This window comes from Synechococcus sp. CCY9202 (assembly GCF_034931685.1).
Lineage (GTDB): Bacteria > Cyanobacteriota > Cyanobacteriia > PCC-6307 > Cyanobiaceae > CBW1002.
Genome location: NZ_JAYGID010000039.1, coordinates 53,382 through 111,052 on the forward strand (window position 1 = coordinate 53,382; position 57,671 = coordinate 111,052).

Genomic DNA, 57,671 nt, shown 5'->3' on the forward strand with positions numbered 1-57,671 from the left:
GAGGTGCAATGCAGGGCGTCACCACCTTCAGAAGGATCTGACTGGATCTTCCCCCCAGGGTGCGCGCCGTTTCAATTAGCTCGATTGGAACGAACTTCACAGCATCCATGATCATCAGGGTATTGAAGAACAGGGTGCCAATAAAGATCAACAGGATTTTGGGTAACTCACCCAGGCCGAAGTAGATAATCAGCAACGGAATGAAGGCCGGCGCCGGCATGTATCGGATCAGTCCCAGCAATGGCTCCAGCAACTGGCAGATCACCCGGCTGCTGCCCATGGCGATCCCCAGGGGCAGGGCCACGATTGCCGAAAGTGCAAATCCGCCGATCACCCGCCCAATACTGGCCATGGCATCGTTGAACAGGATGCCCTCGCGAGCCTGAGCGGAACCAGCCGCCCACACCGCAGCAGGGCTTGGCAGAAACAAGGGATCCACCACGCCGCTGGAAGCGATCAGATACCAAGCCAGCAGAACCACCAGGAGACCGGAGACTCCGAGAAGCCAGGGTTGATCAAGGGCCCGTTGGATGCGGCGCAGTGGGGTGCTCATCGCGTCAGCGGCGGTTGGGGGAGAGGACGTCAGGGAGTGGCGTCGACAAACCTGGAGTCGAGCAGTCCGTCGAGCTTGGGAGGCGTCTTGGCCAAGCCCACCTCCTGGAGGAAGAGGCTGATCTGGTCTGCCGCGAAGGGAAGAGAGGCCATCGTGTTGCCGGGCTTGAAGGCCTCCCGGTTCTGCTCCAGGGTGAGAATCGTGGTTCCGGCGTCGTAGGCCTTGTACTCCTCTTCGCTCACACCGGCACGCTTGGCCAGAATCGCCAGCGTGGGTCCGGGTTCCGCCTTCATCGTGGCAAGCGTGGCAAACCAGGCATCGACGATTTTCTGGACCTTCTCAGGATTTTTTGCCACGAACTCCGTGCGGCAGACCAGATGGTCGCTGATGGCGCCAGGGAAGTCCTTGGAGGAGAACAGGGTGGTGCTGCCCTCACGCTTGAGGGCCTGGGTCGTGAAAGGAGCAAAGACACCGACCGCGTCCACCTGGCCGGCGACAAAGGCTGCGGCGGCGGCACCGGTTTCCAGAGGAACAAAGGTGATGTCGCTGGAGGAAAGGCCCGCCTTCTTGAGGCCGAGAAGCAGCAGATAGTGATCGACGGTGCCCTCCTCCGCGGCTACCTTCCTGCCCTTGAGATCGGCCACGCTGGTGATGCCTGGAGCCACGATGATCTGATCGTTGCCCGTTGAGTTGTCGTTGGTGAGCACCACCTGCAGATCGGCGCCACCAGCGATCGAACTGATCGTGTCACCGAGCGTCTGGCTGTTGCAATCGAGCTGGCCGGCATTCAGCGCGTTGATCGAGTCGAGATACCCGTCGAACCACTGCAGCGTCACGGGCACACCGGCGGCGGTGAACAACCCCTTCTCCTCCGTCACCTGCCAGGGAATCCAACCCGGCCAAGCGCTGAAGCCGATCCGAACAGGCACCTCGGTACCGGTGGGCTTCTGGCAAGCCGCCAGCAGGCCGCTGCCAAGCGCAGCCATCAGGATCAAGGACAGACTAAGGAGGCGCCCCCTGCGGGCACCGCGACCAGCAGAGCTGTGGGGGCGAAGTGGGAAACGAAGACGCATGGGGGATCAAATAATCAGGGAACAGGTGACCAGGAGTGGGGTGACGTCAGGAGCTGGCCGGCTCGATCGTCTGGAGATTGACAGGGACGGTGATGTCACAAGTCATTGGGTTCAGCCGGTGTGATGGAAACGTGGAGGAGTGCTCAGAAGAACTCGAGATAGCGCTGCCGTTCCCACTCGGAAATGGAACCGTGATAATCGGCCCATTCCTGACGTTTGTAGGTCACAAAGGCGTCGAACATGGCATCACCGAATACAGAGCGGCATAATGGATCGGCTGCAAAAGAATCAATCGCTTCCTCCAAGGTCCTTGGCAGCAGGGTCAGGCCTCGACGCTGCCGTTCTTCTGGGCTGAGGGTGTAGGCGTTGTCGAGGTTGGGTGGGCCAGGATCGAGCTGCTTTCGGATTCCCTCCAGCCCTGCCGCCAGCATCAGTGCCGATCCCAGATAGGGATTGCAGGAGATATCTGCAGCGCGGCATTCCAGCCGCGATCCCGCCGATGGAATCCGCAGCATATTGGTGCGATTGTTGTTGCCATAGCTGATGAACACCGGCGCCCAGGTGAAGCCCGACATGCTCCCCTGCATCACCAACCGCTTGTAGCTGTTCACAGTGGGGGCGATCACCGCACAGATCGCAGGCGCATGGCGCAGTACGCCGGCGATGAACTGACGGGCCAGCTGGCTGATGCCACCATCCTCACCAGCCTCAGGCGCGAACAGATTGCTGCCGCTGTTCAGATCCGCCAGCGACATATTGTAGTGGGCGCCGCTACCGGTTCGGTTCGCGAACGGCTTCGGCATGAAGCTGGCGATCAGGCCATGGCGCTGGGCGATCTCCTTGGCCATCAGGCGAAAGAAGATCAGCCGATCCGCCATGGTGAGCACATCGGCATAGGCGAAATCCACCTCGAACTGGCCATTGCCATCTTCGTGATCGAAGGAGTACACGCTCCAGCCGAGGCTGTTCATGGCCTGCACCAGCTCATCGAGCCAGTCGAGGTTGTCGAGCAGGCCGATCAGGTCGTAGCAGGGTTTATCGAGGGTGTCTCGGTGGCTGGCAGGTTCCAGGGTGCCGTCCGCACTGCGGCGCAGCACAAAGAACTCCGTTTCAATGCCCAGCTGAAAGCGAAACCCCATCGCCGCAGCCTGCTGACGCACGCGGCCCAGGATCGAACGGCTGCAGGCCTCGAAGGGCTGACCATGCAGATGCAGATCACTGGCCAGCCAGGCCACATCAGGCCGCCAGGGCAACACCGTGGTGCTGGCAGGATCAGGAATGGCAGCCACTTCATCGTCGGTGACGTCCTGAGGCACACCATCCAGGGCGGCTCCGGTGAACAGCTCCGATCCCGCCAGCATGTCGGGGAGATGGTCGATCGGCACCGCCTTGGCCTTGCCGATCCCGTGCAGATCCACGAAGCTCGCCAGGGCGTAGCGAACCCCACGCCGCTGCAGGTGGTCCCGCAGGGCGGCAGGATCGCTGGGAAGCGAGCCAGGGGTGACCTGGGGCTGGGTCAATGACGACACCATCAAGCCCCCACGAGTGCGGCGGCACTGGCCTGATCGGACCGCACCCTGGGAGAGAGGGTTGTGGATGAGGTTGTGGCATCGCGTTGCCGTTGCAGCCAGTCGTGCCAGGCAGCGAAGCCGATGCCACTGATGGCCGAGAGCTGGAAGACGTCCGCGCGGGGATTGACCTGATGGATATGGGCTTCGATCCGCTCCACGTCCACAGGCAGATAGGGCAACAGATCCACCTTGGTGATCAACACACAATCCGCTTCGCGGAACATCACCGGATACTTGAGCGGTTTGTCATCGCCTTCGGTGACACTGAGCAGGGCCACCTTGCGGTGCTCGCCCACCTCGAATTCAGCCGGGCAGACCAGATTGCCCACGTTCTCCACCCAGAGCAGATCCAGATCAGCCGGGTCAAGGCGCTGACGCAGCAGCGTTAAACCTCCACTCACCATCGCCGCATCCAGATGGCAGGCGCGGCCGGTGGTGATCGGCACCACAGGCACACCCACCGCCTCCAGTCGCTCAGCGTCGAGCTGGGTGGTCATGTCACCCTCCAGCACGGCCATCTGCCAGCGGCTGGCCAGATCGGCGAGGCTGCGCTCCAGCAAGGCGGTCTTGCCGGCACCGGGGCTGCTCATCACGTTGAGGCACAGCAGATTCCAGGCGTCAAAATGGGCGCGGTTGTGCTCCGCCTGTTGCTGATTGGCAGCCAACAGGTTGAGTCCAAGGCTGTCCTCAAGGGGCATGTGCATGGGGGTCAGCAAGAATGAAGAACGGGATCGATCAGTGGTCGCCCTGGAAACCGGGAGTTCAGGTTCACCGGGGAGTGCTCACCGGGGAGAGGGCTCCGAGCCGAGCGACAAAAGGCTGGAGCGGAGGATTTCTGCAGACGGCGGGCTCGGACTGAGGCTTCAGGCCACAGGGCAGGGCTCCGGCACGATCGCTTCGGCCTGTTGCCGAGGGCTTGACAGCAGGCTTGGGCTGGCCGTGCCGTCAGGAGCTGATTGGGCTGGATGAGCCGCATCAGGGAAGCCGTAATCGATGGAGCGGATCTTCAGTTCCCGACCACTGAGGATCTCCTCCATCGGGTGGTTGCAGCAGGGGGACTGGTAGGCCTGCTGCGGATTCGGGCTGTAGGTGGCCTGGCAGACCACACAGCGTGCCTGCAGGGGAATGCGCTCGATCCGTAACTCTGAGCCCGCCAACCACGTCGTCTGAACCGCCGCGGCATAGGTGAACCTCAGGGCATCCGGCTCGACGCAGGTGAAATCACCCACCTGAAGATGCACCACCTCCACCACAGGAACGCGGGGAGCGTGCTGAAGCTTCCACTCCTGCAGCGAGAGCAACAGGCACTTGGTCATATCGACTTCATGCATGGCTCACCTCCAGGCCTGATCCACATGCATGTTGCAGTCCGGGGAGATCCAGGTTGGCTTCTCGCGGCGTGGCAACTGACCACTCACCACCAGGTGAGCCATGGTGTCGCAGATCACCCGGGTGGCCATCAGGGAGGTCATGTCGCTGATGTCATAGGGAGGGGAGACTTCAACGATTTCAAGGCCGCAGACCGGCACATTGCGCACGATCAGTTCGAGCAGTTTCAGGGCCTCGCGCGGCAGCAAGCCACCGGGCTCCGGCCAGCCTGTGCCGGGCACGAAGCCGGCATCGATGCAATCAATGTCGAAGGAGATGTAGACACAGTCCGTGCCGTCAGTGGCCCGCTCGATCGCAAACTTGGCCGCCGCCTCGAGCCCCATCTCGGTGATGTCGGTGACGGTGAGCACATTGGTGCCGCGCTCACGGCAGACCTTCACGCCTTCCCGAGGCACCTGCCAGCCACCGATACCGAGCTGCACCAGGTTCTTGGCCGGGGCATTGGCCATGTTGGTGGCATGAAACCAGGGGCAGGTATGCATCCGCTCATCCAGATCGATCTCCTGCGTATCGACATGGCGATCGAAATGGATGATGCCCACTTTCTTGTCGCCCAGATGGCGGCAGACACCACGCACGGTCGGGAAGCCGATTGAATGGTCGCCACCGAGGATGATCGGGAAGGCGCCACTGGCAAAGACGTGGGCAACGCCCTTGGAGATCTGATCGAAGCTTTTCTCGTTGTTGGCGGGAATGGTGAAGATGTCACCCACGTCGCAGAGCTTGATCGACTCGCGCAGATCCACCCCCATTTCGTAGTTGTAGGGGGTGTAGAGGGCCGAGATGCGGCGGATGCCCTGCGGACCGAAGCGGGTTCCGGGGCGGTAGGTGGTGCCCGAGTCGTGCGGCACTCCCACGATCGCCACATCGAACTCACCTACCCGGTGCACGTCCTCCAGGTAAGGAGCCTTCATGAAGGTATTGATGCCCGCAAAATGGGGCAGCTCACCGCGCGAGAAGGTGGAGATGCGCCGATCGACGATGCTCTCGGCCGCCTCAAGACCCCAGGCGTGGGCCTGATCCACTTCCATCTGCCAGCCCGTCAGCGGCAGGGCCGCTTCCTTCTCTAGAGCCTGGCGCCCTTGCATGCCCAAAGATGGATTGCCGCCGGAGCTCCGGTCAAAGGCAGCGCTGGCGCCACTGGAATCAGTCATGGCACGGGAGTGATTGGGCGTTGCGGTCTCCCGGGCTTTTCTCCCTCCGTGCCGCCGCCGGTGGCGTTCTCCCAGGGGACAACAGCACCAGCGGTGAACCCCTCTCGGACCAGTCATCCCTGAAAAGGGATCGGAACCCTAGGGGCATCTTCCGCAGATTCATCGTGACCGAGGTCGTCGACCGGCAAGGTTCGTTTCGCTACCGAGTGGTGTCGATCGTCAAGGATCACGAAGGCTGTGAAATCGGGGTTTTCCCCTGTTCTGGGCAGTTTTCCCCCATTTTCCGGGGTTTTTCCACAGGTTTCCGCGTGAGACGCAGCCATTGATGGCCGATCCGTAGGCGACTTGGGGGAAAGGCCCCACCCCTTGACCGCTGGCCCCTCGGAGCTCCCCATTCGCAGGTCTGGCCAACCGGTGAGGGGCCAGGCGGAAGGTCCCTCTCCATACCGGAGTGCAACGGATGCAAAAAACCCCCAGGACCGGATGGAGGGCCCTGGGGTTGTTGGTCGGAGTCACCGGCTGAAGCGGTGGATCCATCCTGTCATCAGCGGCAACGCTGCGGAATCAGAACCACTCCATAGCAGCCATGTCCTTGGGATTGGTGTGCTCCTCGGGGGTGTTGCGCTCGAACTGCAGGGTGATGTGGCGGCGCTGCTCGCCATCGGCTGCCACGGCTTCGATCGCGTACAGCTGCTGGCCATCGCGGAAGGGAACCTGGAGGCGGAAGGTGCCATCTGCCGAGAGGGGCACCGTTTCGCCTCCAATGCTGAGCGTCGCGGCCGGGTCGGTGGCGCCATAGACGATCAGTTCGGCGTCAGCCACCAGCCAGAAGCTGCGCTGACGCGCCATCACCCCACCCACGCCAGAGGCCTGCCGGCCGCTAGCCCAGGGTCCGGCACCGGAATCGGTTAGGCCAGCGCGACCAGCCCCATGGAGATCATCGGTGCTGTCCTGAAAGATTTCCGATCCCACACGACGCACCTGGCGCATGGACTGCTGATAGAACCGCTCATGCTGGCCCGTTGGTGCTGCCGGCATGGTCGGCTCAACACTCGCATCGGCCATTGGCAGAACCCCGAGCTCGAAGGGGACAAAAGCATCGGCCACCTCCATGCTGGGTTCCGCGGCAGGCATCCGTGCCACTGAGGAGAAGGCCAACGAGAGCCAGCCACCAGCGGAGAGACGGGCGCCAAGCTCGACGCGGTAATCACGATCCGGCATCGGCACCGGCAGGAACCACTCGCTGCTCCTGGACTCGACCACCACTTCCTGAAGGGCATGGGGATGGGCGGTGCCGCCGGAGAGACCTGTCACATCAGCCACGCGCAGGCAGAGACTGGTGGCGCCTGAGGCGGCCATCCGTTCGCGATCCTCCTGGGAGATGGTCCAGAAGCAATAGGCCCAGGAGGGATCGCGTGGCAAGAACACCACCTGCGTCTGCATCGCCTCCACAGACACCGGAACCACCGGTTCAGGACTGACGCCATCGGTGGGTTCAGAGATGGAGACAGGCATCGGGGCGGCAGACCCAGCCTCTGGACTGCTTTCGCCGTAGGGAATCTGGGTTCGCTTACCAATCGCCTGAACCAAGCCCTCTTTGGTGGCAAGGCTGTAGCGAGGCAACCCCAGGCTGCTGGCGAGTTGACGAAGCTGTCGAATCGTGAGGTTGGAGAGATTGGCTACGGCTTTACCCAGGGACTCCATCGGCTTCGTTCAGATTTGTGACATCCATCGTCGGGGAATCCCGCCGTTTTCGGATCGCGTTGTCAGCAGATCGCCACCGGATCCGGGATCGCGATCCCAGCACGAGCCACCGCACGACCGGCGCTCGCCTCAATCCCGGTGCACCGCCAGAGCAGCCAGCACGCCTCCGGCAAATCCCGAGGCGTGACCGATCCAGCTGACTCCAGGCGGGGTCAGAAAGGGCAGGAGGGTCGGGATCAGGCCCCCGTAGCCCACCAAGGCAACCAACGTGATCAGGATCGAGAGCGGGCGCCGCTCCAGCACACCAATCAGGAGAAGATAACCGAGCAAGCCATACACAACTCCAGACAATCCGTGGCTGCCGATCGGCCAGAATAGCCACACCGGGATGGCGGTGAGGTAGACGCCGATCCATACCGCGAGATAATCACGATGACTTTTGGCCAGCACCAGCCAGGACAGCGGCAGGAACCAGACGGAGTTGCTGATCAGGTGAGCGAAACCGCTGTGGCTGAAGGGGGCGGTGAGCACCCCGAGAAATGATCCACCGCGCACCATCGGCAGATTCCAGGTTCCGCCGAAGAAGATCTGATCGATCAGTTCCTGGGTCCAGGGAATCGCCAGAATCAACAGGGGCAGCACTGCCGTCGTTCCAGCCCGGGCCAAGGCCCGATCCAGGCGTTGAGAGAGGCTATCGGCCATGCACAGAAGGATGGGAGGTTCAGTCTGAACCCGCCAGCCGTTCTCCTGTCGACACGATGATGGGCTCAGCCTGCCTGTTCGAGCGTGCCCACCCGCGCCGGCCAACCGTTCCCGAGCGAATCTCCGACCCTTGGCAGCACGCCGGGGATGGCTCCATCGGCCCTGCCCCCCGACCCCCCCGCTGGTGAGATGGCCGCCGAGCCTGGCGATCAGCCGTTGCTGCTGAGCAGTGAGCAGCTCGCCGTCTTCAATCGCCGCCGCGATGACGAGGGCTGGGCTCAGCTGATCGGCCATCTCACCCTGCTGGGGCTGGGCGCGGCGCTGTGGATCACACCAACCGCCCTGATCCCCGCTGCTTCGCCACCGCTGCTTCTGGTGGTGAAGCTGGTAGGGGTGCTGCTGCTGGGCTGGGCCCTGGCCTTCGGCTTCTGCGCCATGCATGAATGCGGCCATCGCACCGCCTTCGCCAGCCGTTCGATCAACGATACGGTGGCCTGGTGGATGGGCGTTCTGAGCTTCTACAACGCTGATTTCTACCGCCGCTATCACCAGTGGCACCACCGCTTCACCCACCAGATCGGGCTGGATCCGGAGCTGGAGGACGCACCACCGAGCACCCTGCCGGCCTACCTGCTGGAGCTGAGCGGACTGCCCTGGTGGCTCGGCAAGATTCAGGGCCATTGGCGCGCGCTCCGGGGCGACTTCGCAGGCGCCCCCTACATCCCCCCGGAGGCCACCGCCGCGGTCGCCCGTTCGGTGCGCCTCCAATTTGCGGTCTACGCCGCTGTTCTGTTGGTCTCGATTCCGCTGGGTAGGCCGCTGCTGCTGTTCGACTGGCTCCTGCCCCTGGCTGTGGGCCAGCCGCTGCTGCGGTTTGTGCTCCTCGCCGAACACGGGGGCTGCAGCACCAGCGGTGATGGGTTGCGCAATACCCGCACCACCCTCACCCTGGCGCCGCTGCGCTGGCTGATGTGGAACATGCCGTTCCATACGGAACACCATCTCTACCCTTCCCTTCCTTTCCACGCCCTGCCCCAGGCCCACGACCAGCTGGCCCCCCAACTGGTCCATTGCTCCCCGGGTTATCTGGCGGTGCATCGCGGCTTCCTGGGCAACCTGGCGGCTCTGGCCCTGTGAGCAGCGGCGACCCGGGCAGCAACCTCGATCAAACCTTCAAGCTCGGTGATGTTTCGCTGGCCTGCGGCCGCATCCTTCCCCAGGCCCAGCTGCGCTACCGGGTCTACGGAACCCTGGCCGCTGATCGCTCCAATCTGGTGCTCTATCCCAGTTCCTACGGAGCCCGGCCAGACGACATCGACTGGGTGGTGGGACCGATCCTTGACCCCGAGCACTGGTGCATCGTGCTGGTGAACCAGTTCGGCAACGGCGTGTCGAGCAGTCCCAGCAACAGCGACCTCGGCTTGCCGGAGAACGGCTGGTTGCTGGATCACCGCGACAACCTGCGGGCCCAGGTGCGGTTGCTGGAAGAGGTGTTCAAGGTGGAGCGACCGGCCCTGGTCTACGGCTGGTCGATGGGGGCCCAGCAGGCCTATCACTGGGGAGTGCTCGAACCGCAGCGGGCTCAGCGCCTCTGCTGTCTCTGTGGCACAGCCCGCACCACCCCCCACAATCGTCTCTTCCTGCTCAGCCTGCGCCAGGCTCTCACCGCTGATCCCTGCTGGAACGGCACGGGCTTTGAGGGGGCTCCAGAGGCTGGGCTCCGCACCTTTGCGCTGATCTACGCCAGCTGGGCCGCCAGCCAACCCTTCTACCGGTCGGAGCCCTACCGGCGGCAGGGCTACGCCAGCGTGGAGGAGTACGTGGAGCAGGCCTGGTTGCCGGCCTACCGGCGCCACGATCCCCACGACCTGCTCACCATGCTGGATGTGTGGCTGGCCAACGACGTGGCCGCCGCGGCAGGTTGCGGCGATGATCTCGCGGCAGCCCTGGGCCGGATCACGGCCGACACCCTGGTGATGGCCGGCAGTCACGACCTCTATTTCACGCCGGACGACTGTGCCGCCGAGGCCCGCCTGATCCCCGGGGCGCAGTTCCGCCGGATCGAGTCGGTGCTGGGCCACCGGGCCGGAAACCCGCGCGATGCTCCGGAGGTGCAGGCCGTGATCCGAGCGGCACTGGACACGCTGCTCGCCGACGCGCTGACGAACGACTGATCCCCGTTCGCCTTTCTCCACTCACCCCGACTTCGACCCACCCCTTCACCGTTGAGCCCCCGCATGACCGACCTGGCTCGCTACGCCGCCGACCACAACCTGCGTCATGTCCTGTTCTCCTTCTGCGATCTGTTCGGGGTGCAACGGGCCAAGCTGGTGCCGGCCACGGCGGCGGCGGCGATGGCCGACAGCGGTGCCGGCTTCGCGGGCTTTGCCGCCTGGCTGCACATGAGCCCGGCCGATCCGGATGTGCTGGCCATCCCGGATCCGGCCAGCTTGATGGTGCTGCCCTGGCAGCCGACTGTGGCCTGGGTCGCCACCGATCTGGTGGTGGAGGGAATCCCGCTGGAGCAATCGCCACGGCGGGTGCTGCAGCGCCAGCTGGAACGGGCGGCGGCCCAGGGTCTGCATTTCCGCACCGGCGTGGAACCTGAGTTCTTCCTGCTCGACCCGGAACGGGGAGTGATCGCCGATCGCCACGATCAGCAGAGCAAACCCTGCTACGACCAACTTGCCCTGATGCGCAACTATCCGCTGATCAGTGAACTGCTCGATGGCATGGAAACCCTGGGCTGGGGCCCGTACCAGGCCGACCACGAAGATGCCAACGGTCAGTTCGAGATCAACTGGACCTTCGCCGATGCCCTGATCACGGCGGACCGCCACGCCTTCTTCCGAGTGATGGCCCAGGCGGTGGCGGAGCGCTACGGCCGCTGGGTGAGCTTCGCCCCCAAGCCGGTCGCCGAGCTCACCGGCAACGGTGCCCATCTCCATTGCTCCCTCTGGGACGATCAGGGTCGCAACCTGTTCCACGATGGTGCGGGGCCCCTGGGCCTGTCGAAGCTGGCGTATCACTTTCTGGGCGGGTTGCTGGCCCATGCGCCCGCCCTCTGCGCCCTCACCAATCCCATCTCTGCCAGCTATCGGCGGCTGGCCCGCACCAACACCGCCTCCGGCTCCAACTGGTCGCCGGGCTGGATCAGCTACGGCGGCAACAACCGCACCCACATGGTGCGGATTCCAGACGATCAACGGCTGGAGCTGCGCCTGCCCGATGGTGCCGCCAATCCATATCTGCTGCAGGCCGGGGCGCTGGCCGCCGGCCTGGATGGCATCGCGCGCCAGCTCGATCCCGGCCCGCGCAGCGATGCCGACACCGATGCCACCCCACCGTCCGCCGATCAGGCGGCACGCCTGCCATCCAGCCTGGCCGAAGCCCGTGATGCCTTCCGGCAGGACAGGATCCTGCGTGAGGCGCTCGGTGAAGCGTTCTGCACGGCGTACGAGGCCCTGCAACCGGCCTGATCCGTTCCGGTTGGCAAGCAGGGCCGCCATGCTTCAGGCTTGAGACCAAGGCAATGCAGGCCTGAGGCCCATGGCGACGACGACCCCACACACAGCCACTCCCTCCGGAGCTGATCCCGCACCACCCCGCCTTCAGACCTGGCGTCTGGGGGCTGTTCCGCTGCTGGCGCTGCTGCTGCCCCTGGAACTGGCTCTGCAGCCGGGAGGCGTTGCAGCGGTGGAGGCCCAACCGGGTGGTGGTGCCGCTGCGCCGGCTCCCGCCGCCACTGAACCAGCCCCCGCCTCAGACAACGGCGAGGCACCTGGAGCCCGCGAAAAGGCACTGCTGGAGAAAATCCGCAGTCTCAAGGCACCCCGCTGGCGTGTCTTTGGCGCCTGCCGCTACGACTGGGCCGGCTGGCGGCTGGCCGAGGGCAATGTGCGCACTACGGGCGTTTCGTGCGGCGACCCGCCTGTGACCGGCAGCGTGGCCGTTCATTGTGACACCCTCAAACTTACCCGCCGGGTGGGTGAGAGCCCCTGGGAGACCTGGCGGCTGCCCTTCTCCCGCGGCGAATCCACCACCCTGGGCGGTGAGGACGAAATGATGGCCAACCTCTGCGCCAACGTCACCCCGGCCTCAACCCCAGCCACCCCGCCCCCGGCTGGCCAGTCAGCCGGGACGGACAATGCGGCCCCCAGGTCAGCAGCACCGCAGACGACGACCCCGAAGCCTGCGGTGCCGAAGACTGCTGCCCCGAAAACCTCCACACCGCAGCCGGCAGCACCGAAAGCGGCGCCCCCCAAAACCTCAGCACCAAAACCAGCGGCACCCTGAGCAACGCTCACGTCAACCCAGACATGCGAGCGAAGCACGGGCATTGGCCCTACTTCGCCTCCATCCAGTTGGGTCCCACACCGGTCTCCACCCTCAGCGGAACCGAGAGCCTCACGGCCCCTTCCATTGTGCGACGGGTCAGTGCCAGCACCTCCTCCACCGCCTCCGGGGCACTTTCGAGCACCAGTTCATCGTGAACCTGCAGCAGAAGCCGAGCCGCCAGGGAGCGGCTCTGCAGCTCTCTCTGCAACTGAATCATCGCCAGCTTGATGATGTCTGCCGAAGAGCCCTGAATCGGTGCGTTGGCAGCCGCCCGCAACTGCTGGGCTTCCAGACCGCCACGATGGGCCACCGCGAGGTCGATCGAAAGCGGATCCTTGCCGAGCAAGCGCCCCAGCCCATGGGGATCAAAGGCGAAGGGCCGTCGGCGGCCCAGGATCGTTTCCACATAGCCACGGGAGAGAGCCAGCCGTTCCTGCAACTCCAGGAAGGCGAACACCTTCGGGTAGCGCTGCTTGTACTTGCTCAGGAACTCCTTGGCGACGGCCTGGCTGACGCCGGTCTCGCGCGCGAAGCGCTGGGCACCCATGCCGTAGATCACCCCGAAGTTGATCGTCTTGCCGAGGCGGCGCTCTTCAGGAGTGACCTCCTCCTTCTCGAGCAGCAACCTGGCGGTGAGGGCATGCACATCGTCGCCACTGCGGTAGGCCTGCAGCAGCACCTCCTCGCCCGAGAGGTGGGTGAGGATGCGCAGCTCGATCTGGGAGTAATCGGCGCTGATCAGCTGCCAGCCCTCCTGGGGCAGAAACGCCTTGCGAATCCGGCGACTGAACTCGGTGCGGATCGGGATGTTCTGCAGGTTGGGATTGCTGCTCGAGAGCCGCCCGGTGGCGGTCACGGCCTGGTTGAAATCCGTATGTACCCGACCGGTTTCAGGCTCAACCAGGGCCGGGAGAGCATCCACGTAGGTGCTCTTGAGCTTGCTGAGGGTGCGGTGCTCCAGCACAAGCGGTACGACCGGATGGGCATCTTCCAGCTTTTCCAGAACGGCTGCGTCGGTGCTCCAGCCGGTTTTGGTCCTCCGGGATTTCTTGCGGTCAAGACCCAGGGTGTCGAACAGCAGCTCACCCAGCTGTTTGGGTGACGCGAGGTTGAACTCAACGCCTGCGGCTTGCTTCGCTCGCTGCTCCAGGCTGGCCAGAGCGTCGGCGAGCTCCTGACTCAGGCTGCTCAGATAGGTGCTGTCAATGCGGATGCCTGTGGCTTCCATCAGCGCCAGCACAGGTTCCAGCGGGAGCTCCACCTGTTCCAACAGCGTGGGCAGAGCCTCCCCGAGCTCGCTCAGCTGCTGCTTCAGCAGCCCGGTGAGCCTCCAGGTCAGGTGCACATCCATGCCGCAGTAGGAGGCAGCTGCCTCGATCGGCACCGCGGCGAAAGTGGCACCTTTCGGCACCAGCGCCGAAAATCCGATTGGGTTGAAGCCGAAGTTGCGCTGGGCCAGGGCCTCGAGACCGTGTTTGGCATTGGCATCGCGGAGGTAATCCGCCAAGAGCGTGTCCATCACCACCCCGGCCAGAGGCAGGCCGTGCCGCAGCAACACCAGCCGGTCGTATTTGGCGTTCTGCAGGGTCTTGGGATGCTGGGCACTGGCAAGCCAGGGAGCCAGAGCCCTGAGCACCTGATCCAGTGGCAGCTGGGTCATGGGGAGCGGTGAAGCCTCCTGCAGCGCCGCAGGATCCGGAGGCTCGTGGCCGATCGGGATGTAAGCGACATCCTCCAGGCCATTCCCCCAGCAGAACCCGATCCCCACCAGTTCAGCCTGGAAGGGATTGAGGCTGGTGGTTTCGGTATCAAGGGCGATGGGGGCCGAAGAATCCGTGGCAGCCATCAGCCGGACGATCAGCCTCTCCAGCTGCTCGTTGCTGTGAATCAGCTCGGGCTTGAGAGCTGGCGGGGCGGTTGTTTCCTCCCCAGCACCCGAAGTCACCCCAGCCCCAGTGGTCGCGGCCGGGGATGAACTGACCTCGGCCGCGGGGGTGACCGCTGCAACGGCAGCCATTGCCCCGGAGGCCGTTGTCGCGGCCGTGGCTTCCTCCGCCACCGAAGCAGGGTTCGGTGCATCGGCCGAGAAAACGAGGCTGAAACTGGGGGCCTGGCGCATCAGGCTGAACAGCTCCAACTCCTCAAGGGCACCGGCCAAATCCTCCCCATTCACCTGACCCAGCCGCAGGCGCGGCTCCCTGGGCAAGGGAATGTCCACAAGGATCTCCGCCAACATGCGGGAGCGATAGGCGTTCTCCTTGTCGGCGCTGAGCTTGCCCTTCAAAGCCCCCTTGATCGCGCCCTTGCTGGCTTTGGCGCCCTCAAGCGCTTCAAGGGCTGCATAGACGCCATCGAGATCACCGTTCTCGCGGAGCAGGGTGATCGCCGTCTTGGGACCCACGCCCTTCACGCCGGGAATGTTGTCGGAGCTGTCGCCGGTGAGAGCCTTGAGATCCACTACCTCCTCCGGCGGCACACCGAGCTTGGCGATCACACCCTCGCGGCGGATCTCCACAGGACCCGAATTCTTCACGTAAGGACCGCCGCCCATGTACAGCACGGCGATATCCCGCTGGTCATCCACCAGTTGGAACAGATCGCGATCGCCCGAAAGGATGCGCACACGCCAGCCAGCATCCGCCCCGCGATTGGCCAGGGTGCCGAGCACGTCATCGGCCTCGAACCCCGGGGCCATGCAGATGGGGAGGTCGAGCGGGCCCGCGAGGATGTCCTGCAGGTTGGCCAGGTCTTCGAAAAAGTGCTCCGGGGCTTCATCCCGGTGGGCCTTGTAGGCCTCATCCGCCTCATGACGAAAGGTGGGGCCGGCCGTGTCAAAGGCAATCACCACCCCTTGGGGCGACAGACCACGGGCGTTGTCAAGAAGAGCCTTGAGAAAGCCGTAGGTCACGCTGGTGGGCACGCCGGCCTTGGTCGCCAAGCCGCCGTCACCTCCCTTGGCGAAGGCATAGAAACTGCGGAAAGCGAGGGAATGGCCATCCACCAACAGCAGAAGTGGCCTCTTGCTACCGGGAGGGGAGACAACCTCGTCGGTCGCGCACGGCTGCGATGCAGCGGGATGGCCCTTCTCGATCAACGATGCCATGCCGCCATGCCGGTCGGACCCTGCAGATCACTCCAGCCTGCCAGAGGAGGGCAAGCCCTTCCCGGTCCTTTGCGGCATCCTGGGTCCGAACCGCAGCTGCGACTTGCCGCCATGGCCCGCACCGCCCGCCGCTATGACATTCATCTGTTACTTATCGGCGGCCAACGCGAAGTCATCCACTTCGCCACGCTGGAGGCCTTTCAGCAATGGTACGGCGAAGTTCTCACCGCATCCGCACCGGAAGCCTTTGTGAATGTGCCGATCAGGGATCTGGAGGGTGAATACCTGGTGGTGCGCCCCAGTGCTGTGATCGGCATCCGGATCGAGCCCCAGTTCGGATCGGTGGATGACTGAGCTCCACCGGAGGCTTCCCGCATGACTCCGGAGAAGCTGACTTTGCTGTGGGGCATCACGGTGTTCTCCGGAGCCGTGGCCCAGACCCTCGCCCTGCTCACCGGTCTGCCGGGGGTTGTATTGCTGCTCTCTGCAGGCCTGCTGATCGGCCGCTCGGGGCTGGGATTGGTCGAACCGCTCGATCTGGGAATCGGCCTCGAGACCGTGGTGGGCCTGCTGGTGAGCCTGGTGCTCTTCGACGGCGGCATCAACCTGCGTCTGCCCGGCGATGCCCTCAAGTGGCTCGTGGTGCGCATCGTGCTGGTGCGTCTGGTGCTGGCCCTGGTGGGAGGCCTGCTGGCGGCCCATTGGCTGGCTGGCCTGAGCTGGCAACTGGCCAGTGTCTTCAGCGCCATCGTTTTGGCCACCGGGCCCACGGTGGTCACCCCGCTGGTGCGGCAGATCGGCCTGATGCCCCCCCTGGGGGAGGTGCTGGAGGGTGAGGGGCTGGTGCTCGAACCGATCGGTGCGGTGCTGGCGCTGCTCCTGCTCGAGCTGGTGCTGGGCGATCTGCAGGGCTGGCGATCCGTGGCCACCGGTCTGCTGCTGCGCCTCGGGGTGGGGCTGGTGGTGGGCCTGGTGTGTGGAGCCCTGCTGGCTGAAGCCCTGAGGCGCCTGCCCTCCAGCTCCCGGGCCGGCCTGCGGCTGCAGCTCACCCTGGGGGTGCTGTTCCTGATGTATTCCTCCTGTGAACACTGGTTGCCTGAATCGGGCCTGCCGGCTGCTGTAGCGGCTGGAGTGGTGGTGGGGCGCCGCCCCGATACCAATGCGGAGGAACTCGACGGGCTGATTCGTCAGCTGGCCCAGTTGGCGATCACGATGCTGTTTCCGCTGCTGGCGGCCGATGTCAGCTGGGCGGAGCTGAGCCCGCTCGGCTGGGGCGGGGTGGCCTGCGTGCTGGCCCTGATGGTGGTGGTGCGTCCGGTGGCGATTGGCCTGGCCACCTGGGGCATGGGGTACACCCTGCCCCAGCGCACCCTGCTCAGCTGGCTGGCACCACGAGGGATCGTCACCGCAGCCGTGGCCAGCCTGTTCGCCATTCGTCTCGAGGAGGCGGGTGTGGTTGGGGCAGGCCGGCTGCAGGGGTTGGTCTTCCTCACGATCCTGATGACCGTCGGGCTGCAGGGACTCAGTGCCCGGCTGCTGGCCCAACGGCTGCAGCTGATCAGTCCCGTCGATCCCGAGGCCGACTGCCCTGAGGCCAGGCGATGCAACCCCTGCTCAGGGGGTGAAGAAGGTTCCATCAGGTGGCCAGCTAGCTGATCGGGGCTCAGCGGATGGCCGTGGGCCTCACAGGCAGCGCTCGATGCGCTGAAGAACCTCGCCGTCATGGTGCAGCAGCAACCAGGTGCTGAGCAGGTCTGGGCCCTGGAGGCTGCCCAAGAGGGCAGCCCGCAGACTTTTCATCAGGACTCCCTTCTTGACATCGGCCGCCTTGCAGGCAGCGCCCAGCAGCTGCTGGGCCTGCTCCGCCTCCAGCGGGGCCTCGACACCATGGCCGCGCAGCGACTCCAGCAGGGCAGCCAAGGCTGCCTGGGCTGGGGCGGAGCCGATCTGGTCGCGCGCAGCTGGATCCAGCTCCGGCCGCTCGAAGAAGGGTTTGGCTTGGTCCACACCATCGGCGAGCAAGGTGAGGGAGGGGCCGATCAACTCGCAAAGCGCCTGTTGCCAGGATTGACTCTGTGACGCTGCAATCTGTGCTGGCTTGATTGGATCTGACTCGATCGGGTCTGACGACTGGATCGGATCAGCCTTGATCTGGGCAGATGGAATCCAGCCTTGCTCGGCCCAGAGCGGCAGGAGCTGCTCTCTCAGTTCGCTGGGAGGCAGGGCATGCAGGATCTGGCCGTTCAGCCAGTTCAGCTTGTCCCAGTCAAAGCGGGCGCCAGCTTTGTTGACGCGCTCGAAATCGAACACGGCGGCAGCTTCGCTGAGGGTGAACCGTTCCCCCATGCCTTCCGGCGGCGACCAGCCCAGCAGGGTCATGTAATTGGCGAGGGCGACAGCGTCATACCCCATGCCGCGGAAGTCGCTGATCGAGGTGACACCATCGCGCTTGGAGAGCTTGCGGCCCTCCTTGTTGAGGATCAGCGGCGTGTGGGCGAAGACCGGCTGGGGCAACCCCAGGGCGTCGTAAAGCAGCAGCTGCTTGGCCGTGTTGGCGATGTGGTCTTCGCCGCGGATCACGTGGGTGATCGCCATGGCGGCATCGTCTACCACCACCACCAGGTTGTAGAGCGGGTCCCCGATCCGATCGGACGGGGCCCTGCGGGCGACCACCATGTCTCCGCCGAGGTCACTGCCGGCCCAGCGCATCGGACCGCGCACCAGATCCGTCCAGCTGATCGTGGCATCGTCATCGATGCGGAAGCGGATCACCGCCTCCCGGCCTTCGGCAATGAAGGCCGCCTCCTGTTCGGGGCTGAGATCGCGGTGGCGATTGTCGTAGCGGGGGGCCTTGCTGGCCGCCGCCTGCTGCTCCCGCATCGCCGTCAGCTCGGCCTCGGTGGCGTAGCAGCGATAGGCATGGCCGCTGGCCAGCAACTGCTCGATCGCCATCCGATGCTCCGCCAGACGGGTGCTCTGAATCACCGGCTCCCCGTCCCAGTCCAGACCCAGCCAGGCCAGGCCCTCCAGGATGTTGTCGGTGTACTCCTGCCGGCTGCGCTCCTTGTCAGTGTCCTCGATGCGCAGCAGAAACTGGCCACCTTGGCGCCGGGCGAAGAGCCAGTTGAACACGGCTGTCCGCGCAGTGCCGATGTGCAGCGTGCCGGTAGGACTGGGAGCCAGACGAACCCGTACCGTCACCTTCGGCGATCTCCGGATGAATCAAAAACGGGACTGACGGGGCTCGAACCCGCAACTTCCGCCGTGACAGGGCGGTGCTCTAACCGATTGAACTACAGTCCCAGCCGGGCCAGAAGCACGACCAGTGGCAACCTACAACAGCAACAATCTTCGAAGAGATCCGCTGGATCAAAGTCCTTTGGATTGAAACCCGAAGATCAAACCTGAACGCGGTGGCCGTGGCGGAGGACGTTACCGCCCTCCGACCCAATGAGTATCGGCGTTCACCCGTCCATTCGTCAACCGATTGCAGCGCCGCAGGCCGGCAGCCAAACCGGCCGCGGATCAGGCCTGGCGGCACCCGTGCGGAGACCTGGAAAGGGAAAGATCGGGCGTGGTCCACGGCCATCCAACCAGCACAACAAAACCGCCAAAAGACCGAGTCCGTGAGGAATCGGCCATGGCGGCATGGCTGAGGAAGGATGACAACCTCAGCAGCAGAAATCCTGAAGGCGAGAAGAAGATGAAGTTTGAAAGTGATGATCAGAAAGAATCAAGGCGAATGCCGTGAAGACTCACAACTTTCAACCAAGCTACATCTCTACACCACCATCAAGGCTTGGCTCGGTCAGGGCCTGAAACCGGCCGGCTCAATCAGGCGCACCTGATTACCACGGGCTGTGAATTCACGACCTTGATCACTCTGGACAACCACACGGCCACCCGACTTGACACGGATCACACGAGCACGAACCCAGCCGAGGGCAGCTGACTCAAGCACCTTCACCACATCGCCGGGCTGTAGATCCAACTCCATGTTCTGGATGACGAAACGGCATGGGGGGGGACATCGAACGCGCCGTGGAGGACTTGAACCCCCGACATCAGGTTTTGGAGACCTGCGTTCTACCAACTGAACTAACGGCGCAAGGCGATGTCCCCGTTGAAACGAGGGCTGAACCTCAGCGATCGAAGCGCTGCTTCACACGGGTGGCCTTGCCCACCCGGTCTCGCAGATAGAACAGCTTCGCACGACGAACCTTACCGCGGCGCTCCACCTTGATGGAGGCGACCTGGGGGCTGTGGAGCATAAAGACCCGCTCCACACCGACGCCCTGGAAGATCCGGCGCACGGTGATCGTGGAGTTGAGGCCACCGTGGCGCTTCGCGATCACAACCCCCTCGTAGGGCTGGACACGCTCCTTGTTGCCCTCGCGGATGCGGACGCCCACCTTGACAGTGTCGCCCACATAGATGTCGGGGAGATCGCTCTTGAGCTGCTCAGCCTCAAAGGCGCGGATCAGATCCTGGGGGCTGAGCCGGCCGGTGGAGGCGCCAGCCGCGGCAGCGGGGGTGGCCACGGCGCTGGTTTCCGCCACGTCGGCTGTCGCTTCAGCCTGGTTCTCTGCGGTCTCTGTCACTGCGGTCTCAGTCACGGGCTGGTCGGTGTTCGGGGGTGGTCCGGAGGTTGGGGGATGGCGGAAGGTCCGTGGGGCACTCTCGCAGCCTGAAACCGCGAGTCCTCTGAATGGCAGTCCGGAGCCTGCGATTCAAAGGGTGCCGTAGCGGGAGCCATCCAGCTCCGCGACACCTGGCCAAACAAGGAGATTACCTTCTCACGTGTCGGCCTCGGGCCTCCCCCCCTGGCATCAGCCCTGAGCAACGCCCTGACGCAGCTTCTGCCATTGGCGCCGCAGGCGCTGGAAGGCCATGGCCGAACCACTGAGCAGCATCGAGACCAGCCCCAGGCCATTCAGCACCACGTAAACGGTTTCACCATGGGGACCGAACCACTGGCGCAGCCATTCGCCCTCGTGCAGCACCATCAGCAGGTGAGCCCGATCCCGATCCCAGCCGGCCCAGTCGCGCAGGACGCGGTAGGCCACCCCACTGGCCACCGTGAGCAGCAGTGGCGCCAGCACGACCGGGGCCAGGCTGCCGTGCCACTGGCGCAGACGCACCACCAGGGAGGGGCGTGGGGCCGCCGGGTTCCTTCCCGCCATCGTTACTCCACGGCAGTGACATCCCCGCCATTGATAACTTGCAACCACGCCTCGTGCATGGCCCGATGAATCTGTTCGCCGATCTGCTGGCCAGCACCACGGCCGCCACCACCAATGGGGTCACCCAGACCGGGCCTCGGATTCAGAAGAGTCGCCGCGGGGTTGAGATCAAATCGGCGCGCGAGGTGGAGACCATGCGCAAGGCCAGCCGCATCGTGGCCACGGTGCTGCGCGAGATCATCGAGCTGGTGGAGCCGGGTATGACCACCACCGATCTCGACCGCCATGCCGAGACCCGCATCCGTGCCATGGGGGCGGTGCCCAGCTTCAAGGGCTACCACGGCTTTCCAGCCAGCATCTGCGCCAGCATCAACAACGAGGTGGTGCATGGCATCCCCAGCCCCAAGCGGGTGATCAAGCCCGGCGACCTGGTCAAGGTGGACACCGGTGCCTACTTCGACGGCTACCACGGCGACAGCTGCGTCACCATCTGCGTCGGTGAGGGAGTCAGCGAAGCAGCCGAGCGCCTGTCCCGCGTTGCGCAGGAATCGTTGATGCAGGGGCTGGCGCGCATCAAGGCCGGCAACACCCTGCTGGACATCGCCGGTGCCGTGCAGGATCACGTCGAAGCGCATGGCTATGCGGTGGTGGAGGACTACACCGGCCATGGCGTCGGGCGCAACCTGCACGAGGAGCCCTCGGTGTTCAACTACCGCACCCGCGATCTGCCCAACATGAAGCTGCGGGCGGGCATGACCCTGGCGGTGGAGCCGATCCTCAATGCCGGCAGCAAGGATTGCCGCACCCTGCGCGACCGCTGGACGGTGGTGACCGTGGACGGGAGCCTCTCAGCCCAGTGGGAGCACACCATCGTGGTGACCAGCGACGGCTGTGAGATTCTCACCGACCGCGACTTCTGAAGCAGGTCGTTCAGGGCTGCGCTCGGGCCCCTGAGCGACCACTGAACAACCTGAAGTACAGCCAGCGGCTCAAGGTCGTCAACGGCATCTGGACATAGGTCAGAGGATTGGGCGTCACAATGATTAGCCCCAGATCCCAGTCCGCCTGGCGCAGGATCTCCCGGGCGACAAAGTCGCTGCTCATCAGCCCGATCGGATTGAGGGCCGAGCGGAACGGCCCGAGAACCAGGCGGCGCAGCCGCAGACCTGAGCCTGGCTTGCCGGCCAGATCCAGGGCCCGCAGGCTGAGCACCTGCCCGAGAAGGCGCTTGCTGATCTCGTAGAGAGGGCTGAGGGCCGGCTGGATCTCCGCTTCCGAGGTGTTGAGCCACACCTCGGGGCGGTGTCGCCCCTGCCGTTCCACCGCGCTGCGCCGCTCGGCAACCTGGGCAAACAGCTCCAGCAGACGCCAGCTGCTCAGGGCATTGACCTCCAGAGAGGTGGCGACTGCGGCACTGTCACGGGCACCGTAGAGATTCACACCATGATTGAGCACGAGCACATCCACGCTCTCCAGCACTGGACTCAGTTCCTCCTCCTGCCCCACCTGCCAGGTGACCTGACGTAAGGGAATCGCCTCGCCGGCCTCGTCCTGGAGCTTCAGCATCGTGGTGCCGTGGGTCAGGGCCACCAGTTCGGCGCCGCGGCAGTGCCAGGCCTTCAGCAGGGCCTTCCCGAGGGCGCCGCTGGCGCCGGTGATGGCCACCGTGGGGCGGCTGCGGAGCGGAAGGTCGGCAGACGGGCCACTCATGGTCTGGCGCGGGGCAGGGATTTCGCGCCAGCATGGATCGCAGCACGATCGGATCCCTTCAAGGCTGATGCCCACCCCCCTGCTGGACGCAGCACTTCTGCCGTTGTTCGCCCCCTACTGCGGCGGACTCGGGCGTCAGTCACTGATCGAGGAGGCACTGCGACAGCTGGCACTGGGGCAATTTCAAGGCAAGCGGCCTCTGCGCGGCGGCGGCACCCATCCCTTCGTGCTCCGCTGGCAGGCGGAGCCTGCCCCTCTGGAACTGGCCCGCTGCACACTCACATTCACTGAGCAATTCAGTCCCGATGGGCAGCCGATCACCTACTCCTTCAACATCCCCACCCATCAGCTGCTGTCGTTGCTGATGGAACGGGAGGGTGAAGTGCTGCCGGCCAATTTCTGGCGCTGGCTGCTGATCGGGCAGGGCACTCCGTCAGGAACCGCCTGAAGCACGATGACTAAATTGACCACCAATCCTCTGGTCAGCGAGGCCATTTCATGCCCACCCCCCTGCTGATCGGCTCCTGTGAACCCTTCAGCGGCAAATCGGCCGTGGTTCTGGGGCTGGCCAGGCAGCTGCTGCACCTGGGGGCGGTCATCCGCTTCGGCAAGCCCCTGGCCACCACCCCCGAACCGGGAGCCACGGGGATCGATGCCGACGTCCGCTTCATTGCCCAAACCCTGCACCTCGACGACGACCATCTGCTGCCATCGCTGGCTGTACTCGATCCGGACAATGCCCGCGACCGGCTGATGCGCGGCGATCTCTCCAGTGATCCGGCCCTGGAGCAGCTGCACCAGACCCTGATCGGATTCGGAGACGGCCTGGCCCTTCTGGAGGCCGCCGGCAGCCTGAGCGAAGGGATGCTGTACGGCCTGAGCCTGCCCCAGCTTGCGGAAGGGCTTGATGCTTCCGTGGTGCTTGTGCATCTCTGGACCGACAGCAGCAGCGTCGATCCGCTGCTGCAGGCCAGGGAGCTGCTCGGCGAGCGCTTGGCCGGCGTTGTGCTGAACGCCGTGTCCCTGGAGGCGGTGGCGCGGGTCCGCGAAGACGTACAACCGGCCCTGGAGCGTCTGGGCATGCCGGTCTACGGGGTGATGCCGCGCAGTCCGCTGCTGCGCAGCGTCACCGTGGAGGAGCTGGGCCGGCGCCTGGAAGCCGACGTGCTCTGCTGCCGCGATCGCCTCGACCTGCTGGTGGAAACACTCTCGATCGGAGCGATGAACGTGAATTCCGCCATGGAATTCTTTCGGCGTCGCCGCAATATGGCCGTGGTGACAGGGGCAGACCGCACCGACATCCAGCTGGCGGCGCTGGAGGCCAGCACCCAGTGCCTCATCTTGACCGGGGCCGGAGATCCCCTGCCGCAGCTGATCAACCGTGCCGAGGAACTGGAGGTGCCTCTGCTCAAGGTAGAGCATGACACCCTCACCACCGTGGAAGTGATCGAGCGGGCGTTCGGACATGTGCGGTTGCATGAGTCCGTCAAGGCCACCTATGCCGTGCGCCTCGTGGAAGAGCACTGCGATTTCAGCCAGCTGTTCGAGCGACTGCAATTGCCAGCGGCGTTGTAGCCGGATCCCGGAACCCTCCGGAACGCTGCTAGTTTCACCCCAACCACTGCGGCGATTAGCACCTGGTGACCCGGTCCCTTGATCTGCCGGCCATGGACCGGATCGACACGCTGGCCCAGGAGCTGGCCATGCTCCAGGACCGCAGCAAGCGGCGTATCGCCATCCTCGGCAGCCGCCATGTGCCTGTGGTCTCGGTGCACCTGGTGGAGGTGGTAGCCCGCTCCCTGGCCCAGGAGGGTCACAACCTCATCACCTCTGGAGCCCAGGGTGTCAACGCCGCCGTGATCCGTAGCGTGCTGGAGGTGGATGCTTCCCGCCTCACGGTGCTGCTGCCCCAGAGTCTCGATCGCCAGCCCGTCGAATCACGCGAGCAACTGGATCGGGTGCTGCACCTGATCGAGAAGCCCGAGCACGATGAGCTGCCCCTGCCGATGGCGAGCAGTCTCTGCAACCAGGACATCATCACCCGCTGCGATCAGCTGATCTGCTACGCCTTCCACGACAGCGAAACCCTGCTGGCCAGCTGCCGGGTCGCCGAGGACATGGGCAAGGTGGTGAGCCTGTTGTTCTTCGACTGAGGAGCTTTCCGGTTCAGCGCGGCAGGATCTGCAGCCGATTGCCCTCGCGGCCCATCACGGTCACCTGTTGGCCCGCCTCAAGAAGCCGCTCCGGCTCGAGGCTCTCAGCTGCCCAGCTCTGACCGTTCCAGCGCACCCGCCCCTGGCCCTGCCGGTCAAAGCCAGTGATCACCTCGGCAGTCTCCTGCCCCGCCTGTTGTGGCAGGGCCCGCCTACGCCGCTGGTGCGACCACCGCCATAGCAGAGTGTATCCAGCTCCGGCCAGAACCGCAGCCAGCAGGCCCTGCAAGGCAGGAGCCAGGGGCACCAGGGCGGTGATGATCGAGAGGAGCAGGGCCACCACGGCCCCCACCAGCCAACCGTCGAATTCGGCGCCGACCAGCTCCAGCAACAGCAGGCCGCCGGCAATGGCAAGCCAGATCAGAGAGGCCAAGGGCGGGTTGTCGCTGCTCTCATCCTGCCTAGGTTGGAGCCACTGCGGCAGCGACTCGATGGAAGCCTTGCTCTCCCTTCCCGCCATGGCCCTGCTGGCGGTCCTCGGGATCAGCAGCGTCAAGATCACCAGCGGCGGCCGCTCGATGCTGGTGGAACGCCTGGGCAAGTACGACCGCCAGCTCACGCCGGGACTCTCCTTCGTGATGCCGATGGTGGAGAAGGTGGTGAGCCACGAATCGCTCAAGGAGCGGGTGCTGGACATCCCGCCGCAGCAGTGCATCACCCGCGACAACGTCTCGATCGAGGTGGATGCGGTGGTGTATTGGCAACTGCTGGAGCATGCCCGCGCCTACTACGGCGTCGACAACCTCCAGGCGGCCATGGTCAACCTGGTGCTGACCCAGATCCGCGCTGAGATGGGCAAGCTCGACCTCGACCAGACCTTCACCACCCGCCAGGAGGTGAACGAGGCGCTGCTCAAGGAACTCGATACCGCCACCGATCCCTGGGGCGTCAAGGTGACCCGGGTCGAGATGCGCGACATCGTGCCCTCCCAGGGGGTGCAGCAGGCGATGGAGAAACAGATGACCGCCGAGCGGGAAAAGCGGGCGGCGATCCTGCGCTCCGAGGGGGAGCGAGAAGCCCAGCTCAACGGCGCCAAGGGCCGCGCCGATGCCCTCGTGCTCGACGCCGAAGCGAAGAAGACGGCGCTGGTGATGGAGGCCGAAGCCCAGGCGAATCAGCAGAAAGTGCTGGCTGCGGCCCGGGCCGCAGCAGCCATGGAACTGGCCCGGGTGATCGAGACCCATCCCGCCGCAGCCGAAAGCCTGCGGCTGCTGCTGGCCAAGGATTGGATGGCCATGGGGCAGGAAATGGCCCGGGCCGAAGGCGGCTCGGTGTTGATGGTGGATCCCCAGAGCCCCGCCTCCCTGCTCGCCGCCCTCAAGGGCCTGCAAGATCACAAGAGCTGATCACCCATGGGGCGGACTCCCGCCCGATCAGCCGGCCAGCACCCCCTGGAGGCCGGCCAGATACAGCAGCGCGGTGCAGAGCAGGCCGCTGATCCAGCAGAGGCTGCGCAGGGGCGGCAGATCGGCGAGGTAGGCGCCGATGTAGAGCAAGCGCGCAGCCGGATGCAGCCAGGCCGCCAGGGCGATCCAGGGGACGGCCGCCTGTACCGACGGGGCGTGGATCAGGCAGAGCAGGCAGGCCGGCGCATGCAGGCCGAAGGCCTCAAAGCTGTTCTGATGGGCCCACTGGGCCCGCTTCCCCCAGGCCGGCAACCGCTCGAACATCGCCCGCGGCGCCGAGAGATCCGCCAGGCTGAAATCGGCCTGGCTGCGGCCGGCGCCCAGGGGAATCAGGCTGGCGATCACCACGGCACCCGCCAGCACCAGCGACCAGGCGAAGGCGGACCCCGGCTCGGCAGCCGAAAGCGGAGGAAGCAGCAGGGCAAGCGCGAAGGGCGGCATCAGTTGAGGGCCTGAGAAACGAAAGCCGTTCTAAGAGCCTGCTGAAAAAGTCCCGAGGTCGCCATGACTTGAGTCTGACCTCTGGGCGCAGCGCCCGTGAACACTGGGCTCGGAGTCAGGCGTTCCCGGGCTGAATGGCCCTTGAAGGGGTTTTTCAGCAGTCTCCTAAGCCTCGACTCCTTTCACCTTCCCAAGGCAGGGCAGACGCCCAGGAGCTTCAGCGCGACTCCGGCGGGCGGGTGGCCCGGGCCTCCCGCATCAACTGCGAGGGCTTGACATGGAACCGCTGCTGAAAATCGACGCTGAACAGGCTGAGCGAGCGATAGCCGCACTGGGTGGCGATCTGAGCCACCGAATCACCAGGCGCAGGATTCTGCAGACAACGGCGCGCCTGATCCAACCGCTGGTTGCGGATCCACTGGGTTGCCGTACATCCCAACCGCTCCTTGAAGGCATATTGCAGAGCGCGCCTGGAGTAATGGCTATACGACTCCAACATCGTGAGATTGAGCGGCTGGGCAAGGTTGAACTTGATGTAGTCGAGCAACTCATCAAACGTATCGCGGCCCTGCCGATCCTTCTGGTTGAGCCGATCCAGAGGGCTGTCCAGAAGCAAGTCCGGCAGCATCATCGCGGCCATCAGCCGGTAGATCCGCTCATCCACCTGCAGGCGTTCAATCAACACCGGACTGGCATCAACCAGCTGATTGACCAGGCTGATCTCCTGGCGAACCAGGGCCTGAAGCGGTGGCCCGTCGCTGTCGGCGGAGAGCTTCCTGCACTGACTCTGCTGCATCAAGTCCTTCCAGGCCGCTGGACAATGCTGGAGCCCTCCCATGACCATGGCCGTCCTCAGGAGTCGTTCCGGCCGCAGGTGACACAGCAGGGCGCTGACCGCTGTGGTGTCGCAGCAATAGGCGGCGCCATTGAGAATCAGGCAGTCATCCGCCTGACAGGACCACTCGTGGGACTCCTGGCGGACCCGTTGCTCCCCTCCATAGCCCAGCACAACGGTGAGTCCATCGTGCTCCTGCGTTTGCAGATGACAGGGGGGAAGGATGCCAGCCACCAGCGCAACGCCACCGAACGACGACTCGAATCCGTAGTGCCACCACGGCACGGAAGCGGAGGCGGCTTCGAGCTGCTGCAGTGGCACCACCGTGCTGATCAACTCGGCACTGCGGGCGATGTCCTCAATCCGCAGCAACCTGGCCTGAAAGGGATTGGTAAGACCGGCGGCCTGGGGGTGCGGCTCGAATGGGTGCGGGATCGAGGTGGCCACGCTAAGGGCTGACCAGCGCAATTCCGCAGGCTGATCGGATGGCAGATCGGCTGATCGCGAGTTGGTTCATCGATGCCACCGCCGTTTTCGACAGTCAGAAAACGCTAATGGATCGAAGCCAAAGGACCGACCGTCCGCTGAACAGCAACTTGCACATCACCAACGATTTTGCATGGTTCTGATAAAAACTGGTGGCAGTGCCGCTGGCCCCTGGATCCTGGCCTCTTTCGCCAGCCGATGCATCACCGATCCAGAGATCTAGGCTGAAGTTGATCAGCGGCTCTCCTTTGCACATGGCGTGCTCCTCCAGCGCGGTGCGCCAAGAATGAGAACCTTCCAGGGCATGACGATCACCCGGGTGGTAGGCATCGGAACCTCGGCCGGGGGCCTGGCGGCCTTGACGGATCTGGTCAGCCAGCTGACGGCCGGCGGACGACAGGCCTATGTGGTGGCTCAGCACCTTGATCCCGACCACCACAGCCACCTGCTCGAGCTGCTGGCCCGGACCAGCCGTTTGCCCGTGGTCCTGGCTCGCGATGGGGCACCGCTGCAGCCCGATGTGATCGCCATCGTTCCGCCCAACCACGACGTCACGGTCGTGGCGAACCGCCTCAGTCTTCAGGCGCCGGCTCCTCGCTACGGTCCAGCCCCCAGCATCGACCTGCTGTTGGCCTCGATCGCCAGGGAGTGGGGTGCCAACGGAGTGGCCGTGGTGCTGTCCGGCACCGGCAGCGATGGCGCCTTCGGGCTGCGCTCGGTCAAGGAAGCGGGCGGACTCACCCTGGCCCAGAGCCCGGCAGAGGCGAAGTTCGGCGCCATGCCGCGGGCAGCCATCACCCTCGGCGGCGCTGTGCTGGTGCTGGAGGCGGGCGCGATCGGGCAGCATCTGGCCGGACTGAACAGCCTCACCCCAGCGGCAGCCGAGGAGGCCCCAGCGCCTGGCTCCGGCCTGCCGGCCACCCCGATCGGCTTGTCCGCGCTGATCGAGCCCTTGCAGCGCGCCACCGGTCTGGATGCGTCCCATTACACCGAGGCGGCGCTGCGCCGCCAGGTGGAACGACGCATGGCGACCCACCAGCTCAGCGACCTGGAGGCCTACATGCCCCTGCTGGAGGGTGACCCTGAAGAGGCCCAGGCACTGGCCCAGACCCTGCTGGCGTCAGGCACCTCCTTCTTTCGCGATCCCCAGGCCTTTTCGGCCCTGAGACGGCTCCTGCTCGATGGCCTCTCCAGGCGCCCGGCACCGCATTTCCTGCGCGTCTGGGTGCCGGGCTGCGCCAGCGGCGAAGAGGCCTATTCGATCGCCATGTTGATCAGTGAGCTGCTCGGCCATCCCCACGATCTGGCTGCCCAGCTGAAGATCTTCGCCACGGATCTCAGTGAGCAGAGCCTGTCGATCGCCCGCCTCGGAGTGTATCCAGATGCCGCAGTGGCTGGGATTCCAGCGGAATTACGCCAGCGCTTCCTGATGGATCGGGGAGCCGAACACGTGATCTGTGAATCATTGCGGACCTGCATGGTCTTCGCCCGCCACGACATGGGCAAGGACCCACCATTTCCGCGGCTCGATCTGATCGCCTGCCGCAACACGCTGATCGATTTCACCGCACCCGTTCAGGAACGGGTGCTGGCCCTGTTCAGTTTTGCCCTGGTGCCCGGAGGACTGTTGTTCCTCGGCCATGCGGACGCCCTCGGAAGCCGCATCAGCGGTTTCCATGTGGCTGATGGGGAACAGAACCTGTACCACCGCTCCGGCGACACGCTCGCGCGCCAGCCCCTGCCGCCTGGTCCTGCCGCGGGCCGGCAGGGGCTCGCTGCAGCTCCGACCCGTTCGATCACCGTGCTGCGAGAGACCATCCCCGAGCAGCACATGGCCCTGCTCGAGGTGCTGATCCGTGCCTTCTGCCAGCCCAGCCTCGTGCTGGATGAACGGCACGATCTGGTGGAAGTGATCGGCGACATCACCCCCTACTGCCGCCTGCCGGAAGGGCGACTCACGACAGCCGCCCAATCGTTTCTCCGGCCCGAACTGCGCAGCGAGGCCAGGGCCCTGTTTCTGCTGACCCCCGCCGTCAACACCACCGCACGCAGTACCGCCGTGCATCTGGAAGACCTCGACCAGTGGGTGCGGCTGGAGCTTCGCTGCCTGACGGTGGATGGCCGTTCCATCCTGCTGCTCAGCTTTGTGCCGCAGGGGGAGAAGGAGGCCGGCCTCACCACAACGGCGCCACCGGGGGAACGGGATGCCGCCTTCGATCGCGAAATCCAGCGCCTTGAGCGTGAACTGCTGAGCAGTCAGGAGACCCTGCAGCGCTCCTTGATGGAACTGGAGCAGGCGAATGCTGATCTGGAGTCCTTTTCCGAGGAGCTGCAGGCCTCGTCCGAGGAGCTGCAGTCGTCCAACGAGGAGCTGGAGGCCTCCAACGAGGAGATGCAGGTCACCAACCAGGAACTGGCGACGCTGAACCAGACGCTGAGCTGCCGCGGCGAACAGCTGGAGCGGCTCAACGCTGATCTGGAAAACATCCAGAGTTCGCTCAGCCAGGGCATGGTGATCGTCGATCGCCAACTCTGTGTCACCCGCTTCACCCCTCTGGCGGTGCGGGTCTTCGCCTTGATGGCCAGCGATCTCGGCAAGCCGTTGCTGCGCATTCCCACCACCCTGCCGCTGCCGCAGCTGCCGGAGGCCCTGGAGGCGGTGCTACAGGGCGAACCGCGGCAAAGCCTCGAGGCCAGCAGTGAAGACGTCTCCTACCTGATTCAGGTGCTGCCCTACCAGGATCTGGAAGGTCGACGCCGCGGCGCCATCGTCACCCTCACCGATGTGTCCGAGCTGATGGAGATGAGCCGGGCGGCGGAGGCGGCCCTCAACGAGTTCTCCAGCCTCACTGATGCCCTCGATGCGGTGGTCTGGAAGTGGAATCAGGGCATGAGCGAGCTTCTCTACGTGAGCCAGCGCATCCACTCCCTGACGGGCTGGTCCCCCGCCGAACTCTGTGAACATCCAGAGCGGTTCGTCAAGGCGATCGTGCCGGATGATCGTGGCCGCGTGGAGGCGGCCCGCGACTGGACCCAGGGTCGCTGGACCGTGCGCTACCGCCTCACCACCCGCTCAGGCCGGCCGCTCTGGGTGGTTGAGGCGGGCCGGGTCGTCAAGGACGGCGACGATCGTTTCGTGGTGGGCACGCTCACCGAGGTGACGCCTGGCCTCGGCCTCGGGGAGCGAGCGGAGGCGGCCTAACAAGGCCTGTAAGCCCTACAAGACCTGAAGCATGGAGTACAGGAAACGGCGGCAAGCGTCGAGATAACTATCGAAGAGGTGCTTGTTTGACGTAATGGTGCAGCCCACGCCAAACAGATGTATCTATCGGCACTTCCGGCGTACTGTGAAACCAAAAGCAGGTGATCCATTCACCGGCTTTCCTACCGGAGGGGCACGTTTCCAACCCGAAAGACCCATGGACTCTGGCTGACTGAAAGAGGGGCGCAAGACCCCGTAACGCCTGATTGTTCATCTTTCCTTCCAATGTCATACTCTCCGTTGCCTCTTGATTCAGGGTCCGATGGACTCACGGAATATTTGTATTTATTGCGACGAGTTCCGCTGCTCACGGCATCAGAGGAACTTCACCTGGCCGCCATCGTGCAGCAATGGCTGAAGGATCCCCAGCCCACGAAAGCTCTGCGTTGCAGTGCGGAGAGAGCCAGAAACCGGATGGTGTCCGCCAATCTCAGGCTGGTAGTGATGATTGCACGCCGATACAGCAGTCGTCTCGATGGCCTTCATCTGGAAATGCTTGATTTGCTGCAGGCCGGCAACCTGGGCTTGATTGAGGCCGTGGAGCGATTTGATCCGAAACGAGGCTATAAGTTTTCTACCTACGCCTTCTGGTGGATTCGCAAAGCGATCGGCAATTGCTTGAGGGAATCGGGCTCTCCCATCCGCATCCCGGTCCCGATGATCACCCTGGTCAGCCGCGCCCATAGGCTGCAGGCCCGCTCCGATCGGAGCCTCACAACCCGCGAGCTGGCTGCTGCGCTTGATGTGGAGGAGGAGCGGCTGGAGGCCTCGCTTCGTGCCGTTCGGCACAGCCGCATGACCTCCCTGCATCAGCCGATTGCCGGCGCAACAGACGATCTCTGCCTCATCGATGCGATTGCCGATGAGCGTGTTCCGGTGCTGGAAGAGGATTACCGGTGGTTGCGGGAACAGGTGGATGCACTGGATCACCGGGAGCGCCGTCTTCTGAGCTTGCGTTATGCCGAACCGGATGGTCGCTCCCTGAGCTCCACCGCAGAGATGATGGGGCTGACCAAAGGTGTGGTTCAGAATCTGGAGCGACAGACCTTTCGGAAGCTGCGCCGTTGTCTGGCGCCGGTTCTTGATCCCTGCACGGCTTGAGCCATGACTGCGCAACTGGGTCCTGCCAATGCTGCCAGGATCATTCAAGTCGATGTCGATCAGCCCTACCGCGCCATCGTCGAGCAGATGGGCCATGGCGTGCTCACCCTCTCCAGTTCCGGTGCGGTGCACTACGCCAATCAGGCTCTGGCAGACCTGATCGGCCATGCCCGTGAGACCCTTTGCGGGCAACCCTTCACCGCGCTGACGCCCTCCAGCCAATGGCCCACGGTGGATCGCCTGCGGCAGGTGTCTCCAGGCCGCACCGAACAGGCCGAGCTGGTGCTGCTGCATCGCAACGGGGAGCCCGTTCTCACCCTGATGAGCAGCAGCGGCCTCCGCAATGGTGACCTCGAGACCCAGTGTCTGGTTGCCACCGATCTGAGCGGCCTGGCTCCAGTACACCTCGATCGGGGCAGTGAGACCTACCGACACCGGCTGTTGACCGAGGCGCTCTCGGCGTTTCTGGTGGAAATCGACGCAGACCGCTGCATCCGCTGGATCACCCCCTCGGTGCGATCCCTGCTCGGCTGGACCTCCCATCAACTGCTGGGTGGCAGCCTCGCTGAACTCCTGCCGGACGTCGATCTCCTGCCGGACTTCAATCCCGCCCAGGCCTTCGCCCTCTGCCCGGATCAGCAGAGTGTGCTGCGCCTTCGGGCCAGCGATGGCACCGACCGATGGATGCGCTGCCTCTGCTGGCCCCTGGCCGGCGAGGGACGTGCCTGCTGTGGCTGGATTCTTGCCTTTCAGGATGGGGCCGCCGCAGAGCGGATCAACGGCGACAGCTCCCATCGACGGGCACCACAGGGGGAGGCCGGCATCGGCAGCGATCGCCTCACAGGCCTGATGAACCGCACGGCTCTCGTGCAACGGTTGAGCCAGCTGGATCATTCCCGCTGGCGCCGCTGCCAGCCCGTGGGGCTGGCCTGCTGGGATCTCGATGCGTTCAGGCTCCTGAACCAGAGCTATGGCCGCGAGGCCGGCGATCAGGTGCTGCGCTCCCTTGCCGATCGCCTGCGCCGGCTGGTGCTGCCCAGCGATCTGATGGCCCGTCTGGGCGGCGATCAGCTGGTAGCGGTCTTCGCCGGCATGGGCAGCCTCGAGGAAGTGGTGCAACTGGCCGAATCGATCCGCAGGGTTCTGGCACTGCCGCTGCCGGTGAGCGGCCACTGGATCCGGCCACGGCTCAGCGTGGGGGTGACCCTCGAGCAGCCGGGCGACTGCCCCGAAGATCTGCTCAGCCGCACCTGCCGAGCCCTGCGCCAGGCCAAGTCCCAGGGCGGGAATCGGGGCTTTCCCGTGGCAGTGCCGCCGCTGCAGGCTGCCCATCCGGATCTGGCCAGCTGCTGCTGAGCCGCCAGACACATACGATTTGCTTCAGGCCTTCACTCTCTGCGCGAATGAGCTCCTACTCCTTCGATGTCGTGTCCGATTTCGATCGCCAGGAGCTGGTGAACGCCATTGATCAGGTGCGCCGCGAGGTGATCCAGCGCTACGACCTCAAGGACTCCGGCACCGAAATCGAGCTGGAGGAGACCAGCCTGGTGATCACCACCGCCAGCGAGATGACCCTGCAGGCGGTGGAAGACGTGCTGCGCCAGAAGGCGACCAAACGGGATCTTTCGCTCAAGATCTTCGATTTCCAGACTCCCGAACCGGCCGGTGGCAACCGGGTGCGGCAAGTGGTGACCCTCCGCAAGGGTCTGAGCCCGGAGCTGGCCAAATCGCTGAGCAAGAAAGTGCGTGACACCATCAAGAAGGTCACTGTGGCGATCCAGGGCGAAAGCCTGCGGATCACCGGCAAGAACAAGGATGACCTGCAGCAGGTGATCGCTCTGCTCAGGAGCGAAGATCTGGAGGTGCCGCTCCAGTTCGAGAACTACCGCTGAACTGAAACCGCTGAACTGAAAACACTGAGCCCAGGCCGCGCCAGGACCCTGAGGCGCCAGCGGCTTTCTTAAGATAATCGTTAGAAACGTCCAGGCGCAGACGGGCCCCATACCTTGAAGGGTCGGAACATTGCGGCACGATGCGCGGACTCGCCCAGCTGCGGAAGTTATGGCTGAGCTGGTTCCTGCTCAGCCATGGCCTGGGCAGCGCCCATGATTTCGTGGATGTGCTCTACCGCATCTATCTGAATCACAGCAAGATCATCCATTTTCGTGATGGATTTCCTGTTTATTCCCTCTCCACCCCGGCACTGTTCAGCCGCCCGGCCCATCACTTCATTGCCCGCACGCTCTACCGCGGCATCCAGAATCGCAACATCCCCAATCTGATGAGTCTGGCCGTCACCGACGGCTGCAACGCTCGCTGCAGCCACTGCAGCTTTTATCAGGGCGTCGAGGAACCCGGCCGCCCGCTGCTGAGCCTTGAGCAGACCCGGGAACTGATCCGTCAGGCCCAGGAGCTGGGCGTTTCGATCATCAACCTGGTGGGCGGTGAACCGCTGCAGCGACCCGATCTGAGCGAGATCATCCGCAGCGTCGACAAGGATCTCTCCACCGTGCTGCTGTTCACCAATGGCTGGCATCTGGCGGAGCAGGCGGTGGCCCTGCGCCGCGCCGGCCTCGACAGCGTCTACGTGAGCCTCGATGCCGCCGATGCGGCTCGCCATGACCAGCGCCGGGGCCTGCCGGGGCTGTTCGTGCGGGCCCTGCAGGGGCTGCGGGCGGCGCGCCGGCAGGGATTGTCGGTGGGCATCTCGGCCACCCTCACCCCGGAGGACTATGCCGCCGGCGAACTGGAGCGGCTGGTGGAGCTGGCCCGCCGGGTCGGTGCCCACGAAGTGCTGGTCTTCGATGCGCTGCCCAGCGGTCGGTTGCAGCACCGCGATGATCTGGTGGATCGCGAGGGCCATGCCGGTGGCGACGACTGGGTGGAGCGGATGATCCGCTCGGCCGATGGCTGGAATGCGGATCCGCGCTATCCCGGCGTGGTGTTTTCGGCTTACATCAGCAGCCACCGCAGTGTGGGCTGCGCCTGCGGCACGAGTTACTTCTATCTATCGCCCTATGGCGATGTGATGTCGTGTGATTTCAACCACGCCATCTTCGGCAATGCCGTGCAGGAACCGCTCTGGCGGGTCTGGCAGCGCCTCAGCGACGATCCAGATTTCCAGCGGGCCAAGTGGGGCGGCTGCAAGGTGAAGGATTCCGGGTTTCGCGCCAAACCCACCGTGCGGGGCGGGGCGGCCACCACTGTTCCATCGATTGCTCCATCACTTGTTCCATCGGTTGCTCCCTCGCCAGATCAGACCGTGTCTGCCGGAAGTGCCGCTGAGCCTTCACCATGGCCCTGACCCCCCTGCTGCTCACTGCCTGTGCGGTGGATCGCAGCCTCACCGGTGCCTCCTTCAGCTTTGTGGCCGCCGTGATCCTGCTCGGCCTGGCGGCGCTTGCCTGGCTGGCACGCTTCCGGGATCGGATACCGAGCCGGCTGGGTCTGATGGCCGTGGGGGTGCTGATCTTCGAGCTGTTCACGGCGCCGATGTGGCACAACGCCCACCTGGACCGCTGGGCCTATCTCTACCAGGATGTCAGCTGGGTTCTGACCTTCGGTTGGAGCGTCTTTTTCCTGCTGGTGGTGGAGATCATCGACCAACTCCGGCCCCGCTGGCGGGCCTGGCGGCGCTTCAGCCTGCAACTGCTGCTGATCACGCTGCTCACCCTGCCCCTGGAAATTCTGGTGGTGCACCTGGGCATCCGCAGCTATGCGCCCGAGGTGCTGGATGCCGTGGTGGGGGGCTTCGTAGCTGGGGTGCCGCTGCAGCTGCTGTTCTACGTGCCCGTGTTCACCTCCCTGGTGCTGTGCTTCTACAAGTACTGGTGCCTGGTGCTGGAAGATCCATTGCTGCTGCCGATGCGGCAGATTCACTGGGGACGCGGCCTGGGCCTGACCCTGGTGGCGGTGCTGCTGTTTGAAGTGATGGTGGAGCCCATGGTCGACAACCGTGGATTTCCGGCCTGGTCGATGCTCTATCGCGACATCAGTGTGTTGATGAGCGGCCTCTGGATCCTGGTGATCGCCATCACCGCCGCCGTTGTGTCGTCTTCCTTTGCGCACCGTCCGATCGCCCAGAGATTCGTGCTGGCGCTGATGGTGGCCACCTCCATCGCCCTGCCGATCGAATACACCCTCTGGAGCCTGGGGATCCGGGTTTATGGAGCCAGCGCCGTGGCGAACTTCTCGGGATTCACGATTCCGCTGCTGGGGGCTCCGATTGAAATCGCCTTTGCGATTCCCTGTTATCTGGCCCTGATCATCTGCTTCGTTCGCTACTGGGACATCGTGATCGACAACCATCTCTGAACGGCTTGATGCATCCATGACCTCCGCCTCTCCACCACCGCCGTCACTGCCGGGCACCCCATCCGAGCGCCCCGCACCCAGGCGGAAAGCCCCATCGCTACAAGCCGTGCTGTGGCTGCTGCTGCTGGGCCTGCCGGTGCTGCTGATCGGCCTGGTGGTGATGACAGGATCCGTGGGCAATGCCGCAGCACTTCTGTTCGTTTCGGTGGTCTGCACGGCCGGAATCGGCGGGGTGTTCTGGCTTGCCCTGGCCCTGCTGATCGGCTGGATGCTGAATTTGATCCTGCCCGGCCCACTGCGGAGGCCCCTGACCTTGCCTGCGACGGGCAGCGACCCGATGGTGACGCGGCTCACCACCTATGCCGGCCGTGCCCGGCAGCAGGGCATGGCACCGGAGCGGATCCGCCGGGATCTGGCCCGTGGCGGTTGGAGTTCGGTGCAGATCGAGGCGGCCCTGGCCGATTCCCGCCCCACCGATTCCCGCCCCGCCGATTCCCACCCAACGGAAGCCCAGCCATGACCGGGGTGATCCGCTCCCCCCTGGCGCTGCGATTGTGGCAATACCAGCGGGAACGTTTTCCCCTGCTGAAGCATGGGCCGCTGATCCTGGTGTTCAGCGGCGCGGCCGTGGGCTACGGCGCCGCCCTGCAGGCCAGGGCCGCGAGTGTTCCGGCGCTGCTGGCGGGATCGGTGGTGGCCCTGCTGCTGTTTCTGCAGATGCGCATTGCCGATGAATTCAAGGACCTGGACGACGACCGCCGCTGGCGGCCCTACCGGGCGGTGCCGCGCGGACTGGTGAGCCTGCGGGAGCTGGCCGGGGTGGGGGTAGTGGCTACGGCCGTGCAGCTGGCCCTGGTGCTGGCGATCGCGCCCACGGCTCTGGGGGCTCTGGCCGTGCTCTGGGGCTACCTGCTGCTGATGTGCGCCGAATTCGGCTGTCGCCGCTGGCTCAAGGCCCACCTGGTGGTCTACGTCTTGAGCCACATGGTGATCGTGCCGCTGCTGGCCCTTCTGCTGATCGGGCTGCAGAGCGGTGCCGTCCAGGGCGGGGCTTTGCCGCCGGTCCCTCTGCTGCTCTATCTGATCACCGCCTATCTGGCCGGACTGGTGATCGAACTCGGTCGCAAGATCCGGGCACCGATCGCCGAAGAGCCGGGGGTCGAGACCTGGAGCGCCCTCTGGGGCCTGCGGCCGGCTCTGACCCTGTGGTGGTGCTGCCTGCTGGCCTCCGGCGGGGCGGCGCTGCTGGCGGCGATGGCTGTCGGCGGTGGCGTGATGGAAATCCAGGCTGGTGCCCTGGTGGCGCTGGTGCTGGTGCCGCTCCTGGTGGTGCTTTGGTTGCGGCTGCGCCGGCTACCGGCCCTGCTTGAAGGTGCCGCTGAGGGGGGCGCCGAACCCCTGGCCCTGGCGACGGCCCTGTGGATCCTGGCCCTCTACCTCAGCCTGGGCTGGCCTGGATGGCTGGTGGGACGGGGTTGAGCATGGAGGTGCATGGCCGCGAGGCCTGGTGGATCCCCCTGGAGCAAGGGCCTGAGGTCACCCCGGAACGGGAGGAGGAGCTGGCAAAACGGCTGGGCGGCAAGGCGGCTGCCCTGCGCCGGCTGGCAGGCCTGGGCCATCCCGTGGGGCCGGCGCTTGTGATCCTGCCGGAGGCCTTCGCCCTGGCCCTGGAACCCGACCACCCCTGCCCCCGCCGCCTGCCCGACTGGCTGGAGGCCGACATGCGCCGGGCCGTGCAGAGTCAGTTGCCCAGCGGAGGTCGGCTGGCGGTGCGGTCTTCTGCGCCTCAGGAAGACGGACGACAGCGCAGCTTTGCGGGGCAATACACCTCCGTGCTGGAGGTGGAGCCAGACGACCTCGCTCGAGCGGTGCTGGCGGTGTGGGCCTCGGCGTTCGAGCCGTCGGTGCGGGCCTACAGCTCGGCAGCAGCCTCCACCCCAGCCCCCTTCACAGCGCCAGCCGTGCTGGTGCAACCGATGCTCCGCCCGCTGGTGGCCGGGGTGGCGTTCAGCGCCGATCCCCTCACCGGCCAGCGGGGCGTGACCGTGATCCAGGCGGTGGCGGGCGTGGCCGCCGATCTGCTGGCGGGAACGGCCGAAGGCGACCTGTACCGCCTCAGCTGGGACGACCGGGTCCTGGAGAGTCGCCCCCTCCAGGCCGGCCGCCCCCTGCTGGACAGGGCCCGTCTGCTGGCGGTGCATCACCTGGTACGCCAGGTCGCCCGCGACTGCGGCACCCCCCAGGACGTGGAATGGGCCCTGGAGGCTCCGGAGCACCCAGGGGGGCCGGAGCGCCTCTGGCTGCTGCAGGCCCGACCGATCACCACCCTCGCGCGGGTCGCCGATCCCGACGGTGTCGTGGCGCTGTGGGACAACAGCAACATCGTGGAGAGCTACAGCGGCGTCACCACCCCGCTCACCTTCTCCTTCGCCCGCAAGGCCTACACGGAGGTCTACACCCAGTTCAGTCTGTTCATGGGGGTGCCCGCCAGCCGCGTGCGCCGGCATCGGCGGGTGTTCGCCACCATGATCGGCTTCCTGGAGGGGCGGATCTACTACAACCTCCACAGCTGGTACCGGGTGTTGTCGCTGCTGCCGGGGTATGGGCTCAATGCCGCCTTCCTCGAGCAGATGCTGGGGGTGCAGCAACCACTGGAGACCCGTCAACGGGAGCGGCTGCGGCTGGAGCCACCGGTCCCTCCCCTGCAGGATCTGCTGCGGCTGGTGAGGGCGAGCGGCTCCCTGCTGGGCAACTACCTCACTCTGGAGCGGCGGCGGCGCAACTTTCTGGCCCGGCTGGATCGGGTGCTGCCCGCTGCCCACGAGGCCACGGCGCTGGCGGAAGCCCGGCCGGATCAGCTGGTGGAGCGCTACCGCGCCATCGAAGCGGAGTTGCTCAACCGCTGGGATGCACCCCTGATCAACGACTTCTACGCCATGGTGCTGCACGGCGTACTGGGCTGCCTGCTGGAACGCTGGGGCCTCGATGCGGGCGGGGGCCTGCGCAATGCCTGGATCAGCGAGATCGGATCGGTGATCAGCAGCGAACCGCCGCGTCGCATCGCCGCGATGGCGGCGCTGGTGGTGGAACTGGACGTGGAGCAGCCTGATCTGGTGGCCCTGCTGCGGCGCGGCTCCCTGCCGGCCATCCGCCGCGCCCTGGCCACCGTGCCCGAGCTGGAGGCAGCATTGAACGATTACCTCGCCGTGTTCGGCGATCGCTGCCTGGAGGAACTCAAGCTCGAGAGCCTCACCCTCCGCGACGATCCCCTGCCGCTGCTGCGCACCCTCGGGGCCGCTGCCGCTTCTGTGGCCGCGATGACGGCGCGAAGCCAACAGGAAACTTCCTCGGGACCGGCCGCTCCACGGGACCAGACTCCGGCTCAAGGCCTGGCCAGAGCTCAGGTTCAGGCCACGGCTCAAGCCACGGAGTCGGCACCTCTGCAGTCCGCACGGGTGCTGCGCGGGCCCCAGCGCTGGCTGCTGTTCGGATTACGTCGTCAGCTGCGGCGGCTGGTGGCGAACCGGGAGAACCTGCGCTTCGAGCGCACCCGCGTGTTCGGCCTGGCCCGTCGGCTGCTGCTGGAGCTGGGCCGTCGCCTGGCCGCCCTCGATCGTCTCAACCGCGCCGAGGATGTGTTCTTCCTGGAGGTGGACGAGGTGATGGCGGTGGTGGAGGGCAATGGCACCACCACAGACCTGCGCGGCCTCGTCGCCCTGCGCCGCGCCGAATGGCAGCGGCACGGCCATCGGCCGCCTCTGCCGCGGCGCTTCGAAACCCGGGGCCTGCCGACGCTCGACCTGCCGCCGCCTCCAGAGCCAGCCTCTCCCCTCAGCGATCGCGGGGATCCGGCCGCAGAACAGGTGGCCGCATCCACCGCTGAATCCATCTGGCAAGGCACGGCCTGTTCCCCCGGGCGCGTTCGGGGCAAGGTGGCACTGGTGAACAATCCGCGGGCCTGGCTGGAGGGGCCGGGGGCCACCGCCAACGAACCGCGCATCCTGGTGGCCGCCTGCACCGATCCGGGCTGGGTGCTGCTCTTCCCCCAGGCCTGCGCCCTGCTGGTGGAGCGGGGCAGCGTGCTCTCCCATGTGGCGATCGTGGCGCGGGAGCTGGGGCTGCCCATGGTCACCGAGCTGGCCGGCCTCAGCTCCCTGCTGCAGAATGACGACTGGCTGGAGATCGATGGCGGCAGCGGACTGGTCCGACGCTGCGCTGGCCCCGAACCCGGCACCTGGTGATGGGGCCAAGGATGTCCCACCTGCTCTATGGCCAGTGCTGGGAGGATGCCGATCGGCTGGTGGAGGCCCTGGCGCCCCTGCAGGGCAGCCGGGTGCTGTCGATCGCCTCCGGCGGCGAGAACAGCCTGGCCCTGCTCGCCGAAGGGGCCAGCCAGGTGGTCGCCATCGACCGCCATCCCGCCCAGATCGCCCTGCTCGCCCTCAAGGCTGCGGCCTACGGCTGCCTGGATCCGAGCGAGCTGCTGGTGTTTCTGGGGGCCTGGGAACAACCTGAGGAGCCAGCGACTGGGGATCTGTCACTCGCGGGCCCGCAGTCTTCTTCTCCAGCCGTGGGCCTGCACCGGCTGGAGCTCTACCGGCGCTGCCGCGAGCGGCTCGATGCCGCCTCCCTCCAGTTCTGGGACCGGCAGCCGCAGCTGATCGCAGCGGGGGTGCTGCAGGCCGGACGGTTTGAGCGCTACCTGGCCCGTTTCCGCCGCTGGATCGTGCCCCGCCTGGCGGATCCCGACGGCTGGCAGGCGCTGCTGGAGGGGCTGAATGCTGAGGAACGCAGCGCCTGGTTCCAGCGCCGCTGGCAGAGCCGCGGCCAGCGGCTGCTGCTCCATCTGGTGTTCTCGCGTCTCCTGCTGGGCGGACTGGGCACCAGCCCGCAGCAGGTGCTCTACGGCAAGGGCTCCCAGAGCCGGCAGCTGGTGGAGCGCCTGCGCCATGCCCTGATCGCCCTGGATCCCGCCGAGAATCCCTACCTGCACTGGATCCTGAGGGGCCGCTTCGGGGCCCATCTGCCCCGGGCCCTGCGGCCTGAGGTGGTGCCGCTGGTGCGCCGCAACCTGGCGGCGCTCCGCCTGCAGACCACCTCTCTGGAGGCGTACCTGGCCTCGACCCACCCGTCCGAGCGCTTCGATCGGTTCAACCTCAGCAACCTCTTCGACTACCAGTCGCCACTTGCCACGGCGGAGCTGTTGGGCGCCCTGCGCCGCCGTTCGGCCCCAGGTGGCCGCCTGGTCTGCTGGAACCGCCACGCCGACCGCGACTGCCGCCTGGCGCCGCCGGCAAGCTGGCAGGACCAGGCGGACCTGGCAGCGGAGCTGCACCGGCGCGACCGGGTCTTCTTCTACAAGCGCCTGGTGGTGGCGGACGCCAGGATGGACTGGAGCCTGGCCGGGGAGGTCTGCGATCAACGCCGCCGTTCTGCCGCTTGATCCAGGCTCGGCTGCAGCGGCCGGCACCCATCCCCTGGCCGGCAGCCCTCTGCTGGCCGGCGATGAGGCCTGGAGGGTGGTGGTGGATGGGCGGGAGCGGGCCCGCTGCACCCTCTGGTGGAACCACACGCCGACCATCGCCGGTGGGCGGCTGGGAACGATCGGCGCCCTGTCTGGCCGTGGTCCGAGCGCTTTCCAACCCACCGGCGGCGATGCTGTCGCCGCCGATCTCTCCACCGATTTCGCAACCGATCTCACCGCCGCCCGCACCCTGCTCGATCACGCCTGCCGGCGCCTGGAGACGCAGGGCTGCACCCAGGTGCTGGCCCCGATGAACGGCAGCAGCTGGCAGCCCTACCGCTGCCGCGAGCCGATGAGTCCGGCAGCTGCAGCACCTGACCCGCTGGCGGGTTTCGCGGGCGAGCCCCTGCCCGGCCCCGAATGGATCGCGCCCCTGAGCCGCTGCGGTTTCCGCGTGCTACAGCGCTACCACTCCTTTCTCTGCAACGACCTCACCCAGCGGCGGCGGCGCGGCAGGCCCACCCGCCTGGAGACCCTGCGGATCTGCAGAGCCTCGGAGCTCGACGCGACGGCCGGGCTGGCCCAGGTCCAGGCTCTGCTGCCCCAGGTCCACGGCCTGCTGCATCGGGCCTTCCAGCGGCAACCCTGGTTTCTGCCGCTGCCCCTGGACACCTTCTGCCGGCTCCAGCTCCAGAGCGGCGGCCTGGCCAGCATCGATCCCCACAGCAGCCTGCTGGCCTTCGCCGGCGAGCAGCTTGTGGGTCTGCTGCTGGCCCATCCCGCCGATGCCAGCGGCACCACCCTGGTGATCCGCACCCTGGCGGTGCTGCCGGGCCGCCCCTGGGCAGGGCTGGGGAGGCTGCTGCTGGAGCAGGCCCACGCCGCGGCCCAGCAGCGGGGCTTCCGGCAGGTGGTGCATGCCCTGATGCTGGAGAACGGAGCCGGGCAGGCCCTGAGCCGGCACTACGCTCGCCCCCTGAGGAGTTACGTGCTGCTGGGCCGCCGCCTCGGCCCCGGCCCGGGGGAGTGATCGGCATGACGCATCAGCCCGCCTCCGGCTGGCGGTTCTGGATCGACCGGGGTGGCACCTTCACCGATGTGGTGGGCCGCGATCCCCAGGGCCAGCTGCACGTCTCCAAGGTGCTGTCGGTGCAGCCCCACCGCCGGGGCGATCCCGCCGTGCGGGCCCTGAGGCAGATGGCAGAGCTGGCGGAGCAGGCGCCCATCCCCGCCGGCTTGATCGAGGAGGTGCGTCTGGGCACCACCGTGGCCACCAATGCCCTGCTGGAGCGCTGCGGCCAGCCGGCGGTGCTGCTGATCAACCAGGGCCTCAGCGACCTGCCCTGGATCGGAGATCAGCACCGGCCGGATCTGTTCGCGCTGCGGATCGTACGGCCCGAGCCCCTGCTGGAGCGGGTGATCGCCGTGGAGGGTCGGCTCACGGCATCGGGAGCGGAGCTGCGCCCCCTGCAGCTGGATGGACGCCTGGAAGCGGAGCTGCGTGCCGCCTTGGCCGAGGGCATCCGCGGCTGTGCCGTGGCCCTGCTCCACAGCGTGCGCAATCCCGACCACGAAAGGCGGCTGGGGGCCTGGCTGGAGCAGCTCGGCTTCGATCCGGTGGTGCTCTCCCATCGGCTCAGTCCACAGCCCCGGCTGCTGCCTCGCTGCCAGACCAGCCTGGCCGAGGCCAGCATCGCCCCGGTGCTGGGCAGCTATCTGGCCCAGGTGGAGGCGGCCCTGGGCACGGCCACGCGCCTGCGGGTGATGCAGTCGAGCGGGGGCCTGGCCGCGCCACGCCAGCTCCATGCCAAGGACACGATCCTCTCCGGCCCCGCCGGCGGCATGGTGGGTGCCGTGCGCGTGGCCGAGGCGGCGGGGCTGGGATCGAGCCCGATCGTGGGTTTCGACATGGGCGGCACCTCCACCGATGTGTTCCACTTCGATCCCGGCCGTGGCGCCCTGGCCTGGGACCGGAGCGCCGAGACCGAGATCGGCGGCCTGCTGCTGCAGGCGCCCCGGCTGCCGATCCACACGGTGGCCTCCGGTGGCGGGTCGGTGCTCCACTACGACGGCGAGCGGCTGCAGGTGGGGCCCCGCTCGGCGGGCGCCGATCCGGGTCCGGCCTGTTACCGCAACGGCGGCCCCCTCACGGTGACCGACGCCAACCTGCTGCTCGGTCGCCTGCAGGCGACGCACTTTCCGGCGGTGTTCGGCGTCGATGGCGACCAGCCCCCCGATCGGGGCGTGGTCGAGCAGGGGTTTGCGGCTCTGGCGGCCGCCATGGGCGCCGCCTGCATGGGTACGGCCTACACGGCGGAAGCGGTAGCCGAGGGCGCGCTGGCGGTGGCGATCGAGCGGATGGCTGAGGCGATCCGGCGGATCTCGATCCAACGCGGCCACGACATCCGTCAGGCGGTGCTGGTCTGCTACGGCGGCGCCGGCGGTCAGCATGCCTGCCGCCTGGCGGAAGCTCTGGGGGTGCGCCGGGTGCTGCTGCACCCCCTCGCCGGTGTGTTGTCGGCCTATGGCATCGGGCTGGCCGAACAACGGCAGTTGTTGCAGCGGAACCTGCGCCAACCCCTCGATGCCGCCCTGCTCGAGGCACTGCCCGGCCACGCGGAGCAGCTGCTGGCCCAGGGCCGGGCCCGGCTCGAGGCCGCTGGCGATTCCCTCGTGGATCTGGCGGTGGAGGTGCAGCTGGAGCTGCGGCTGCCGGGCAGTGAGCAGGGGCTGCGGCTGAGCTGGCCCAACGACCTGGCCGGGCTGCGGCGCGGCTTCATCGCCGCCCACCAACGGCGCTTCGGCTATGTGCCCGGGAGCTCGGCAGCCTCGACAACACCCCTGGAGGAGCGGGCGGAGGAGGCGAACGCCCCTGATCTGCCCCTGCCTGAACTGCCCCTGATGCCTGAACTGCCCCTGATGGTGGAGCTGCTGGAGCTGGAGGTGGTGAGTGGTCGGGGTTCAGCGAAGCCGGCCAGCGCCGGGCCTGTGGAGCGAGATCGAAGCAGCCCAGGCCAGCCTTCAGGCCGGTCCGAAGCCGAGACCAAGTCAGAAACCAAGTTCGAGACCAAGTCCAAAACCAAGTCTGAGATCAAGTCCCAGTCCGGATCCGCGTTCGGGCCCTGGTCCGGGTCTGAGCCAGCAACGCAGCCCCATCCACAACCCGATCAGGACGCAGACACCGCACGGCTGTATCTGCCGGCCCAGGGCTGGTGCCGGGTGCCGCTGCTGCAACGCCACCAGTTGAAGGGCGGCGGTGACCTGAACGGCCCGGCCCTGATCGCCGAGACCACCGGCATGGTGGTGCTCGAACCCGGCTGGTCAGCCCGAGCCCTGGCCGGAGGCGAGCTGCTGCTGCAGGCGATCGCGTCCGCCTCGCCAGCATCCAGCGGTTCAGCAGCCGAGCCCGCCCATCCGGCAGCCCCCACGGCGAAAGCCGAGCTCAGGGCAGCTGCCGATCCGGTGCGGCTGGAGCTCTACAACCACCGCTTCGCCGCCATCGCCGAGCAGATGGGGGTGCGCCTGCAGCAGACCAGCCAGTCGGTGAACATCCGCGAGCGGCTCGATTTCTCCTGCGCCCTGTTTGATCACCAGGGGCGGCTGGTGGCCAACGCCCCCCACATCCCGGTGCATCTGGGCTCGATGGGCGCCAGCGTGCTCAGCCTGCTGCGGGCCGTGGCTGAGGGTCGCCTGCCGCCCCTGCGCCCCGGCGATGCGATCGCCAGCAACGACCCCTACGACGGCGGCACCCACCTGCCGGACATCACCGTGGTGACGCCGGTGTTCGCCGGGGCAGCGGGCGGTGCCGCGCCGGTCCTGTTCGTGGCCTGCCGCGGCCACCACGCCGATGTGGGCGGCATCACGCCGGGATCGATGCCGCCCTTCAGCCGCAGCATCGGCGAGGAGGGCTTGCTCCTGAGGAACGTGCCGCTGCTGGCCGGCGGCCGCTTTGATCGGGCGGCCTGGGAGGAGCGGCTGGGCAGTGCCACACCACCGGTGCGCAACCCCGGTCAGCTGCTGGCCGATCTGCAGGCCCAGGTGGCGGCGAATCAGCTGGGGGTGCGGGAGCTGCAGAGCCTGATCGAGCGGGAGGGGCTGCAGGAGGTGCAGGCCTACCTGGGGCATGTGCAGGCCAACGCCGCGGCGGCGGTGCGCCGCCTGCTGGAGAGCCTGCAGGGCGGACAGCACAGGGTCGAACTCGATCACGGCGGCCAGATTCAGGTGGCGGTTCGGGTCGATCGGCAGGCCCGCCGGGCCGTGGTGGATTTCAGCGGCACCTCCCCCCAGCAGCCCGACAATGCCAACGCGCCCCTGGCCGTGACCCGGGCCGTAGTGCTCTACGTGTTCCGCTGCCTGGTGGGGGAGGAGATTCCGCTCAACGAGGGTTGCTTCGAGCCCCTGGAGATCGTGGTGCCACCGGGATGCCTGCTCCATCCGCAGCCGCCCGCGGCGGTGGTGGCCGGCAATGTGGAAACCTCCCAGGCGGTGGCCAATGCCCTGTTCGGCGCCCTGGGCGTGATGGCAGCAGCGCAGGGAACGATGAACAACCTCAGCTTCGGCAACGACCGCTGCCAGTACTACGAAACCATCTGTGGCGGCACCGGTGCCGGCATCGATCGTCAGGGGCGGGGCTTCGCCGGAGCGGCGGCGGTGCAGAGCCACATGACCAACTCGCGCCTCACCGATCCGGAAATCCTTGAAGACCGCTACCCGGTGCTGCTGGAGCGCTTTGCGATCCGCCGCGGCAGCGGGGGTGCCGGCCACTGGCCCGGCGGGGATGGGGTGGTGCGCGACCTGCGCTTCCTGGAGCCGATGACCGTGTCGCTGCTGAGCGGCTCGCGCCGGGTGCCCCCCTTCGGCCTGGCGGGCGGACAGCCGGGCCTGTGCGGCACCAATCGGTTGCGGCGCGCCGATGGGAGCCTGGAGGCCGTGGCCGGTTGCGCTGAGCTTGCCGTGGAGCCCGGCGATCGGCTGGTGGTGGAAACTCCGGGCGGCGGCGGCTTTGGCGCCATGGAGCAAGGAGACGTCTGATGCACCGCTCACCCGGGCCCTCCCCCCATCACCATCTCCGAGATGGCAACCGCCGAGCCCAGCTCCGAGGCGGCATTCGCCCTTCGATTGGCGTTCTGGCAGCGGCAGGCGTCCTGGCCCTTCTGGGCCAGCCAATCGGCTCGGCCTCAACTCTTGAACAATCGACTCGGCTCGCCGCTGCCGTTCCGGGCCCGCCCCAGCCGGCCGCCGCCGATCTGCAGGAGCGACGGCAGCGCTTCTATCCGCTCTGGTCGCCGCGGGGGGTGGTGGCCAGCCAGGACCGCCTCGCCTCGGAGGTGGGTGCGGCGACCCTGCGGGCCGGGGGCAATGCGGTGGATGCGGCGGTGGCCACGGCCTTCGCCCTGGCGGTGACCCTGCCCCAGGCGGGCAACATCGGGGGCGGCGGCTTCCTGGTGCTCTGGTTACCCGGAGCCTCACCGGCAGCGGCCCGTGGCTGCCCGCTGGAGCGCGATCCCGAGCTGCGTCTGGGGGGTGGCACTGCCGTGGCAGTGAATTTCCGCGAAAAGGCGCCCCTGGCGGCCCGGCCCGACCTGTTCCTGCGCGCCGATGGCACGGTGGACCGGCAGCGGGCCACCCGCAGCCTGCTCAGCACCGGTGTGCCCGGCACGGTGGCGGGCCTGACCCTGGCCCAGCACTGCTATGGCCGCCTGCCGCTGCGGAACGTTCTGGCACCAGCGATCGACCTCGCCCGAGAGGGTTTCCGGGTCGGCCGGGTACTGAGCGATTCTCTCACCGCTGCCGCCCCGCTGCTGCAGGCCGATCCCACCTCCCGGCGCCTGTTCTTCGGGGCGAATGCGCCGGCCTCGACTTCCCACCCTGCCGCTGCACCGCGCCCCCTCGCGCCGGGGGAGCTGCTGGTCCAGCCGGAGCTGGCGGACACCCTCAGCCGCATCGCTTCCGAGGGGGAGCGCGGCTTCTACCGGGGGCCCACGGCCGAGAACCTGGTGGCCCTGATGCGCGAGCGCGGTGGCCTGATCCGCCACGACGATCTGCAGGCCTACCGGGCCCAGCTGGTGCGGCCGCTCAGCACGCAGTTCCGCGGTGCCACCGTGCTCACCCAGCCGCCCCCCAGCAGCGGCGTGACCCTGCTGCAACTGCTGAAGCTGCTCGAACCGCTGGATCTCGAAGCGAGCGGCCTCAATGGTGCCGCCACGATCCACCCGATGGTGGAAGCGATGAATCTGGCCTTCCGCGACCGCAACGCCCTGCTCGGTGATCCTGATCAGGTTGCCGTACCCCTGGATCGGTTGCTCGATCCGGCGCGCCTCGCCGCCCAGCGGCGCAGCATCGATCTGCGGCGGCACCGGCCCGCGGCGGAGCTGCAGGACGAACCAGCCCTGGGCCGGGAGGGAACCAACACCACCCACTTGTCCGTGGCAGACGCCCAGGGCGGGATGGTGGCGCTCACGACCACGCTCAACTTCGCCTATGGCAACGGGGTGAGTGTGCCGGGCGCGGGCTATCTGCTCAACAATGAAATGGACGACTTCACCGCCCTGCCCGGTGCGGCCAATGCCTTCGGGCTGCGGCAGGGGACGGCCAATGCGATCGCGCCGGGTCGAAGGCCTCTGAGCTCGATGAGTCCCACCCTGGTGTTCCGCGCCAATGGGGAACCGTGGCTGGCCACCGGCACACCCGGCGGCAGCCGCATCATCACCACGGTGCTGCAGGTGCTGCTCAACCGCCTGGTGTTCGGGCTCAACCTGGCCGGAGCGGTGGCCTCACCGCGGCTGCACAGCCAGCTCTGGCCCGATCAGATCAGCCAGGAGCAGGGCTTCAGCCCAGACACCATCCATCTGCTCGAATTGCTGGGCCACCAGGTGGTCAGGACGGCGGCGATGGGATCGGCCAACAGCGTGGAGGTGGTACCCAAGGCAGCCGGTGGCGGCAGCCTCGGGGTCGCGGATCCGCGCCGCCCCGAAGGAGCCACCGTGGCGGAGTGAAGATCAACTGCCGTGCATCATTGGCTCACTCGGCGGCAGGGGCCGCGGTGAGCAGATTCACCCCAGAAAAGGCCAGGGCGATACCGAACAGGGTGCCGATCGCCCAGAGGCTGTCGGCCGGCCATTCGGCGATCAGCATCACCCCCAGGATCGCCGTGACGATGCCATCCAGCAGCACCAGGCCGCGGGCCGGAGCCGCACTGCCGGCCGCCGCTGCCAGCTCCATCACACCCTCGAAGGCCAGCAGGAAACCCACGAACAGGGTGAGACTCACTTCGCTGCTCACCGGGAAGAAGAGGATCCACACGCCACCGGCCAGATAGAGCAGGCCCGACAGACCACGCAGCACCTTGGCCTGGGTGGTGGGCACGCCACTGATCCGTAGAAACTGGGAGATGCCGGCCGCCATGGCCACACCGCCGATGCCGATGGTGAGCAGGGTGGCGGAGACGAAGGGCAGCACAATCGCCAGACCGGCCGCTGCAAACAGCAGTCCGGCGGTGATCCAGCGCAGCAGGGGAGAGGCGGGAGCAGCCACAGCAATCAACAACGGCGTCTTGAAAAGCTAATCGCGGCCATCGCGACTTTCGGTGTGCAAATGCCGATGCAACTGTCGCAATCCATCACAGAGCCCGCGCTTCCTGCCGGCTCCGCGCAAGGTTGGATGTAATGCCGGCCCGTTGCTGTCCGCATGCTCGAGCTGCTGCCCCCCCTCAACGATCACAACCTCCCCTGGATGGACACGATCCATCCGATCGTTGTCCATTTCGTGATCGCCATGGCGGTGATCAGCGTGATCTTTGATTTCATCGGCGTGTTCGCCAGACGGCCCAACCTGTTCGAGGTGAGCTTCTGGAATCTGCTGGTCGCCACGGTGGCGATCTTCGTGGCGATCATCTTCGGCCAGATCGAGGCTGGCCTGGCCTCGCCCTACGGCGCCTCGCGCGACATCCTCAATCTGCACAGCACGATCGGCTGGTCGCTGGCCGCCGTGCTCGCGGTGCTGTCCGCCTGGCGCTACGTGATCCGCAGCCGGGATCCCCGCAGCCTGCCCCTGCCGTTTCTCGGAGCTGGCGCCGTGCTCGGTGTGCTCGTGGCCGTACAGGTCACCCTGGGCAACCAGCTGATCTGGATCTACGGCCTGCACACCGTGAAGGTGGTTGAAGCCCTGCGCGCCGCCCAGATCTGATGGCCCTTCTCTACCTGCCCGAACCACCACCGATCGAGCAGATTGCGGCACGCCTGGGGCCGAACGGGCTGCCCTATGCGATTCCGATTCACCCCACCTTGGTGCATTTCACGATCGGCCTGTTCGTGATCGCCATTGCCTTTGATGTGGTGGGTGCGCTCTATCCCCTTGAGAAGCGTGTGTTCCGCTTCCTGGCGCTGCCGATCACGCGCTCCGGCTTTCACGATGTGGGCTGGTACAACCTGCTGGCCTGTGCGGTGCTCAGCTTCTTCACCGTGGCAGCAGGCTTCGGCGAGATGTTGCTGGCGGTGCCGCTGCCCGATGTGACCAGCGCCCTTGGCCTGCAGAGCATGGCCACCATGGTGTGGCACGGCGTCGGCGGCGTGGCCCTGCTGCTGGTGATCGTGGCGATGACGATCTGGCGGGGTTTGCAGCGCTTTCGCTGGCGCCAGGACCTGGGCCGCCAGGTGCAATGGAGCTACCTGCTGGTCGGCCTGGGCCTGTTTGCGGTGCTGGGGTTGCACGGCACCCTCGGCGCCGAACTGGCCGCCGAATTCGGCGTGCACGTCACCGCCGATCAACTGCTGGCGGCGGGTCTCGCCCTGGGTGAGGGGCTGCCCTGATCCCCGCCTGACCCCCAAAACCTCGCCCCGTTCAGTTCCGCCCAGTCCCGCCCCGCCATGACCGACCTCTCCGCCGCCAGCGCTGGCCCGCTCCGCCCCAGGACCCTGGGATTGGTGGCGATCGCGCTGCTGCTCGATGGGGTCGCCAGCCTGCGTATGGCCGACTGGTCGCACCAGTGGCTGCCGCTGCCAGCCTCAGCGGCGGCGCCCTACGTGGACGATCTCTTCGCCCTGGAAACGGGGATCGGCACCTTCATCTTCCTGGGGTGCGTGTCCGTGATCGGCTGGACGTTGCTGTTCAACCGTGCCCCCAAATACGACATGGACGACGGTGACCCGATCGAGGGGAACCTGCGGCTGGAGATCACCTGGACGATCATTCCCCTGGTGATCGTGATGCTGATCGCCTGGCACGCCATCCGCGTCAGCGACACCCTCGCCACCCTCGGCGGCAAGGTGCGCGTCACCGGCACGGCCGAAGCCATGGCGCTGGCTGAGCCGGGTGGCGTGGCAGCAGCCGGCGGCTTCGGCCCGATCGAGGTGATCGGCCGACAGTGGTCGTGGGAGTTCGTCTATCCCAACGGCGTGCACAGCACCGAACTGCACCTGCCGTTGAACCTGCGCTCCAGCTTCCACCTGATCGCCACGGATGTGATCCACGGCTTCTTCATCCCGGCCTTCCGGTTGAAGCAGGACATGATCCCCGGCAGCGTGATCGATTACAGCCTCATCCCCACCCGCGAGGGCCGTTACCGGCTGCGCGATTCGATGTTCAGCGGTGGTTACTTCTCCTCCAACCAGACCGACGTGGTGGTGGAAAGCGAGGCCAACTTCCAGCGCTGGCTGGAGCAGGCCGCCCGGCAGCCGCTGAAACCTGGCTACAACGAGGCCCGCCTGCTCTACGAGAAGCGACTGGCCGAGGGAGATCGCGGCTGGGCCACCGTGCCGCCGGCCCCACCCCCCCTGGTGCATGTGAGCACCGATCCCGCCGCCGTTCATGTGTCCTGAGCCTGCCACCATGTCGTCCTCCGTCTCGTTCGATCCGCGGGTTCTCAAGACACCCCATCCAGTGCCGGGAGCACCGGACAACTGGAAGCGATTCTTCAGCTTCAACACCGATGCCAAGGTGATCGGCATCCAGTACATCGCCACAGCCCTGTTCTATCTGCTGGTGGGGGGTGTGCTGGCGATGATCATGCGGGGTGAGCTGATCACACCACCGGCGGATCTGGTCGATCCATCCGTCTACAACGGCCTCTACACCATGCATGGAACAGTGATGCTGTTCCTGTTCCTGTTTCCGATCCTCAACGGCTTCAACAACCTGTTGATCCCGCCGATGATCGGCGCGCCGGACATGGCCTTTCCCCGCCTGAATGCGGCGGCCTTCTGGCTGTTTCCCGTCTTCGGCGTGATTCTGATGGCCAGCTTTCTGGTGCCCGGTGGACCCTCAGGCTCCGGCTGGTGGGCCTATCCGCCGCAGAGCATCCAGAACCCGCTCGGCCACTTTGTCAACGGCCAGTTCCTCTGGATCCTGGCGGTGGCCCTGTCGGGAATCTCCTCGATCATGGGGGCGATCAATTTCGTCACCACGATCATCCGCATGCGGGCCCCGGGCATGGGCTGGTTCCGCCTGCCGATCTTCTGCTGGACGGCGATGGCCGCCCAGACCATCCAGCTGGTGGGGCTGCCGGTGCTCACTGCCGGGGCGGTGCTGCTGCTGTTCGATCTCAGCTTCGGTACCAGCTTTTACCGACCGGAAGGTGGTGGGGATCCGATGCTGTATCAGCATTTCTTCTGGTTCTATTCTCACCCCGCCGTCTACGTGATGGTGCTCCCGGTGTTCGGCATCTTTTCCGAACTGTTCCCCGTTTACGCCCGCAAGCCCTTGTTTGGCTACAAGGTGGTGGCGATCGCCTCCTTCGGCATCACCGTGCTGAGCCTGATCGTGTGGGTGCACCACATGTTCTACAGCGGCACACCGCAGTGGATGCGCAACCTCTTCATGGTCACCACCATGCTGATCGCCGTTCCCACCGGCATCAAGGTGTTCGCCTGGATCGCCACGCTCTGGCGCGGCAAGCTGCGGCTCACCACGGCGATGTTGTTCTGCCTGGGCGGCCTGGTGAACTTCATCTTCGCCGGCATCACCGGTGTGATGCTGGCCACCGTGCCGGTGGATATTCATGTGGGCAACACCTACTTCGTGGTGGGCCATTTCCACACGGTGATCTTCTCCACCATCACCTTTGGGGTCTATGCCGGCATCTACCACTGGTTCCCCAAATTCACCGGCCGCATGACCTATGAGGGCCTCGGCAAACTCCATTTCGCTCTCACCTTCGTGGGTGCCCAGCTCAATTTCATCCCCATGCACTGGGCCGGGCTGATGGGCATGCCCCGCCGGGTGGCCTCCTACGACCCGGAGTTCGCCTTCGCCAACGTGCTCGCCAGCCTCGGTGCCTTCCTGCTGGGGGTAGCCATGATTCCGTTCATCCTCAACATCGTCAGCTCCTGGGCGCGCGGACCGAAGGCGCCACCCAACCCCTGGCAGGCGATCGGGCTGGAGTGGCTGCTGCCCTCACCACCGCCAGCTGAAAACTTCGAAGACGACGTTCCCACCGTGATCAGCGGCCCCTACGGCTATGGCCTGAACAAGCCCCTGGTCGAGAACGAAGCGCACTATGTCGCCCGCGCCCTGGAGGCCTGATCGATGACCCTCTCCTCCCCCTTACCTGCCGACGATCCCGCCGCGGCGAGCGGCTCGCATCACGGCCATGCCAATCACACCCTGACCGGGTTCGTGATCTTCCTGCTCTCGGAGAGCGTGATCTTTCTGGCCCTGTTCGCCGGCTACACCGTGTTCAAGATGTCGTCGCCGGTGTGGTTACCGGCTGGGGTGGAGGGGCTGGAGATCCGCGAGCCCCTGCTCAATACAGTTGTGCTGGTGAGCAGCAGCGGGGTGGCCTGGCTGGCGGAGCGTTGCCTCAAGCGCCAGCAGCTGGTGGGCTTCCGGCTGTGGTGGCTGCTCACCATGGCGATGGGCAGCTTCTTCGTCTATGGCCAGGCCGTGGAATGGCTCCACCTCGGTTTCGGTCTGGGTGATGGCATCTTTGGAAGCACCTTCTATGTGCTCACCGGCTTTCACGGCCTGCACGTGATCACGGGAATCCTGCTGATGGGCCTGATGCTGCAGCGCTCGTTCCGCCCCGGCAACTATGACCAGGGCGAAACCGGCGTGGTGGCCGTCTCGCTGTTCTGGCACTTTGTGGATGTGATCTGGATCGTGCTGTTCGTTCTGATCTACGTCTGGCAGCGCTCATGATCATCGACGACCATTTCTACGACGTTGTCATCGTCGGCAGTGGCGCCGGCGGCGGCACCCTCGCCGGTGAGCTGGCGGACGCCGGCCATTCGGTGCTGCTGCTGGAACGGGGCGGTCCCCTGCCCCTGGCCGAGCAGAACCTGGTCGATGTGGACCTGTTCCGCCGGCCCCGCTTTCACCCAGACGAACCCTGGTTCGGCAGCGACGGCGATCCGTTCGCACCGCAGATGGTCTATGCCCTGGGCGGCAACACCAAGATCTGGGGCGGTGCCCTGCAGCGGATGCGGGAGGCCGAGTTCAGCGGGCTGCCCCTGCAGGAGGGGGTCGCGCCCGACTGGGAGCTGCGCTACAGCGACCTGGCCCCCTGGTACGACCGCGCCGAAACCCTCTACCGCGTCCATGGGCGCGCCGGTCTCGATCCGTGCGAACCACCACGCCAGGGCGACTATGCCCACCCGCCCCGGCCGATCGATCCGCTGCTGGAGCAGCTGCAGCAGGGGCTGGAGCGGCAGGGGCTGCATCCCTACCCGCTGCCGCTGAGCTGGTCCACCTCGGCGCTCGATCCCAGCGGGGATGCCGAACGGTTCGGCATCGATCGGGCCACCACACAGTCGGGCTTCACCCTGCGGTACGGCGCCGAAGTGGAGACACTGCATGTCAGCCCCAGCGGCACCGAGGTGCGTGGGGTGGAGGCCCTGATCGATGGCCAGCGCTGGCTGTTCCGCGGCCATCAGATCGTGCTGGCGGCCGGTGCGGTGAACACCCCCGCCATCCTGCTGCGCTCCATCAGCGACCGCCATCCCGATGGCCTGGCCAACGGCTCCGATCAGGTGGGGCGCAACCTGATGAAGCCGCAGCTCAGCGCCCTGCTGCAGCGCGCCAGCCAACCCGGCAGCGGCAGCTACGGGCCCAGCCTGGGCCTGACGGATTACTACTGGGGCGATCGCAATGTCTCGTTCCCGCTGGGATCGATCCAGAACGGCGGCGGCGTGCTTCAGGACACGCTCTTCGCCGAATCACCACCGGTGCTGTCGCTGGTGAGTCGCCTGCTGCCGGACAGCGCCCTCGAGTGGCTGGCCAAACGCTCGGTCTGCTGGTGGGCGATGAGCGCGGTGCTGCCCGATCCCGACAACCGCATCAGCCTGCGCCGCGGCGGCAGTCTGCAGGTGAACTACCTGGCCAACAACCTGGAGGCCCACGACCGGCTGGTGTACCGCTGGCTCGACACCATGAAGAAGGTGGAGGCTGATCCCGAAACCACGGTGGTGCAGGCGGCGCCGATCTATCCCCGCGGCGAGGCGCCGCTGAGTGTGATGGGTCTGGCCTGCGGCACCTGCCGCATGGGCAGCGATCCGGCCCGGTCGGTGGTGGATCTCGATGGAGCCTGCCATCAGCTGGCCAACCTCTCGATCGCCGATGCCAGCATCCTGCCCAGTTGTCCGGCGGTGGGTCCGGGCCTCACCGTGATCGCCCTGGCCCTGCGCCTGGCCGATCGCCTCAAGGCCAGCCTGCGATGACGGAGGCCAGCGCAGCCGCAACGGCCGCCGACTCCGACGCGAGCGAGGCGCGCCGCATCGCTGAACGGGATCAGGGACTGGCGCCCTGGGATCTGTGGGGGTCGTATCTGCCGGATCGCCAGTGGGGCACCGTGCGGGAAGACTATTCCGCCGATGGAGATGCCTGGCGTTCCTTTCCCCACGACCAGGCCCGCTCGCGCGTCTACCGCTGGGGGGAAGACGGTCTGCTGGGGCTGTGCGATGCCGAGTGCCGGCTCTGCTTCTCGGTGGCCCTCTGGAACGGCGTGGATCCCATCCTCAAGGAGCGGCCCTTCGGGCTCGGCAATCCGGAGGGCAACCACGGCGAAGACATCAAGGACTACTACTTCCACCTGGCCAACACGCCTACCCATGCCTTCATGCGGGGCCTGTATCGCTATCCGCAGCGGGAGTTTCCCTACCAGCAGCTGCTGGAGGAGAACGGCCGGCGCGGCCGCGATCAACCGGAATACGAACTGATCGACACCGGCATCTTCGAGGACGATCGCTACTTCGATCTCGAGATCACCTATGCCAAAGCCTCAGCCACCGACATCCTGATCCGCCTGCGGGCCGTGAACCGGGCCCCTGTGGCCGCGCCCCTGACCCTGCTGCCCACCCTCTGGCTGCGTAACACCTGGAGCTGGGGCTATCCCGAAGAGGTGGAGCATCGCCTGCAGGCCAGCGGTGATGGTCTGATCAGCGAGGCCATTCCAAACCTGGGCCGCTACGGCCTGCGCTGCGGTGAAGCGGGTCGCTGGTTGTTCACCGACAACGAAACCAACCACGCGCGTCTGTACGGCAAGCCCAATCCAACGCCCTTTCAGAAAGATGGGTTTCACCGCTATGTGATCGCGGCCGAGACGGGCGCCGTCAACCCGGCCGGCAGTGGCAGCAAAGCGGCGATCCTGCTGCAGCGCCTGCTGGAACCGGGCGAAGAGTGGGTGGTGGATCTGCGGCTGCAGGCCCTCGACGGCGCGTCGAGCGCGGCTTCGAGCGACCCGCACTCGACGGATCACGATCCCTTGCCGCCGGATCCCTTTGGGGCGGAGTTCTCGCGGTTGCTGAACCTGCGCGAGCAGCAATGGCACGACTACTTCAGCCAGTGCGCCCCCGGGCTCGGGGACGACGACCGGCGCATCTTTCTGGCGGCTTCAGCCGGTCTGCTGTGGTGCAAGAAGTACTACGGCTGGAGCGTGCTGCGCTGGCTGGAAGGTGATCCGACCCAGCCGCCCCCACCGGCGCAGCGCTGGGGCAGTGCCACGGCCGAGTGGCAGAGGTTGCATGCGCACGATGTGATTGCGATGCCCGATGCCTGGGAGTATCCCTATTTCTGCCAGTGGGATCTGATGTTCCACGCGGTGGCCTTCGCCGGCATTGATCCAACCACCGCCAAGGAGCAGTGCCTGCTGCTGCGCAGCCCCCATTACACCGCCCCCAACGCCCAGACACCGGCCTACGAATGGGCCCTGTCGGATCCAAATCCGCCGATCGGGGCCTGGGCGGCGATGCGCATCTTTCAGATCGATCGCAAGAACACCGAGGAAGCGGATTCAGCCTTCCTGGCCAGGTCGTTGCGCAAGTTGCTGCTGGAATATGGCTGGTGGGCCAACCGCAACGACCGCAGCGGCGACAACGTGTTCGACGGCGGCTTTCTGGGCCTCGATAACATCGCCGTTTTCGATCGACGCTTCCCGCTGGCCGATGGCAGCCACATCAAGCAGTGCGATGGCACCGCCTGGATGGCCTCGCTGAGCCTCAATCTGCTGCAGATCGCGGTGGAACTCAGCCGGGAGCAACCGGATGTGGCTGATCTCTGCGAGCGCTTCGTGGTGGATTATGTGCAGCTCGCCATCGCGCTCAATTCCCAGGACGACAACAGCGTGCTCAGCTGGGATGAGCAGGATGGCTTCTATTACGACGTGATCCAGCGGCCCGATGGCAGCTTTGATTATCTGCGCAGCCGCTCGATCACCGGCCTGATCCCCCTGCTGGCCGTGAC

Annotated in this window: 48 protein-coding genes, 2 tRNA genes and 1 riboswitch (2 of these 51 cut by a window edge); of the genes, 31 read left to right on the top strand and 19 right to left on the bottom strand. The window is 66.1% G+C overall.

Features of this window, described 5'->3' with window-relative positions; all coding sequences use genetic code 11:
• The 8 genes from VB777_RS05940 to VB777_RS05975 form a co-directional block, all read right to left on the bottom strand.
• Nucleotides 1-553 carry the 5' portion of an ABC transporter permease gene (locus VB777_RS05940; protein WP_197156346.1) on the bottom strand. Its footprint begins 227 nt before the window's first position, so only the first 553 of its 780 coding nucleotides appear in the window; its start codon is at nt 551-553; its stop codon lies beyond the left edge, outside the window.
• 29 nt (nt 554-582) lie between these two features.
• A complete protein-coding gene (locus tag VB777_RS05945) occupies nt 583-1,539 on the bottom strand; it encodes an ABC transporter substrate-binding protein (RefSeq protein WP_322758600.1) in 957 nt (318 codons plus the stop codon).
• A gap of 230 nt (nt 1,540-1,769) precedes the next feature.
• Nucleotides 1,770-3,158, bottom strand: a complete 1,389-nt coding sequence (gene glnT / locus VB777_RS05950) for a type III glutamate--ammonia ligase (protein ID WP_323247674.1) — start codon at nt 3,156-3,158, stop codon at nt 1,770-1,772.
• Nucleotides 3,158-3,901, bottom strand: a complete 744-nt coding sequence (hypB, locus tag VB777_RS05955) for a hydrogenase nickel incorporation protein HypB (protein ID WP_323247676.1) — start codon at nt 3,899-3,901, stop codon at nt 3,158-3,160. The genes glnT (VB777_RS05950) and hypB overlap by 1 nt, the downstream gene beginning before the upstream one ends.
• Before the next feature lie 159 nt (nt 3,902-4,060).
• Complete coding sequence (locus tag VB777_RS05960; protein ID WP_323247678.1) at nt 4,061-4,528, bottom strand: hydrogenase maturation nickel metallochaperone HypA; 468 nt, start codon at nt 4,526-4,528, stop codon at nt 4,061-4,063.
• Between the two features lie 3 nt (nt 4,529-4,531).
• The gene (gene speB, locus VB777_RS05965) at nt 4,532-5,674 is read right to left on the bottom strand and encodes an agmatinase (RefSeq protein ID WP_231598335.1); all 1,143 of its coding nucleotides are present in this window, start codon (nt 5,672-5,674) and stop codon (nt 4,532-4,534) included.
• Nucleotides 5,675-5,765: 91 nt separating this feature from the next.
• Nucleotides 5,766-5,893, bottom strand: a riboswitch (guanidine-I (ykkC/yxkD leader).
• A gap of 411 nt (nt 5,894-6,304) precedes the next feature.
• Entirely contained in the window at nt 6,305-7,444 is a 1,140-nt protein-coding gene (locus tag VB777_RS05970; protein WP_416238313.1) for a DUF4912 domain-containing protein, read from the bottom strand.
• Nucleotides 7,445-7,573: 129 nt separating this feature from the next.
• Nucleotides 7,574-8,146 (bottom strand): rhomboid family intramembrane serine protease, encoded by a 573-nt coding sequence (locus tag VB777_RS05975; protein ID WP_197156359.1) that lies wholly within the window; start codon nt 8,144-8,146, stop codon nt 7,574-7,576.
• Nucleotides 8,147-8,230: 84 nt separating this feature from the next.
• On the opposite strand from VB777_RS05975, the gene VB777_RS05980 reads away from it, so the two are divergent.
• From VB777_RS05980 to VB777_RS05995, 4 genes are all read left to right on the top strand, one after another.
• Nucleotides 8,231-9,283, top strand: coding sequence for a fatty acid desaturase (locus tag VB777_RS05980; RefSeq protein ID WP_323247680.1), 1,053 nt, complete (start codon nt 8,231-8,233; stop codon nt 9,281-9,283).
• On the top strand, nt 9,280-10,320 hold the full coding sequence (locus VB777_RS05985; RefSeq protein WP_323247682.1) for an alpha/beta fold hydrolase: 1,041 nt from the start codon (nt 9,280-9,282) through the stop codon (nt 10,318-10,320). Before VB777_RS05980 ends, VB777_RS05985 begins: the two co-directional genes overlap by 4 nt.
• 63 nt (nt 10,321-10,383) lie before the next feature.
• Nucleotides 10,384-11,625, top strand: a complete 1,242-nt coding sequence (gene glnT, locus VB777_RS05990) for a type III glutamate--ammonia ligase (protein ID WP_197170456.1) — start codon at nt 10,384-10,386, stop codon at nt 11,623-11,625.
• A 70-nt stretch (nt 11,626-11,695) separates the two neighbouring features.
• Nucleotides 11,696-12,442: a hypothetical protein gene (locus VB777_RS05995; RefSeq protein ID WP_323247684.1), complete on the top strand. Its 747-nt coding sequence runs from the start codon at nt 11,696-11,698 to the stop codon at nt 12,440-12,442.
• A 49-nt stretch (nt 12,443-12,491) separates the two neighbouring features.
• Here the strand turns inward: VB777_RS05995 and polA are convergent, their stop codons facing one another.
• Nucleotides 12,492-15,587, bottom strand: a complete 3,096-nt coding sequence (gene polA, locus VB777_RS06000) for a DNA polymerase I (protein ID WP_323247686.1) — start codon at nt 15,585-15,587, stop codon at nt 12,492-12,494.
• Nucleotides 15,588-15,698: 111 nt separating this feature from the next.
• Between polA and VB777_RS06005 the strand changes: the two genes are divergently transcribed.
• A complete protein-coding gene (locus VB777_RS06005; RefSeq protein WP_323247688.1) occupies nt 15,699-15,941 on the top strand; it encodes a hypothetical protein in 243 nt (80 codons plus the stop codon).
• A 21-nt stretch (nt 15,942-15,962) separates the two neighbouring features.
• Nucleotides 15,963-17,243, top strand: a complete 1,281-nt coding sequence (locus tag VB777_RS06010) for a cation:proton antiporter (RefSeq protein ID WP_323247690.1) — start codon at nt 15,963-15,965, stop codon at nt 17,241-17,243.
• A gap of 27 nt (nt 17,244-17,270) precedes the next feature.
• Here VB777_RS06010 and gltX read toward each other — a convergent pair whose 3' ends face one another.
• The 5 genes from gltX to VB777_RS06035 all read right to left on the bottom strand — a co-directional run bounded on the left by gltX (nt 17,271) and on the right by VB777_RS06035 (nt 20,770).
• Entirely contained in the window at nt 17,271-18,788 is a 1,518-nt protein-coding gene (gene gltX, locus VB777_RS06015) for a glutamate--tRNA ligase (RefSeq protein WP_323247692.1), read from the bottom strand.
• Nucleotides 18,789-18,816: 28 nt separating this feature from the next.
• Nucleotides 18,817-18,890: transfer RNA gene (locus tag VB777_RS06020), tRNA-Asp, on the bottom strand.
• A 732-nt stretch (nt 18,891-19,622) separates the two neighbouring features.
• Nucleotides 19,623-19,695 (bottom strand) — tRNA-Trp (locus VB777_RS06025).
• 34 nt (nt 19,696-19,729) lie between these two features.
• On the bottom strand, nt 19,730-20,146 hold the full coding sequence (rplS, locus tag VB777_RS06030) for a 50S ribosomal protein L19 (RefSeq protein ID WP_197159339.1): 417 nt from the start codon (nt 20,144-20,146) through the stop codon (nt 19,730-19,732).
• A gap of 270 nt (nt 20,147-20,416) precedes the next feature.
• Nucleotides 20,417-20,770 (bottom strand): peptidase, encoded by a 354-nt coding sequence (locus VB777_RS06035; RefSeq protein ID WP_197156376.1) that lies wholly within the window; start codon nt 20,768-20,770, stop codon nt 20,417-20,419.
• Between the two features lie 65 nt (nt 20,771-20,835).
• Between VB777_RS06035 and map the strand changes: the two genes are divergently transcribed.
• A complete protein-coding gene (gene map, locus VB777_RS06040) occupies nt 20,836-21,690 on the top strand; it encodes a type I methionyl aminopeptidase (RefSeq protein ID WP_197156378.1) in 855 nt (284 codons plus the stop codon).
• 10 nt (nt 21,691-21,700) lie between these two features.
• On the opposite strand, the gene VB777_RS06045 is transcribed toward map, so the two are convergent.
• Nucleotides 21,701-22,480, bottom strand: a complete 780-nt coding sequence (locus tag VB777_RS06045) for an NAD-dependent epimerase/dehydratase family protein (protein ID WP_323247695.1) — start codon at nt 22,478-22,480, stop codon at nt 21,701-21,703.
• A gap of 67 nt (nt 22,481-22,547) precedes the next feature.
• Between VB777_RS06045 and ebsA the strand changes: the two genes are divergently transcribed.
• The 3 genes from ebsA to VB777_RS06060 all read left to right on the top strand — a co-directional run bounded on the left by ebsA (nt 22,548) and on the right by VB777_RS06060 (nt 24,633).
• Complete coding sequence (gene ebsA, locus VB777_RS06050; protein ID WP_323247697.1) at nt 22,548-22,928, top strand: type IV pilus biogenesis protein EbsA; 381 nt, start codon at nt 22,548-22,550, stop codon at nt 22,926-22,928.
• A 50-nt stretch (nt 22,929-22,978) separates the two neighbouring features.
• Entirely contained in the window at nt 22,979-24,055 is a 1,077-nt protein-coding gene (locus VB777_RS06055) for a phosphotransacetylase family protein (RefSeq protein WP_323247699.1), read from the top strand.
• Between the two features lie 65 nt (nt 24,056-24,120).
• Entirely contained in the window at nt 24,121-24,633 is a 513-nt protein-coding gene (locus VB777_RS06060; protein WP_323247701.1) for a DNA recombination-mediator protein A, read from the top strand.
• A gap of 13 nt (nt 24,634-24,646) precedes the next feature.
• Here VB777_RS06060 and VB777_RS06065 read toward each other — a convergent pair whose 3' ends face one another.
• Entirely contained in the window at nt 24,647-25,066 is a 420-nt protein-coding gene (locus VB777_RS06065) for an NfeD family protein (RefSeq protein ID WP_323247703.1), read from the bottom strand.
• Nucleotides 25,067-25,124: 58 nt separating this feature from the next.
• Between VB777_RS06065 and VB777_RS06070 the strand changes: the two genes are divergently transcribed.
• Entirely contained in the window at nt 25,125-26,039 is a 915-nt protein-coding gene (locus VB777_RS06070) for an SPFH domain-containing protein (protein ID WP_197156390.1), read from the top strand.
• Nucleotides 26,040-26,066: 27 nt separating this feature from the next.
• Here the strand turns inward: VB777_RS06070 and VB777_RS06075 are convergent, their stop codons facing one another.
• Both VB777_RS06075 and VB777_RS06080 read right to left on the bottom strand, forming a co-directional pair.
• Complete coding sequence (locus VB777_RS06075) at nt 26,067-26,540, bottom strand: MAPEG family protein (RefSeq protein WP_323247705.1); 474 nt, start codon at nt 26,538-26,540, stop codon at nt 26,067-26,069.
• 217 nt (nt 26,541-26,757) lie between these two features.
• Entirely contained in the window at nt 26,758-27,822 is a 1,065-nt protein-coding gene (locus VB777_RS06080; RefSeq protein WP_197156394.1) for a helix-turn-helix transcriptional regulator, read from the bottom strand.
• A 343-nt stretch (nt 27,823-28,165) separates the two neighbouring features.
• Here VB777_RS06080 and VB777_RS06085 point away from each other — a divergent pair, with 343 nt between their 5' ends.
• The 13 genes from VB777_RS06085 to ggt all read left to right on the top strand — a co-directional run bounded on the left by VB777_RS06085 (nt 28,166) and on the right by ggt (nt 48,997).
• The gene (locus tag VB777_RS06085) at nt 28,166-31,063 is read left to right on the top strand and encodes a chemotaxis protein CheB (protein ID WP_323247708.1); all 2,898 of its coding nucleotides are present in this window, start codon (nt 28,166-28,168) and stop codon (nt 31,061-31,063) included.
• Between the two features lie 504 nt (nt 31,064-31,567).
• Nucleotides 31,568-32,224: a sigma-70 family RNA polymerase sigma factor gene (locus VB777_RS06090; RefSeq protein ID WP_323247773.1), complete on the top strand. Its 657-nt coding sequence runs from the start codon at nt 31,568-31,570 to the stop codon at nt 32,222-32,224.
• A gap of 3 nt (nt 32,225-32,227) precedes the next feature.
• Nucleotides 32,228-33,580: a diguanylate cyclase domain-containing protein gene (locus VB777_RS06095; RefSeq protein WP_197156405.1), complete on the top strand. Its 1,353-nt coding sequence runs from the start codon at nt 32,228-32,230 to the stop codon at nt 33,578-33,580.
• 47 nt (nt 33,581-33,627) lie between these two features.
• Nucleotides 33,628-34,116 (top strand): YajQ family cyclic di-GMP-binding protein, encoded by a 489-nt coding sequence (locus tag VB777_RS06100; RefSeq protein WP_197156407.1) that lies wholly within the window; start codon nt 33,628-33,630, stop codon nt 34,114-34,116.
• Between the two features lie 140 nt (nt 34,117-34,256).
• The gene (locus VB777_RS06105; protein WP_323247710.1) at nt 34,257-35,528 is read left to right on the top strand and encodes a radical SAM protein; all 1,272 of its coding nucleotides are present in this window, start codon (nt 34,257-34,259) and stop codon (nt 35,526-35,528) included.
• A complete protein-coding gene (locus VB777_RS06110; protein WP_323247712.1) occupies nt 35,519-36,538 on the top strand; it encodes a hypothetical protein in 1,020 nt (339 codons plus the stop codon). Before VB777_RS06105 ends, VB777_RS06110 begins: the two co-directional genes overlap by 10 nt.
• Before the next feature lie 16 nt (nt 36,539-36,554).
• Entirely contained in the window at nt 36,555-37,058 is a 504-nt protein-coding gene (locus VB777_RS06115) for a hypothetical protein (RefSeq protein WP_323247713.1), read from the top strand.
• Nucleotides 37,055-38,017 (top strand): hypothetical protein, encoded by a 963-nt coding sequence (locus tag VB777_RS06120; protein ID WP_323247715.1) that lies wholly within the window; start codon nt 37,055-37,057, stop codon nt 38,015-38,017. The genes VB777_RS06115 and VB777_RS06120 overlap by 4 nt, the downstream gene beginning before the upstream one ends.
• A 2-nt stretch (nt 38,018-38,019) precedes the next feature.
• Entirely contained in the window at nt 38,020-40,779 is a 2,760-nt protein-coding gene (locus tag VB777_RS06125) for a PEP/pyruvate-binding domain-containing protein (protein ID WP_323247717.1), read from the top strand.
• An 11-nt stretch (nt 40,780-40,790) separates the two neighbouring features.
• The gene (locus VB777_RS06130) at nt 40,791-41,981 is read left to right on the top strand and encodes a DUF3419 family protein (protein ID WP_323247719.1); all 1,191 of its coding nucleotides are present in this window, start codon (nt 40,791-40,793) and stop codon (nt 41,979-41,981) included.
• A gap of 76 nt (nt 41,982-42,057) precedes the next feature.
• Nucleotides 42,058-43,032 (top strand): GNAT family N-acetyltransferase, encoded by a 975-nt coding sequence (locus VB777_RS06135; RefSeq protein ID WP_323247721.1) that lies wholly within the window; start codon nt 42,058-42,060, stop codon nt 43,030-43,032.
• Nucleotides 43,033-43,037: 5 nt separating this feature from the next.
• Complete coding sequence (locus VB777_RS06140; RefSeq protein ID WP_323247723.1) at nt 43,038-47,033, top strand: hydantoinase B/oxoprolinase family protein; 3,996 nt, start codon at nt 43,038-43,040, stop codon at nt 47,031-47,033.
• A complete protein-coding gene (gene ggt / locus VB777_RS06145; RefSeq protein ID WP_323247725.1) occupies nt 47,033-48,997 on the top strand; it encodes a gamma-glutamyltransferase in 1,965 nt (654 codons plus the stop codon). Before VB777_RS06140 ends, ggt begins: the two co-directional genes overlap by 1 nt.
• A gap of 25 nt (nt 48,998-49,022) precedes the next feature.
• On the opposite strand, the gene VB777_RS06150 is transcribed toward ggt, so the two are convergent.
• Entirely contained in the window at nt 49,023-49,535 is a 513-nt protein-coding gene (locus VB777_RS06150; protein ID WP_197170471.1) for an HdeD family acid-resistance protein, read from the bottom strand.
• Nucleotides 49,536-49,688: 153 nt separating this feature from the next.
• On the opposite strand from VB777_RS06150, the gene VB777_RS06155 reads away from it, so the two are divergent.
• The 7 genes in view from VB777_RS06155 to VB777_RS06185 are tightly spaced (at most 57 nt apart) and all read left to right on the top strand, a layout consistent with a single transcriptional unit that may run on beyond the window.
• Nucleotides 49,689-50,186: a DUF2231 domain-containing protein gene (locus VB777_RS06155; RefSeq protein WP_197156426.1), complete on the top strand. Its 498-nt coding sequence runs from the start codon at nt 49,689-49,691 to the stop codon at nt 50,184-50,186.
• Nucleotides 50,186-50,809: a DUF2231 domain-containing protein gene (locus VB777_RS06160; RefSeq protein WP_197156428.1), complete on the top strand. Its 624-nt coding sequence runs from the start codon at nt 50,186-50,188 to the stop codon at nt 50,807-50,809. The genes VB777_RS06155 and VB777_RS06160 overlap by 1 nt, the downstream gene beginning before the upstream one ends.
• 57 nt (nt 50,810-50,866) lie before the next feature.
• Complete coding sequence (locus tag VB777_RS06165; RefSeq protein WP_197156430.1) at nt 50,867-51,817, top strand: cytochrome c oxidase subunit II; 951 nt, start codon at nt 50,867-50,869, stop codon at nt 51,815-51,817.
• A gap of 10 nt (nt 51,818-51,827) precedes the next feature.
• Complete coding sequence (locus tag VB777_RS06170) at nt 51,828-53,519, top strand: cytochrome c oxidase subunit I (protein WP_323247729.1); 1,692 nt, start codon at nt 51,828-51,830, stop codon at nt 53,517-53,519.
• A gap of 3 nt (nt 53,520-53,522) precedes the next feature.
• Complete coding sequence (locus VB777_RS06175; RefSeq protein WP_323247731.1) at nt 53,523-54,134, top strand: heme-copper oxidase subunit III; 612 nt, start codon at nt 53,523-53,525, stop codon at nt 54,132-54,134.
• Nucleotides 54,131-55,651, top strand: coding sequence for a GMC oxidoreductase (locus VB777_RS06180; RefSeq protein ID WP_197170474.1), 1,521 nt, complete (start codon nt 54,131-54,133; stop codon nt 55,649-55,651). The genes VB777_RS06175 and VB777_RS06180 overlap by 4 nt, the downstream gene beginning before the upstream one ends.
• On the top strand, nt 55,648-57,671 hold the 5' portion of the coding sequence (locus VB777_RS06185) for an MGH1-like glycoside hydrolase domain-containing protein (RefSeq protein ID WP_323247734.1). It continues 712 nt past the right edge of the window; 2,024 of the gene's 2,736 nt are visible here — the first part of the coding sequence; its start codon is at nt 55,648-55,650; the stop codon falls past the right edge of the window. The genes VB777_RS06180 and VB777_RS06185 overlap by 4 nt, the downstream gene beginning before the upstream one ends.

Coding starts and splice junctions, on each gene's coding strand:
- glnT (WP_323247674.1), bottom strand. CDS start 3,158: ATGGTGTCGTCATTGACCCAGCCCCAGGTCACCCCTGGCTCGCTTCCC.
- VB777_RS06125 (WP_323247717.1), top strand. CDS start 38,020: ATGGAGGTGCATGGCCGCGAGGCCTGGTGGATCCCCCTGGAGCAAGGG.
- ggt (WP_323247725.1), top strand. CDS start 47,033: ATGCACCGCTCACCCGGGCCCTCCCCCCATCACCATCTCCGAGATGGC.
- VB777_RS06180 (WP_197170474.1), top strand. CDS start 54,131: ATGATCATCGACGACCATTTCTACGACGTTGTCATCGTCGGCAGTGGC.
- VB777_RS06100 (WP_197156407.1), top strand. CDS start 33,628: ATGAGCTCCTACTCCTTCGATGTCGTGTCCGATTTCGATCGCCAGGAG.
- map (WP_197156378.1), top strand. CDS start 20,836: ATGAATCTGTTCGCCGATCTGCTGGCCAGCACCACGGCCGCCACCACC.
- ebsA (WP_323247697.1), top strand. CDS start 22,548: ATGCCCACCCCCCTGCTGGACGCAGCACTTCTGCCGTTGTTCGCCCCC.
- VB777_RS06005 (WP_323247688.1), top strand. CDS start 15,699: ATGGCCCGCACCGCCCGCCGCTATGACATTCATCTGTTACTTATCGGC.
- polA (WP_323247686.1), bottom strand. CDS start 15,587: ATGGCATCGTTGATCGAGAAGGGCCATCCCGCTGCATCGCAGCCGTGC.
- VB777_RS06120 (WP_323247715.1), top strand. CDS start 37,055: ATGACCGGGGTGATCCGCTCCCCCCTGGCGCTGCGATTGTGGCAATAC.
- VB777_RS06105 (WP_323247710.1), top strand. CDS start 34,257: ATGCGCGGACTCGCCCAGCTGCGGAAGTTATGGCTGAGCTGGTTCCTG.
- VB777_RS05970 (WP_416238313.1), bottom strand. CDS start 7,444: ATGGAGTCCCTGGGTAAAGCCGTAGCCAATCTCTCCAACCTCACGATT.
- VB777_RS06055 (WP_323247699.1), top strand. CDS start 22,979: ATGCCCACCCCCCTGCTGATCGGCTCCTGTGAACCCTTCAGCGGCAAA.
- VB777_RS06160 (WP_197156428.1), top strand. CDS start 50,186: ATGGCCCTTCTCTACCTGCCCGAACCACCACCGATCGAGCAGATTGCG.
- glnT (WP_197170456.1), top strand. CDS start 10,384: ATGACCGACCTGGCTCGCTACGCCGCCGACCACAACCTGCGTCATGTC.
- VB777_RS06170 (WP_323247729.1), top strand. CDS start 51,828: ATGTCGTCCTCCGTCTCGTTCGATCCGCGGGTTCTCAAGACACCCCAT.
- VB777_RS06140 (WP_323247723.1), top strand. CDS start 43,038: ATGACGCATCAGCCCGCCTCCGGCTGGCGGTTCTGGATCGACCGGGGT.
- VB777_RS06115 (WP_323247713.1), top strand. CDS start 36,555: ATGACCTCCGCCTCTCCACCACCGCCGTCACTGCCGGGCACCCCATCC.
- VB777_RS05995 (WP_323247684.1), top strand. CDS start 11,696: ATGGCGACGACGACCCCACACACAGCCACTCCCTCCGGAGCTGATCCC.
- VB777_RS06175 (WP_323247731.1), top strand. CDS start 53,523: ATGACCCTCTCCTCCCCCTTACCTGCCGACGATCCCGCCGCGGCGAGC.
- VB777_RS06075 (WP_323247705.1), bottom strand. CDS start 26,540: ATGCCGCCCTTCGCGCTTGCCCTGCTGCTTCCTCCGCTTTCGGCTGCC.
- VB777_RS05975 (WP_197156359.1), bottom strand. CDS start 8,146: ATGGCCGATAGCCTCTCTCAACGCCTGGATCGGGCCTTGGCCCGGGCT.
- VB777_RS06130 (WP_323247719.1), top strand. CDS start 40,791: ATGTCCCACCTGCTCTATGGCCAGTGCTGGGAGGATGCCGATCGGCTG.
- VB777_RS06085 (WP_323247708.1), top strand. CDS start 28,166: ATGACGATCACCCGGGTGGTAGGCATCGGAACCTCGGCCGGGGGCCTG.
- VB777_RS06070 (WP_197156390.1), top strand. CDS start 25,125: ATGGAAGCCTTGCTCTCCCTTCCCGCCATGGCCCTGCTGGCGGTCCTC.
- VB777_RS06155 (WP_197156426.1), top strand. CDS start 49,689: ATGCTCGAGCTGCTGCCCCCCCTCAACGATCACAACCTCCCCTGGATG.
- VB777_RS05960 (WP_323247678.1), bottom strand. CDS start 4,528: ATGCATGAAGTCGATATGACCAAGTGCCTGTTGCTCTCGCTGCAGGAG.
- VB777_RS06110 (WP_323247712.1), top strand. CDS start 35,519: ATGGCCCTGACCCCCCTGCTGCTCACTGCCTGTGCGGTGGATCGCAGC.
- VB777_RS06165 (WP_197156430.1), top strand. CDS start 50,867: ATGACCGACCTCTCCGCCGCCAGCGCTGGCCCGCTCCGCCCCAGGACC.
- VB777_RS06010 (WP_323247690.1), top strand. CDS start 15,963: ATGACTCCGGAGAAGCTGACTTTGCTGTGGGGCATCACGGTGTTCTCC.
- hypB (WP_323247676.1), bottom strand. CDS start 3,901: ATGCACATGCCCCTTGAGGACAGCCTTGGACTCAACCTGTTGGCTGCC.
- VB777_RS06035 (WP_197156376.1), bottom strand. CDS start 20,770: ATGGCGGGAAGGAACCCGGCGGCCCCACGCCCCTCCCTGGTGGTGCGT.
- VB777_RS06045 (WP_323247695.1), bottom strand. CDS start 22,480: ATGAGTGGCCCGTCTGCCGACCTTCCGCTCCGCAGCCGCCCCACGGTG.
- speB (WP_231598335.1), bottom strand. CDS start 5,674: ATGCAAGGGCGCCAGGCTCTAGAGAAGGAAGCGGCCCTGCCGCTGACG.
- VB777_RS06095 (WP_197156405.1), top strand. CDS start 32,228: ATGACTGCGCAACTGGGTCCTGCCAATGCTGCCAGGATCATTCAAGTC.
- VB777_RS05945 (WP_322758600.1), bottom strand. CDS start 1,539: ATGGCTGCGCTTGGCAGCGGCCTGCTGGCGGCTTGCCAGAAGCCCACC.
- VB777_RS06090 (WP_323247773.1), top strand. CDS start 31,568: ATGATTGCACGCCGATACAGCAGTCGTCTCGATGGCCTTCATCTGGAA.